This is a genomic window from Tenacibaculum aiptasiae (assembly GCF_965221665.1).
Taxonomy (GTDB): domain Bacteria; phylum Bacteroidota; class Bacteroidia; order Flavobacteriales; family Flavobacteriaceae; genus Polaribacter; species Polaribacter aiptasiae.
Window position 1 is genome coordinate 230,686 of the sequence record NZ_CBDCSN010000003.1, and the last position, 57,671, is coordinate 288,356.

Annotated in this window: 51 protein-coding genes (2 of these 51 only partly in view); 27 read left to right on the forward strand and 24 right to left on the reverse strand. The window is 29.8% G+C overall.

The genetic code is table 11. The annotated features are described in order from the left end of the window. Together ACOQN8_RS12765 and ACOQN8_RS12770 are read left to right on the forward strand one after the other, a co-directional pair. Positions 1-89 carry the end of a trimeric intracellular cation channel family protein gene (locus ACOQN8_RS12765; protein WP_150899146.1) on the forward strand. The gene continues 532 nt to the left of window position 1, outside the view, so 89 of the gene's 621 nt are visible here — the last part of the coding sequence; the start codon falls outside the window, past its left edge; it ends in the stop codon at positions 87-89. Positions 90-102: 13 nt separating this feature from the next. Then, positions 103-564: a MaoC family dehydratase gene (locus ACOQN8_RS12770; RefSeq protein WP_420552974.1), complete on the forward strand. Its 462-nt coding sequence runs from the start codon at positions 103-105 to the stop codon at positions 562-564. A 45-nt stretch (positions 565-609) separates the two neighbouring features. Here the strand turns inward: ACOQN8_RS12770 and ACOQN8_RS12775 are convergent, their stop codons facing one another. Beyond that, positions 610-1,044, reverse strand: a complete 435-nt coding sequence (locus ACOQN8_RS12775; protein ID WP_150899144.1) for a hypothetical protein — start codon at positions 1,042-1,044, stop codon at positions 610-612. Positions 1,045-1,158: 114 nt separating this feature from the next. Here ACOQN8_RS12775 and ACOQN8_RS12780 point away from each other — a divergent pair, with 114 nt between their 5' ends. Then, the gene (locus ACOQN8_RS12780; protein WP_420552975.1) at positions 1,159-1,761 is read left to right on the forward strand and encodes a LysM peptidoglycan-binding domain-containing protein; all 603 of its coding nucleotides are present in this window, start codon (positions 1,159-1,161) and stop codon (positions 1,759-1,761) included. 184 nt (positions 1,762-1,945) lie between these two features. Here the strand turns inward: ACOQN8_RS12780 and ACOQN8_RS12785 are convergent, their stop codons facing one another. After that, positions 1,946-3,157 carry an RsmB/NOP family class I SAM-dependent RNA methyltransferase gene (locus ACOQN8_RS12785; protein ID WP_420552976.1) on the reverse strand — a complete coding sequence of 404 codons (1,212 nt, stop codon included), beginning with the start codon at positions 3,155-3,157 and terminating at the stop codon, positions 1,946-1,948. Between the two features lie 61 nt (positions 3,158-3,218). On the opposite strand from ACOQN8_RS12785, the gene recG reads away from it, so the two are divergent. Further along, positions 3,219-5,315: an ATP-dependent DNA helicase RecG gene (gene recG, locus ACOQN8_RS12790; RefSeq protein WP_420552977.1), complete on the forward strand. Its 2,097-nt coding sequence runs from the start codon at positions 3,219-3,221 to the stop codon at positions 5,313-5,315. 132 nt (positions 5,316-5,447) lie between these two features. On the opposite strand, the gene ACOQN8_RS12795 is transcribed toward recG, so the two are convergent. From ACOQN8_RS12795 to ACOQN8_RS12810, 4 genes are read right to left on the reverse strand one after another with little or no spacing between them, the layout of a single operon-like run. Beyond that, positions 5,448-5,954: a nuclear transport factor 2 family protein gene (locus tag ACOQN8_RS12795; RefSeq protein ID WP_420552978.1), complete on the reverse strand. Its 507-nt coding sequence runs from the start codon at positions 5,952-5,954 to the stop codon at positions 5,448-5,450. A 19-nt stretch (positions 5,955-5,973) separates the two neighbouring features. Beyond that, positions 5,974-7,947, reverse strand: coding sequence for a PspC domain-containing protein (locus tag ACOQN8_RS12800; protein ID WP_420552979.1), 1,974 nt, complete (start codon positions 7,945-7,947; stop codon positions 5,974-5,976). Beyond that, positions 7,940-8,284: a PadR family transcriptional regulator gene (locus ACOQN8_RS12805; protein WP_150899139.1), complete on the reverse strand. Its 345-nt coding sequence runs from the start codon at positions 8,282-8,284 to the stop codon at positions 7,940-7,942. The genes ACOQN8_RS12800 and ACOQN8_RS12805 overlap by 8 nt, the downstream gene beginning before the upstream one ends. Before the next feature lie 17 nt (positions 8,285-8,301). Next, positions 8,302-8,730 carry a DUF4870 domain-containing protein gene (locus ACOQN8_RS12810; RefSeq protein WP_420552980.1) on the reverse strand — a complete coding sequence of 143 codons (429 nt, stop codon included), beginning with the start codon at positions 8,728-8,730 and terminating at the stop codon, positions 8,302-8,304. Between the two features lie 154 nt (positions 8,731-8,884). Between ACOQN8_RS12810 and ACOQN8_RS12815 the strand changes: the two genes are divergently transcribed. Both ACOQN8_RS12815 and ACOQN8_RS12820 read left to right on the forward strand, forming a co-directional pair. Further along, positions 8,885-9,340, forward strand: a complete 456-nt coding sequence (locus ACOQN8_RS12815; RefSeq protein ID WP_272148716.1) for a DUF4442 domain-containing protein — start codon at positions 8,885-8,887, stop codon at positions 9,338-9,340. A 74-nt stretch (positions 9,341-9,414) separates the two neighbouring features. Further along, the gene (locus ACOQN8_RS12820) at positions 9,415-10,215 is read left to right on the forward strand and encodes a TIGR00266 family protein (protein WP_420552981.1); all 801 of its coding nucleotides are present in this window, start codon (positions 9,415-9,417) and stop codon (positions 10,213-10,215) included. Positions 10,216-10,288: 73 nt separating this feature from the next. Here the strand turns inward: ACOQN8_RS12820 and ACOQN8_RS12825 are convergent, their stop codons facing one another. Then, complete coding sequence (locus ACOQN8_RS12825; protein ID WP_420552982.1) at positions 10,289-11,686, reverse strand: TlpA family protein disulfide reductase; 1,398 nt, start codon at positions 11,684-11,686, stop codon at positions 10,289-10,291. 236 nt (positions 11,687-11,922) lie between these two features. Continuing rightward, complete coding sequence (locus ACOQN8_RS12830; RefSeq protein ID WP_235273985.1) at positions 11,923-14,475, reverse strand: ATP-dependent Clp protease ATP-binding subunit; 2,553 nt, start codon at positions 14,473-14,475, stop codon at positions 11,923-11,925. Positions 14,476-14,770: 295 nt separating this feature from the next. Between ACOQN8_RS12830 and gyrA the strand changes: the two genes are divergently transcribed. From gyrA to ACOQN8_RS12865, 7 genes are all read left to right on the forward strand, one after another. After that, on the forward strand, positions 14,771-17,275 hold the full coding sequence (gene gyrA, locus ACOQN8_RS12835) for a DNA gyrase subunit A (RefSeq protein WP_420552983.1): 2,505 nt from the start codon (positions 14,771-14,773) through the stop codon (positions 17,273-17,275). 16 nt (positions 17,276-17,291) lie between these two features. Beyond that, positions 17,292-18,527, forward strand: a complete 1,236-nt coding sequence (locus ACOQN8_RS12840) for a tetratricopeptide repeat protein (RefSeq protein WP_272148721.1) — start codon at positions 17,292-17,294, stop codon at positions 18,525-18,527. 64 nt (positions 18,528-18,591) lie between these two features. After that, positions 18,592-19,338, forward strand: coding sequence for an EI24 domain-containing protein (locus ACOQN8_RS12845; protein WP_420552984.1), 747 nt, complete (start codon positions 18,592-18,594; stop codon positions 19,336-19,338). A 28-nt stretch (positions 19,339-19,366) separates the two neighbouring features. Continuing rightward, the gene (gene hemF, locus ACOQN8_RS12850; protein ID WP_420552985.1) at positions 19,367-20,269 is read left to right on the forward strand and encodes an oxygen-dependent coproporphyrinogen oxidase; all 903 of its coding nucleotides are present in this window, start codon (positions 19,367-19,369) and stop codon (positions 20,267-20,269) included. A gap of 241 nt (positions 20,270-20,510) precedes the next feature. Next, the gene (locus ACOQN8_RS12855; protein WP_420552986.1) at positions 20,511-21,812 is read left to right on the forward strand and encodes a dihydrolipoamide acetyltransferase family protein; all 1,302 of its coding nucleotides are present in this window, start codon (positions 20,511-20,513) and stop codon (positions 21,810-21,812) included. Between the two features lie 85 nt (positions 21,813-21,897). Continuing rightward, the gene (locus tag ACOQN8_RS12860; protein WP_420552987.1) at positions 21,898-22,635 is read left to right on the forward strand and encodes a hypothetical protein; all 738 of its coding nucleotides are present in this window, start codon (positions 21,898-21,900) and stop codon (positions 22,633-22,635) included. Positions 22,636-22,847: 212 nt separating this feature from the next. Beyond that, positions 22,848-23,675: a hypothetical protein gene (locus ACOQN8_RS12865; protein WP_420552988.1), complete on the forward strand. Its 828-nt coding sequence runs from the start codon at positions 22,848-22,850 to the stop codon at positions 23,673-23,675. A gap of 30 nt (positions 23,676-23,705) precedes the next feature. Here the strand turns inward: ACOQN8_RS12865 and ACOQN8_RS12870 are convergent, their stop codons facing one another. From ACOQN8_RS12870 to ACOQN8_RS12890, 5 genes are all read right to left on the reverse strand, one after another. Next, positions 23,706-24,383, reverse strand: coding sequence for a GNAT family N-acetyltransferase (locus ACOQN8_RS12870; RefSeq protein WP_420552989.1), 678 nt, complete (start codon positions 24,381-24,383; stop codon positions 23,706-23,708). Then, a complete protein-coding gene (locus ACOQN8_RS12875) occupies positions 24,373-25,266 on the reverse strand; it encodes a TIGR01777 family oxidoreductase (RefSeq protein WP_420552990.1) in 894 nt (297 codons plus the stop codon). The genes ACOQN8_RS12870 and ACOQN8_RS12875 overlap by 11 nt, the downstream gene beginning before the upstream one ends. Before the next feature lie 67 nt (positions 25,267-25,333). Further along, positions 25,334-27,934 carry a zinc-dependent metalloprotease gene (locus ACOQN8_RS12880; protein WP_420552991.1) on the reverse strand — a complete coding sequence of 867 codons (2,601 nt, stop codon included), beginning with the start codon at positions 27,932-27,934 and terminating at the stop codon, positions 25,334-25,336. 106 nt (positions 27,935-28,040) lie between these two features. Further along, the gene (locus tag ACOQN8_RS12885; RefSeq protein ID WP_420552992.1) at positions 28,041-28,610 is read right to left on the reverse strand and encodes a YdeI/OmpD-associated family protein; all 570 of its coding nucleotides are present in this window, start codon (positions 28,608-28,610) and stop codon (positions 28,041-28,043) included. Then, the gene (locus ACOQN8_RS12890) at positions 28,610-29,947 is read right to left on the reverse strand and encodes a M28 family peptidase (protein WP_420552993.1); all 1,338 of its coding nucleotides are present in this window, start codon (positions 29,945-29,947) and stop codon (positions 28,610-28,612) included. The genes ACOQN8_RS12885 and ACOQN8_RS12890 overlap by 1 nt, the downstream gene beginning before the upstream one ends. A gap of 281 nt (positions 29,948-30,228) precedes the next feature. Between ACOQN8_RS12890 and ACOQN8_RS12895 the strand changes: the two genes are divergently transcribed. Beyond that, positions 30,229-30,867, forward strand: a complete 639-nt coding sequence (locus ACOQN8_RS12895; protein WP_420552994.1) for a WG repeat-containing protein — start codon at positions 30,229-30,231, stop codon at positions 30,865-30,867. A 74-nt stretch (positions 30,868-30,941) separates the two neighbouring features. On the opposite strand, the gene ACOQN8_RS12900 is transcribed toward ACOQN8_RS12895, so the two are convergent. Both ACOQN8_RS12900 and ACOQN8_RS12905 read right to left on the reverse strand, forming a co-directional pair. Beyond that, positions 30,942-32,270 (reverse strand): hypothetical protein, encoded by a 1,329-nt coding sequence (locus tag ACOQN8_RS12900; RefSeq protein ID WP_420552995.1) that lies wholly within the window; start codon positions 32,268-32,270, stop codon positions 30,942-30,944. A 96-nt stretch (positions 32,271-32,366) separates the two neighbouring features. After that, positions 32,367-32,750, reverse strand: a complete 384-nt coding sequence (locus tag ACOQN8_RS12905) for a DUF6249 domain-containing protein (protein ID WP_272148734.1) — start codon at positions 32,748-32,750, stop codon at positions 32,367-32,369. Positions 32,751-32,891: 141 nt separating this feature from the next. On the opposite strand from ACOQN8_RS12905, the gene ACOQN8_RS12910 reads away from it, so the two are divergent. Both ACOQN8_RS12910 and ACOQN8_RS12915 read left to right on the forward strand, forming a co-directional pair. Next, entirely contained in the window at positions 32,892-33,476 is a 585-nt protein-coding gene (locus ACOQN8_RS12910) for an RNA polymerase sigma factor (RefSeq protein ID WP_420552996.1), read from the forward strand. Continuing rightward, positions 33,463-33,876, forward strand: coding sequence for a hypothetical protein (locus ACOQN8_RS12915; protein WP_420552997.1), 414 nt, complete (start codon positions 33,463-33,465; stop codon positions 33,874-33,876). The genes ACOQN8_RS12910 and ACOQN8_RS12915 overlap by 14 nt, the downstream gene beginning before the upstream one ends. On the opposite strand, the gene ACOQN8_RS12920 is transcribed toward ACOQN8_RS12915, so the two are convergent. The 7 genes from ACOQN8_RS12920 to ACOQN8_RS12950 form a co-directional block, all read right to left on the reverse strand. Continuing rightward, complete coding sequence (locus tag ACOQN8_RS12920; RefSeq protein ID WP_420552998.1) at positions 33,877-35,049, reverse strand: nuclear transport factor 2 family protein; 1,173 nt, start codon at positions 35,047-35,049, stop codon at positions 33,877-33,879. An 86-nt stretch (positions 35,050-35,135) separates the two neighbouring features. Then, the gene (locus tag ACOQN8_RS12925; RefSeq protein WP_420552999.1) at positions 35,136-36,551 is read right to left on the reverse strand and encodes a T9SS type A sorting domain-containing protein; all 1,416 of its coding nucleotides are present in this window, start codon (positions 36,549-36,551) and stop codon (positions 35,136-35,138) included. Positions 36,552-36,744: 193 nt separating this feature from the next. Next, positions 36,745-38,535 (reverse strand): DUF885 domain-containing protein, encoded by a 1,791-nt coding sequence (locus ACOQN8_RS12930; RefSeq protein WP_420553000.1) that lies wholly within the window; start codon positions 38,533-38,535, stop codon positions 36,745-36,747. Positions 38,536-38,675: 140 nt separating this feature from the next. Next, the gene (locus ACOQN8_RS12935) at positions 38,676-39,719 is read right to left on the reverse strand and encodes a M28 family metallopeptidase (RefSeq protein WP_420553001.1); all 1,044 of its coding nucleotides are present in this window, start codon (positions 39,717-39,719) and stop codon (positions 38,676-38,678) included. Positions 39,720-39,786: 67 nt separating this feature from the next. Then, positions 39,787-40,584 (reverse strand): ABC transporter ATP-binding protein, encoded by a 798-nt coding sequence (locus tag ACOQN8_RS12940; RefSeq protein WP_420553002.1) that lies wholly within the window; start codon positions 40,582-40,584, stop codon positions 39,787-39,789. Between the two features lies 1 nt (position 40,585). Continuing rightward, the gene (locus ACOQN8_RS12945; RefSeq protein ID WP_420553003.1) at positions 40,586-41,620 is read right to left on the reverse strand and encodes a FecCD family ABC transporter permease; all 1,035 of its coding nucleotides are present in this window, start codon (positions 41,618-41,620) and stop codon (positions 40,586-40,588) included. Then, entirely contained in the window at positions 41,617-42,189 is a 573-nt protein-coding gene (locus ACOQN8_RS12950) for a non-canonical purine NTP diphosphatase (RefSeq protein ID WP_420553004.1), read from the reverse strand. The genes ACOQN8_RS12945 and ACOQN8_RS12950 overlap by 4 nt, the downstream gene beginning before the upstream one ends. Before the next feature lie 179 nt (positions 42,190-42,368). Between ACOQN8_RS12950 and ACOQN8_RS12955 the strand changes: the two genes are divergently transcribed. Then, positions 42,369-43,148, forward strand: a complete 780-nt coding sequence (locus ACOQN8_RS12955; protein WP_420553005.1) for a helix-turn-helix domain-containing protein — start codon at positions 42,369-42,371, stop codon at positions 43,146-43,148. A gap of 82 nt (positions 43,149-43,230) precedes the next feature. On the opposite strand, the gene ACOQN8_RS12960 is transcribed toward ACOQN8_RS12955, so the two are convergent. Continuing rightward, positions 43,231-44,070 carry a coiled-coil domain-containing protein gene (locus ACOQN8_RS12960; RefSeq protein WP_420553006.1) on the reverse strand — a complete coding sequence of 280 codons (840 nt, stop codon included), beginning with the start codon at positions 44,068-44,070 and terminating at the stop codon, positions 43,231-43,233. A 157-nt stretch (positions 44,071-44,227) separates the two neighbouring features. Beyond that, on the reverse strand, positions 44,228-44,701 hold the full coding sequence (gene rlmH, locus ACOQN8_RS12965; protein WP_420553007.1) for a 23S rRNA (pseudouridine(1915)-N(3))-methyltransferase RlmH: 474 nt from the start codon (positions 44,699-44,701) through the stop codon (positions 44,228-44,230). Between the two features lie 158 nt (positions 44,702-44,859). Here rlmH and ACOQN8_RS12970 point away from each other — a divergent pair, with 158 nt between their 5' ends. From ACOQN8_RS12970 to ACOQN8_RS13015, 10 genes are all read left to right on the forward strand, one after another. Further along, on the forward strand, positions 44,860-46,203 hold the full coding sequence (locus ACOQN8_RS12970) for a glycoside hydrolase family 99 protein (RefSeq protein ID WP_420553008.1): 1,344 nt from the start codon (positions 44,860-44,862) through the stop codon (positions 46,201-46,203). An 82-nt stretch (positions 46,204-46,285) separates the two neighbouring features. Further along, complete coding sequence (gene nadC, locus ACOQN8_RS12975; RefSeq protein ID WP_150899108.1) at positions 46,286-47,146, forward strand: carboxylating nicotinate-nucleotide diphosphorylase; 861 nt, start codon at positions 46,286-46,288, stop codon at positions 47,144-47,146. Positions 47,147-47,351: 205 nt separating this feature from the next. Next, a complete protein-coding gene (locus tag ACOQN8_RS12980) occupies positions 47,352-47,798 on the forward strand; it encodes a TlpA family protein disulfide reductase (protein ID WP_175578667.1) in 447 nt (148 codons plus the stop codon). An 80-nt stretch (positions 47,799-47,878) separates the two neighbouring features. After that, on the forward strand, positions 47,879-49,999 hold the full coding sequence (locus ACOQN8_RS12985) for a M3 family metallopeptidase (RefSeq protein ID WP_420553009.1): 2,121 nt from the start codon (positions 47,879-47,881) through the stop codon (positions 49,997-49,999). Beyond that, positions 50,000-50,569 carry a pentapeptide repeat-containing protein gene (locus ACOQN8_RS12990; protein WP_420553010.1) on the forward strand — a complete coding sequence of 190 codons (570 nt, stop codon included), beginning with the start codon at positions 50,000-50,002 and terminating at the stop codon, positions 50,567-50,569. Continuing rightward, complete coding sequence (locus tag ACOQN8_RS12995; protein WP_235273953.1) at positions 50,566-51,495, forward strand: YihY/virulence factor BrkB family protein; 930 nt, start codon at positions 50,566-50,568, stop codon at positions 51,493-51,495. The genes ACOQN8_RS12990 and ACOQN8_RS12995 overlap by 4 nt, the downstream gene beginning before the upstream one ends. 92 nt (positions 51,496-51,587) lie before the next feature. Further along, positions 51,588-52,952 (forward strand): histidine--tRNA ligase, encoded by a 1,365-nt coding sequence (hisS, locus tag ACOQN8_RS13000; protein WP_420553011.1) that lies wholly within the window; start codon positions 51,588-51,590, stop codon positions 52,950-52,952. A gap of 70 nt (positions 52,953-53,022) precedes the next feature. Then, positions 53,023-53,691, forward strand: coding sequence for a GTP cyclohydrolase I FolE (gene folE, locus ACOQN8_RS13005; RefSeq protein WP_370630563.1), 669 nt, complete (start codon positions 53,023-53,025; stop codon positions 53,689-53,691). A 299-nt stretch (positions 53,692-53,990) separates the two neighbouring features. Next, the gene (locus ACOQN8_RS13010; RefSeq protein WP_420553012.1) at positions 53,991-56,840 is read left to right on the forward strand and encodes a TonB-dependent receptor; all 2,850 of its coding nucleotides are present in this window, start codon (positions 53,991-53,993) and stop codon (positions 56,838-56,840) included. Between the two features lie 80 nt (positions 56,841-56,920). Then, a protein-coding gene (locus tag ACOQN8_RS13015) for a DUF5690 family protein (protein WP_420553013.1) crosses the window boundary here: on the forward strand, positions 56,921-57,671 show its 5' portion. Its footprint extends 518 nt past the window's final position; only the first 751 of its 1,269 coding nucleotides appear in the window; its start codon is at positions 56,921-56,923; its stop codon lies beyond the right edge, outside the window.

Sequence of the window (57,671 nt, forward strand, 5' to 3'; positions counted from 1 at the left end):
CGGCAGCAGCTATCATAATAATAAGAACCGTTGTTGTTAAATATGAATTAGAGTTACCAAAAATAAAAAAGGATATACTTGGTAAATAATTAGTTATAACAAATGGAAAAATTAGTATTTGAAAATTTAGATGCATTGCATAGTTTAAAGGGAAAATCATTACCAGTAGGAGAATGGTTTACAGTAACTCAGAAAATGATAAATGATTTTGCAAATGCTACTTTAGACAAACAATGGATTCATGTAGATGAAGAAAAAGCAGCTAAATACTCACCAACGGGAACAACTATTGCACATGGATTTATGTCGGTTTCGATGTTATCTGAGTTAATTTCTGATTTAATAGAAATTAAAAGTGTAAAAATGGGATTGAATTACGGTTTAAATAAAGTTCGTTTTCCTAACTCAGTCCCAGTTAATAGTCAATTAAGATTGGTCAGTTCTTTAAAGGAAATTGAAGATTTTAGCAATGGTAAAAAACTAACTTTTGATTGCTTAGTAGAAATAAAAGGACAAGAAAAACCAGCCTGTGTTGCAGAGTTTATTTTTGTTTTACTAGAATAAAAAAAAGCTGTCTTGTAAAAGACAGCTTTTATATTTTATAATTTTCTAAGACAATATCCCTTTAGCTTCAGATCTTTTAGTATACCATAAGATAAATAAAGCAAAGCCAATAACCATAATAGGCATAATTACAGCTCCTGGGCCATAAACTTCCATAGCTCCACTCATAAAAAGATTGTAAAACATTTGTATTACAATAGCTACTAAAGAAATTAAAAACATAGGTTTTGCTAGTTTTCTACGAAGTAATAAAAAGATACTACCTATAAAGCCACCAAAAACAGCAAGAGCAAAAGCAGCCATTGCCCAAGAAGGTGTGTTTTGTACCATTTCCATTACTTTTTCATCAGGGTACATTGCTTTAAAAGCATCGGTATTGTATGCTTGCTGTAAGTATTGATTTACTCCCATACCATTCCATAGTAGAGAAATAACAGCAATAACCCAGAATCGTTTTTGAGGTTTGTTTGAATTAGTCATAAGTTGAAATTTACGTTAGTTGATTTCTAAAAATACTTATAAAGAGCTATAAATCAAAATTTAAAAATTATTATATATTTGAAGAACAACAAAAGGGGATTAAAAAATAAAGCAATGAAAATAAAATTGAGTTTTATACTCTTGCTATTGATGGGGATTAATAGTTATGCACAAAAAAAAGGATTACCAGAAGGATGGACCAGAATTCAACAAAATGGAAAAAGAGCTTATAAAAATTTGGTAACAGGTAAAATTTCAAAAAGATATCCAAAAACTCCAGCATTAAAACCTATAGAAGATACTGTATTTGATCCAACAATAATTCATGTTGTAAAAGAGGGTGAAACTTTAATTTCAATAGCAAAAAAATATAGTTTTGATATTGCAAAGCTTCATGAGTTGAATAGTTTTTCTAAATCTAAAATAGAAGTAGGAGAGGAAGTTATTTTAGGATATGCTCACAATCAGCAAGAAAAGAAAGCTTTTTATAATGGAGATGTTAGTGTTTTAAACCATGATCATGATCACGACGATGATTATGGATATTACGATAAAACAGAGAAAAAAAATGTTGAATTTAAGTACCACATCGTTTTATCAGGAGAAACATTATATAGGGTAGCGATGAATTATAAATTATCGGTAGAAGAATTAAAAAAACTAAATAACTTAAAAAAAGCAACTATTATGGTTGGTCAAAAATTAAGAGTTAAATAATCAATCTTAAAATTGTGTTAAACTAAAAACAATAACTGTAACAATTTGAAAAAGTTATCGTCATATAAGTGTAATTACTTAACAGTTAGTTTAGTGATTAGTTAGTTTTTAATAGTTGATTGAAAAAAGGCTCGAGATTTAGAAATCTCGAGCCTTTTTATTTTATATGAAAATATTTAGAATCTTATTTTCTTTCTAATAAAGCCATGTAAAAACCATCAAAGCCAAATTGATGTGCTAAGACTTTATGATCTTTTACAAAAGTAAAATCTTTCCCTTCGTCAGAAGCTAAAAAGAATTCAACTTGTTGTTGATTTTCAGAAGGTAAAACAGAACAAGTAGCATAAACTAATTTCCCTCCAGGTTTTACCATCTTAGAGTATTGTTGTAAAACTTTTTGTTGTACTTCTTTAATATTATCTAAAAATTCAGGTTGTAATTTCCACTTACTATCTGGGTTTCTACGAATAACACCTAAACCAGAACAAGGAGCATCAATTAAAACCCTATCGGCTTTTCCGTGTAATTTTTTAATTACTTTGGTAGAATCGATAACTTTAGTATCAATATTGTGGACTTTGTTTCTACGAGCTCTAATTTTTAGCTTTTTCAATTTACTTTCATAAATATCCATCGCAATAATTTGCCCTTTGTTTTTCATTAAAGAAGCTAAGTGTAATGTTTTTCCTCCAGCTCCAGCACAAGTATCCACTACTTTCATACCTGGTTCAACATCTAAATAAGAAGCTACTAACTGAGAAGAAGCATCTTGAACTTCAAAAAGTCCATTATGAAAAGCTTCAGTTTTAAATACATTAGCTCTTTCAACTAAACGTAAAGCATCATCACATCCTTTAACAAATTCAGTATCTATATTTTCAGATCTTAATTGTTTTTGTAAACTTTCTTTAGATATATTTAAAGTGTTGGTACGTAAAATAACATCTGCTTTTTTATTTAAAGCAGCAATTTCTTTTGTCCAAACTTCTTCTCCTAATTCTTGAACTCCAAGTTCATCAATCCAATCAGGAATAGACTCTCTAAATTTTCTAATTTGAGAAAGTTCATCAAATTTTCCTTTAATTCTTCTAGTTGGAGTTTCTTCAATTTGATTCCAATCTGGTAATTTAATACCTCTTAATACACACCAAACTACAAACAAACGCCAAAGGTCTGGTCTCGAATATGGAGCCTTTACATTGGCAATTTCTGCATATAATCGTTTCCATCGTACAATGTCATAAATTGTTTCAGCAACAAACTTTCTATCACGTGCTCCCCATCGCTTATCTCTCTTTAATGCTTTCTCTACAGCTTTATCAGCATAAACATCTTCATTAAAAACGTCACGCAAACTATCTATTACTGCGTAAACTAAATTTCTATGTAATCTCATTTGATGAATTTAAGAGTGCAAAGATAGTTGATTTTAATGGCTTTTTGTATTTTCGTTTTTAATGAATTTAAATCATCCAATAACATATATAAAAGGTGTTAGTGTAGCTAGAGCAGAGTTGTTATATTCTGAACTAGGTATAAGAACTTGCAATGATTTATTAAGCCTTTTTCCCTTTAGATATATTGATAAAACTCAATTTTATACAATTAATCAACTACAGCAAAATTCATCAGAAGTTCAGATAGTTGGGAAGATAAGAGGTGTTAAAACTGTAAAGCAAAAAAGAGGGAGTAGGTTAGTAGCTACATTTTATGATGCTACTGGTTCTATTGAATTGGTTTGGTTTAAGGGAGCTAAATGGATAAAGGATAGTTTAAAAATTGATACTCCTTATGTAATTTATGGAAAGCTAAACTGGTATAATGGTAGTGCTAGCATGCCTCATCCAGAGATGGAAACAGTGAGAGAATATAAAAGTAAGTTGCAAATGTCTATGCAACCTGTATATCCTTCTACCGAAAAACTGACCAACAAAGGAATTAGCAATAAAATGATGCGTACTATGATTCAAAACTTGTTACAACAGGTTTATAGTAGTATTGAAGAAGCGCTTCCAACTTATATGTTAAATGAAAACCAGTTATTAGGAAAAAGAGAGTCATTATTAAATATTCATTTTCCAAAGAGTCAGGAGTTATTAGCAAAAGCTCAATATAGATTAAAGTTTGAAGAACTATTTTTTATTCAAGTACAGTTGCTACAAAAGAAACTGATACGAAAATCAAAGATAAAAGGATATGTTTTTGAACATGTTGGTGAAGAGTTTACGAATTTTTATAATAATCACTTACCTTTTAGTTTAACCAATGCTCAGAAAAGAGTACTAAAAGAAATTCGAAAAGATGTTGGTTCTGGAGCTCATATGAATAGATTATTGCAAGGTGATGTAGGTTCTGGAAAAACAATTGTTGCTTTATTATCGATGCTAATTGCAATTGATAATGACTATCAAGCTACCATTATGACACCTACAGAGATTTTGGCAATCCAACATTATAATGGAATTGTTGAATTATTATCGGAAACTTCTATAAAAGTAGAGCTATTAACTGGTTCGAGTAAAACTAAAAAACGAAGAGAAATTCATCAAGGGTTAGAAGATGGGACTTTACATATTTTAATTGGTACACACGCTATTTTAGAAGATAAAGTTCAATTTAAAAACTTAGGTATTTCTATTATTGATGAACAACATCGTTTTGGGGTTGCTCAACGTTCAAAAATGTGGCAAAAAAACGATTTACCTCCGCATGTATTGGTAATGACGGCTACACCAATTCCAAGAACATTGGCAATGTCTGTGTATGGCGATTTAGATATTTCTGTAATTGATGAACTTCCTCCAGGACGTAAGGAGATTAAAACAGTTCATAGATATGATAGTAATCGTTTAGGAGTTTTTAAATTTTTAAAAGATGAAATAGCCAAAGGACGTCAAGCATATGTAGTATATCCACTAATTCAAGAATCTGAAGCAATGGATTATAAAGATTTGATGGATGGTTATGAAAGTATTGTTCGCGATTTTCCTTCTCCAAAATATCAAATCAGTATTGTTCATGGTCAAATGAAACCTGCAGATAAGGAATATGAAATGGATCGTTTTGTAAATGGTGAAACGCAAATAATGGTGGCTACTACAGTTATTGAGGTAGGGGTAAATGTACCTAATGCATCGGTAATGGTCATAGAAAGTGCTGAGCGTTTTGGTTTAAGTCAGTTGCATCAATTAAGAGGTAGAGTAGGACGTGGAGCAGAACAGAGTTATTGTATTTTATTATCCAGTTATAAATTGTCTTCAGACGGTAAAACTCGTTTGCAAACTATGGTTGATACCACAGATGGATTTAAAATTGCAGAGGTAGATTTGAAACTTCGAGGACCTGGAAATATTATGGGTACTCAACAAAGTGGTGTGCTTAATTTAAAAATTGCTGATGTAGTTAAAGATAGTCCCATTTTGCATGTAGCAAGGCAAATGGCTATAAAGGTTTTACAAGAAGACGCAGCCTTGTCTAAACCAGAACACAGAGGGTTATTAAAAACGTATACTCAGCTTCAAAAAACAAGTGGTCTTTGGAGTAATATTAGCTAATTACTTACTGAAATAGATTGAAAAAGAAAAGCCAAAGCTGTAAAGCTTTGGCTAGTAAACTAATAAAACCAAGTATTAGTATCATTAGAGTTAGCTAACTAATGAACTAATGTTTTTAGCGTGAACTATATTTTAATGTAGGCTAATAACTCTTGTTATTTTCCAGTTATTATTTTCTTTTTTCCAAATATTAATGAATTTGCTTGGTATTGATTTTTGGTTGGGCTCTTGTTTGTTAAAAAACTTATGGTATCCTATTTGAACAGCTCCATAGTTCTCAATAGGGTATACTTCTATGCTTCCTTTTATTAAAGTACGTGTAACTTTACCGCAAATATTTTTTTCTAAAGCTTCTAATAGTTCTTTTTTAGAAGTAGCTAATCCAGCTTTATCATGAAAAAACTCAATATCTTCATCTATAATATTTGCTTGTGTTTCCATATCACATGTATTGTAAGCATTAAAATAGATACTATCCATTTTTACAATTTGGTTATGTAAATTAACATCAGCAGGTTTGTATTTAGGGATTTCTTTAACCTGTCCATTCATAAAAAACGATATAAAAAACGTATATATATAGGTTAAGATTTTTAGAAAAAAGTTTCCGTTAAAAAAGAAATCGAAAATAGCATCCATAGTTTTTTATTTTAAATTGTTACCAAGTTTTAAAGGCTAATTGACCGTCTTCGTTATAAAGTCTTCTAAATCCTTTAGGAATAGTTTCTAAAGTGTTGTTAGAAATCCTGATTTCTCCATTGTATCCATCGTTACAGTTTATTTTTAACAATACTTTGTCTATCATATTGTCTAAATCATATTTCGGATTGATGATTTCAATATCAATGTTTCTTTTGTTTTTAAACCATGTAACTAATTTTTCTAATTCATTTTTAGTTGTTTGTTTACTGATAATAAATTCAGCTTTTAAATCATTAATTGTGCTATCGAATAGAAAACTAATATCTTCGTCATTATTTGAATTTCTGTCATTTTCTTCTTCGTTATTATCATTGTTATTATAGTCACAATCTGTACATTCAAAACCTTTAGAAGTCATTTTGAAATGATGATTAGCCATATCTCTATCATAAATATCTTGAGTATTTCTAACATCGTCTAAAAATCTACGTGTTGATCCTTCAAAATAAACTGTTGTACCTTCTGGAATGAATAAAGTAGCTCTAATTTCTTCGTCTTTCCACATGTTTTTATATTCACTTAAAAAGAATGCATCAAAAACAATAGTGTTGTTGGCAGATTTAAAGTTATACTGAATGGTTTCAGCATTATCATTCGCTTTGCTTCTTCTTCTTCCTTCGGATGTTTTCTTAATTTCTATATAAGCATTCCCAGTTTCACTCTTACGAACATCAATATTGATATCGTTAGAATATTTCATTTCTTTATCGTTAACATATACACCTACAGCATTATTTCTATTACGTAAATTATGATTATAATATATGTTATCATCATTAACTACTCTAAGTTTTAAAGGCTCTTCTTTAGTATAAGTTATACTATGTTTAGTTATTTTAGCTCCGTTATATGCATGCGTTGTAGCATATTCTATACCAGAGAAACCTACAGCTAATAATGATACTAACCATACTCCAAATAGAGTTAAAATAGCTGGAGTGCTTAGTTTTTTTACATTAGGAGATAAAATTCTTAATCCTAAGATAAATAAAACTATAAATGGAATTCCTATTAAAACAAATAAGAAAATAGATAACAACCATTTAGGTAAAGTCGACTCATAGAAAAATGGAGGGTAATGAACCATATCATTATCAATATCCAAAAATTCTAAACTTCCAATTGAAAATATTCCTAACAATAATGATATGATTGTTATACCTGCAATAAAGATTAGTAAAACTCCCATGAATTTTCCAAAAACTTTAAATACAGCTAGTAATATTTTGCCCATTGTATCTATAAAATCTTGAAATCCAGAAGAGGTTTTAGACTTTAATTTTTCATAATCTGCACTTGAAATTTTATCAGATAGGTCGTTAGCACCATCTTTTAGCTTTGATGATAGGTTTTCAAACTCGTTACGAATTTTTTTTTCAATGTTATCAATATTTACAGCTTCACCTTCCATCTGTAATTTTTCAGTTGTGGTCTTAGCTTCAGGTAATAATATCCAAAGGATAAAATAAGCGATAAAACCAAATCCAGCTCCAAACATTAAAACTAAAGTTAATAATCTTACCCAGATTACATCTATACCTGCATAATGAGCTAAACCAGCACAAACACCACCTAAAAATTTATCATCACCATCTCTAAAAAGTTTTTTACTAGTTCTGTTTCTTCTTTGAGAATACGAAGTGCTATCGTTAAAACTATCTTCAGCTTCAGCATAATCTTCTGGCTGTCCCATAATAGTAATAACTTCATCAATATCACTTTCATTAACTACTTGACGAGCGTCAGTAATTCTCTCTGATAATAACTCACTAATACGTGCTTCTATGTCAGAAATGATTTCATTTTTTCCTTGAGGATCATCGCTTAAAGAACGAGAAATGGCGTCTAAATAGCGTTTTAGTTTTTGATAAGCAGTTTCATCTATATGGAAGAAAAACCCGCCTAAATTTATATTTATTGTCTTATTCATTTTTAGTTGATTTTGTACTTGTTACTTGGCTTACTGCATTTACTAAATTATTCCATGTTTTGTCTAATTCTTTTAAGAACATCCCACCGTTTTCTGTTAAAACATAGTATTTTCTTGGTGGTCCAGAGGTTGATTCTTCCCATCTATATGTTAATAATCCTGCGTTTTTTAAGCGAGTTAATAACGGATAAATAGTTCCTTCAACCACAATCATTTCTGCACCTTTTAAGGTTGAAAGTATTTCAGATGTGTATGCGTCTCCTTTCTGTAAAATAGATAAGATGCAATACTCTAAAACACCTTTGCGCATTTGTGCTTTTGTATTTTCTATCTTCATGTAATGCGGTTTATAGGTTATTTTATAAAATTAATTGTAAAAGGATACTTGTATTCCTCTCCTTTGTTAGCTTTCATTGCCGCAATAATAATTAAGGCAATTTTGATAAGTGTTACGATACTTACTAATGATGCTATTCCAATGAAACCAAAAAGACCGTCGTAGGAATGATGTCCGCCAAAATCTACATCAATTCCTCTAAAAATATCTATAAAGTTTCCAAAGAAGAAAGAGAAGAATGAAGCACTTAGTATAAAAATATACAAGCCGAAGCTTATGTTAAAGTTGACTGCTTCTTTTCCATGATTATCTAAAAAAGGACTTCTTTCTTTTAAGGTTTGCCATAAAATTAAAGGAGTAATAATGCTTCCTAATGGGAAAAAGTATCCTGCGAAAGCTGATATATGAATTAAAAAAGCATTGGTATTTTCTTTATTCTGTTGCATAATAAAATGAATTATATAATACTTGACTATGCAAATATATATTTTTTAAAAGGTATTATGCAATACATAGTACTAAAATTTAACAAAATTTAACATTTGAAATCGTGAGTTTTTTTAACAAAAAAGCTGTAAATTGCCTGTAAATACTGATAAAATGAAGTTTACACCTCGAAAAATTAATTTTTTTACATTATTCAAATTACCATCTGCATATTTATGTGGAATAAGGGTAAAATCAATTTCTAATGAAAAATCTCTGGTAGGAGTTAAGCATAAATGGATTAATCAAAACCCATTTAAAAGTATGTTTTGGGCGGTTCAAGGAATGGCAGCAGAACTATCTACTGGTATTTTGGTAATGCAGGCAATTGATAACTCAGGAAAAAAAGTTTCAATGTTAGTTACCAATATGAATGCAACCTTTACTAAAAAGGCGACAGGAAAAATTAGATTTGAATGTAATGATGGTTTGGCAATAGAAAAAGCAATTCAAAAATCTGTTGAAACTGGAGAGGGACAAACGGTTTTAGTTACTTCTGAAGGAATTAATAAAGAAGGTATTTCTGTTTCTAAATTTGAATTTGAATGGAGTTTAAAAGTGAAAAACTGATCTTATTTAGAATTAGAGTGTAACAAAAAAGAGAAACATTATTCTAATAGATAGATTAATTAAACAAAATACTTATGAATGCACATGAAATAGATTACCGCATTTTTGGAGAAGAAATGCAATATGTAGAAATTGAATTAGATCCTCAAGAAGGCGTGGTAGCGGAAGCTGGAAGTTTTATGATGATGGACTCTGCAATTAAAATGAATACTATTTTTGGAGATGGTTCAAATCAAGAAAAAGGTTTGTTAGGGAAAATATTTTCTGCAGGAAAAAGAATTTTAACTGGTGAAAGTTTATTTATGACTGTTTTTACTAATGATGGTCAAGGAAAGAAACAAGTTTCATTTGCATCTCCTTATCCAGGAAAAATTATTCCAATTGATTTAACTGAATATAATGGCAAATTCATTTGTCAAAAGGATGCTTTTTTATGTGCTGCTAAAGGAGTTTCTATTGGTATAGAATTTTCAAAACGTTTAGGAAGAGGTTTGTTTGGAGGAGAAGGTTTTATTATGGAGAAATTGGAAGGTGATGGTATGGCATTTGTACATGCTGGAGGAACAATGGCAAAAAAAGTATTACAACCAGGAGAAGTTTTAAAAGTTGATACAGGTTGTATTGTTGGTTTTACACAAGATGTTGATTATAATATTGAATTTATTGGAGGGATTAAGAATACAATTTTTGGAGGAGAAGGTCTATTTTTTGCCACGCTTAAAGGACCAGGGACAGTATATATTCAATCATTACCGTTTAGTAGATTAGCTGGTAGAGTATTAGCTATGGCTCCACAAACAGGTAGAGGAGATAAAGGTGAAGGAAGTATTTTAGGAGGATTAGGTGATATTATAGACGGAGACAATAGATTTTAGGAGATTGTATTATAATTATAAAATAAAAAAAACCGCTATTTAGCGGTTTTTTTTTATGGTATGATAAGAAATTTTAAATTCCTAATTCATCAAATATTCCAATTAATTTTTCTCCTTGTGATGGAGCAGGAGCGTTAGGGTTTACAATCTTTCCATCAGGATCAATAAGGATAAACTTAGGTAGTCCTTTGATTAAGAATTTTTGTGCCCATTCTAAATCGTCTTGCTTTTTTCCACTGAATAATTGTACTCCAGTCATTTCTCTGTCTACAATAGTTTGCTTCCACTTTTCAAAATCTCTCGCAGCATCAACACTAATACTTACAAATTCGATATCTTTTCCGTGGTATTCTTCTTCTAATCTTTTTAATAGAGGAATTTCTCTTTTACAGAAAGCACACCAAGTAGCCCAAACGTCAATATATAAGTATTTCCCTTTACCTAATAAATCGTCAAAAGAAGTTGTACCTCCATTATAGTTTTTGAAATTTTCAAATTTTGGAGCTGGCTGACCTTTAGCAGTAGTTTTTAAAATGTTATAGCTTTTACTAACTTCATCTTTATGTGTTTTGTTAGTAGAATAAGCCATAAACTTATTATAGAACTCTTTTAAGTTATCAGTATAAGTGATACTGTTTTGAGCGCTTTCATATAATAAATCATTTTTAGCTATTGTATCATTAACTTCAGTTTGAACAGTTTCTAAGTAAGTTAAGTAGTAATCTTCACCTTCTTTGTTCTTCTCTTTAGCTTTCGATTCTAATAATTCTAAAAGCATTTTTCTATACGAATATGAATTCATGTAATCATATCCACTACTAAAGTTAAAGTTTTCGGTAGGATTTGGAAAGTCTTCAGAAACAACAAAATCTGAATTTCCAGTTAAAGTTCTGTGGAAATCTTGGTAATTGTTTATGTTTCTTAAGTATTCATAATCAATATTTCTAACTTCATTTTTAAGAAAATCGGCAGGTAAATTGCTAGAGATAGATAATTCAGTTAATGCATCTTTATATTCATCCATTCTATCTAAGAATTCTCCTTCTTCTAATGAAAAAAGCTCATTTGCATTTACTAATATTTCAGGAAATTTAGTTCTTTTCTTTAAGAAGTAGTTGTTGATGTTCTCATTTGTACCTTCAAACTTTCCGTTAAAACTACTAGGATCTCCTTTTTTATAATCAAAAACAATTCCTGTATTTACAGTATCATTAAGATATAAATTAAAATGTTTTTTGTTAGTTCTTAAAGTGTAATTTCCATCTCTATCAATTCGTATAGTGTCTGAGAAAGTACCAGTTTTTTTGTCGAATTTTATTTTTTTACTAAAACGGAAGCCTTCTAAAGTAACATCTCGCTTTTTATAATTTTCAATTTTACCAGATAAGATTAAATAATCTTTTACAGGTTTTTCTTTTGTACATGAAATTATGGTAACTCCTATGAGGGCTAAAAGTACTATTCTTTTCATTGTTTAGTTTTTAAGGTGAATAAGGCGTCGAAGTTAGTTTTTTTAGTTTTTTTATCAAAGATTTTAACAAAAAAAATAAATTTTAAAAAATATTTTACGATTTAAAAGTTTGATTTTTAAACTTTTTTAGGTATATGATTGCTGTTTTTATAATTTTTATAACAAAAACGTATATAAAAGTAAGCTATAGAAAAAGAAAAACCTAAGCTAGACTAGCTTAGGTTTTTTATGGAATATTATTCGTCTATTTCTGTTCTAGATTCTTCAGGTTTATCTCCTTTTTCAATTTTAATGACAAGTTTGTTATCTTTTTCATTTAAATCCATAAAAATAGAATCACCTTCATCTAGTTTAGAGTTTACAATCTCTTCAGCTAAAGAATCTTCAATGTATTTTTGAATAGCTCTTTTTAAAGGTCTAGCTCCGTATTGTTTGTCGTAACCTTTGTCAGCAATATAATCTTTAGCTTTTTCGCTTAAAGTTAAGTTGTAACCTAAGTCAGAAATACGCTTTAATAATTTATCTAACTCAATGTCTATAATGCTATGAATATCCTTACGTTCTAAAGAGTTGAAGATAATAACATCATCAATACGATTTAAGAATTCAGGAGCAAATGATTTTTTCAAAGCACCTTCAATAATACTTTTAGCATGAGCATCTTCTTGATCTTTCTTAGAAGAAGTACCAAAACCAACACCCGCGCCAAATTCTTTTACTTTACGAGCACCAATATTAGATGTCATTATTATAATGGTGTTTCTAAAATCAATTTTTCTACCAAGACTATCTGTAATATGTCCATCATCTAAAACTTGTAAAAGCATATTGAAAACATCAGGATGAGCTTTTTCAATTTCATCTAAAAGAATTACGGAATAAGGTTTACGACGAACTTTTTCAGTTAATTGTCCACCTTCTTCATATCCTACATAACCTGGAGGTGCTCCAATTAGTCTAGATATTGCAAATTTTTCCATATACTCACTCATGTCAATTCTAATTAAAGAATCATCAGAATCAAACAATTCACGAGCTAATATTTTTGCCAACTGAGTTTTACCAACACCAGTTGATCCAAGGAAAATAAATGAACCAATAGGTTTGTTAGGGTCTTTTAATCCAACTCGGTTACGTTGTATAGCTTTAACAACTTTAGCAACAGCTTCATCTTGACCAATTACTTTTCCTTTAATTAAGTTAGGAAGATCAGCTAAACGATTACTCTCAGCTTCAGCTACACGATTTACAGGAATTCCTGTCATCATTGATACTACTTCAGCTACATTATCTTCAGTAACAGTTTCTCTATGTAGTTTAGAATCCTCTTCCCATTGGTTTTGAGCTGATTCTAAGGCAGTTTCTATGTTTTTTTCGTCATCTCTAAGCTTTGCTGCCTCTTCGTATTTTTGACCGCTTACAGCCTTTGTTTTACGTTCACGAATTTCATCTAGTTTAGATTCTAATTCTAAAATTTGTTGAGGAACAACAATGTTTGTGATATGAATTCTAGATCCAGCTTCGTCTAAAGCATCAATAGCCTTGTCTGGAAGGAATCTATCAGTCATATAACGATTGGTTAATTTTACACAAGCTTCAATTGCTTCGTCAGTAAAATCAACATGGTGATGCGCTTCGTATTTACCTTTTATGTTATGTAAAATTTGAACAGTTTCTTCAACAGTAGTTGGGTCAACAATTACTTTTTGGAAACGACGTTCTAATGCACCATCTTTTTCAATATTAGTTCTATATTCATCTAGAGTAGTAGCACCAATACATTGGATTTCACCTCTAGCTAAAGCAGGTTTTAACATATTTGAAGCATCTAGTGATCCAGTAGCTCCACCAGCACCAACAATTGTATGAATCTCATCAATGAATAAAATGATGTCATCATTTTTTTCAAGCTCATTCATTAAAGCTTTCATTCTTTCCTCAAATTGACCTCTGTATTTTGTTCCAGCAACTAAACTTGCTAAATCAAGAGAAACAATACGTTTATCGAATAATATTCTAGAAACTTTCCTGTTAACAATTCTAAGAGCTAGTCCTTCGGCAATAGCAGACTTACCAACACCAGGCTCTCCAATTAACATTGGATTGTTTTTCTTTCTTCTACTTAAAATTTGAGAAACACGCTCAATTTCTTTAATACGTCCAACAACAGGATCTAATTTACCGCTAATAGCTAGTGCTGTTAAATCACGACCAAAATTATCTAAAACAGGAGTTTTAGATTTTTTAGGTTGTTTTCCTTTAGAAGGTTGTTGTCCATAAGGATTAGATTTTTCTTCAGAAAATTCATCATCAGAAGGTGTTTCTGCCATAGGGGATAAGTAATTATCTTCAACGTGTAGTTGTTTATATAAAGCCTTAGCTTGTTCGTAATCTACATCATACTTTTGAAGTAACTTCGTTGTAGGGTCATTTTCATTACGTAAAATACATAATAATAAATGTGCAGTATTTATAGAGTTACTTTGGTATAACTTTGCTTCTAAAAATGTAGTTTTTATAGCTTTCTCTGCTTGTCTAGTAAGATGCAAACTTTTCTTTTCTACGTTAGCTACATAAGGGGTCGTAGGATTTAATTTTTCTAATTTATTACGTACCAAATCTAAATCCACATCGAAAGTAGTTAATATCTCGATGGCTTTTCCGTCTCCTTTCCTTATCAAACCTAACAATAGATGTTCAGTTCCAATAAAATCATGCCCTAATCTTAAGGCTTCTTCTTTACTGAAAGTAATTACATCTCTAACTTGTGGTGAAAAATTATCGTCCATAAATTTTATTTGTATCTGTGTAAAGTTAGTAAGTTTTTTTCTTTAAAAATACAAAAAAGATGCCAATAGTTTTAAAAAGTTATTCTTGTCATGTTTTTTTTAAAAGAGTGACAAAAATTGTTAATAAATATAGGTAAAAGAATAAAGATATTTTTTGTGTATAAATAGGTATTGTAGTATCTTGCAATGTTTTAGAAAATACGGTTTGTTTAACTGTATTTTAGAAGTGGGTTTTATCAAGTGTAAAATTCACTTTTTTGACGAAAATGAGTACTAATATTTTAAAAGAAAATATATGGCAGATGGCGAAAAGTTGATTCCTATCAATATTGAAGAACAAATGAAATCAGCTTACATTGATTATTCAATGTCAGTAATTGTATCAAGAGCATTACCAGATGTTAGAGACGGTTTAAAACCCGTTCACCGACGAGTTTTATTTGGAATGCATGAATTAGGAATTAAAGCTACAGGAGCCTATAAGAAATCAGCTAGAATTGTAGGAGAGGTATTAGGTAAGTATCACCCACATGGAGATACATCAGTATACGATTCTATGGTGCGTATGGCTCAAGATTGGAGTGTGCGTTATATGATGGTTGATGGACAAGGTAACTTTGGATCGGTAGATGGAGATAGTCCTGCAGCAATGCGTTATACGGAGGTGAGAATGCAGAAGATATCAGAGGATATGTTAGCAGATATTGAAAAAGATACTGTTGATCATAAATTAAACTTTGATGATACGTTAAAAGAACCTACAGTATTACCAACTCGTATACCAAACTTATTAGTAAATGGAGCGTCTGGAATTGCAGTAGGTATGGCAACTAATATGGCGCCTCACAACTTAACAGAAGTTGTAAATGGTACCGTTGCTTATATTGATAACAGAGATATAGAAATTGATGAGTTAATGCAACACATCAAAGCTCCAGATTTTCCAACTGGAGGTATTATCTACGGTTATGATGGTGTACGTGATGCTTTTCATACTGGTCGTGGACGTATAGTAATGCGTGGTAAGGCTACTATTGAAGAAGTAAAAGGAAGAGAATGTATTGTTGTAACTGAAATACCTTTCCAAGTTAACAAAGCAGAAATGATTAAGAAAACTGCTGAGTTAGTTAACGAAAAGAAATTAGAAGGAATTTCGAATATACGTGATGAATCTGATAGAAAAGGAATGCGTATTGTGTACGTTTTAAAACGTGATGCAATTCCTAATATCGTTTTAAATAAATTATACAAGTATACTCAATTACAAACTTCTTTTAGTGTAAATAATATTGCTTTAGTAAATGGACGTCCAGAGCAATTAAATTTAAAAGAATTAATTCACCATTTTGTTGAGCATAGACACGAAGTAGTTGTTCGTAGAACAGAATTTGAATTAAAGAAAGCTGAAGCAAGAGCACATATTTTAGAAGGTCTAATCATAGCTTCTGATAATATTGATGAAGTAATTGCGATTATCCGTGGTTCTAGTAATGCAGACGAAGCAAGAGCCAAGTTAGTAGAGCGTTTTGAACTGACAGAAATTCAGGCAAGAGCAATTGTAGAAATGCGTTTGCGTCAGTTAACAGGACTAGAGCAAGATAAATTACGTGCGGAGTATGATGAAATCATGATAACTATTGCTGATTTAAAGGATATTTTAGCAAATGAATCTAGACGTTATCAAATAATCAAAGACGAGTTAATCCAAATTAGAGATAAGTATGGAGATGATCGTCGTTCAGAAATAGAATATGCTGGAGGAGATATGCGTATCGAAGATATGATTCCTAACTCTAAAGTAGTAGTAACTATTTCTCATGCAGGGTATGTAAAACGTACAAACTTAGACGAATATAAAGTTCAAAATAGAGGAGGACGTGGGCAAAAAGGAGCTACAACTCGTAACGAGGACTTCTTAGAACACTTATTTGTAGGAACAAATCATCAGTATATGTTATTCTTTACTCAAAAAGGAAAAGTATTCTGGATGAGAGTTTATGAGATTCCAGAAGGAGGGAAGAATACCAAAGGTAGAGCAATCCAAAACCTTATTAATATTGAACAAGATGATAAAGTAAAAGCATTCTTGGTTACTGGAGACTTAAAAGATGAAAGTTATATCAATAGCCACTATGTGATTATGGCAACTAAGAGAGGTCAAGTAAAAAAGACACCTTTAGAACAATATTCGCGTCCAAGAACAAACGGTATAAATGCAATTACTATTAAAGAAGGTGATGAGCTATTAGAAGCAAAATTAACTACAGGTGATAGTCAAGTAATGTTAGCGTTAAAATCTGGTAAATCAATTCGATTTGAAGAAGCTAAGACTAGACCAATGGGAAGAACTGCATCTGGAGTAAGAGGAATTACCTTAATGCATGAAAATGATGAAGTAGTAGGTATGGTTGCAGTAAATGATATGGATAGTAATATTTTAGTGGTTTCTGAAAAAGGATATGGGAAACGTTCTAAATTAGAAGACTATCGTATTACAAACCGTGGAGGAAAAGGAGTTAAGACTCTAAACATATCAGAAAAAACAGGAGAATTAGTAGCAATTAAAAATGTTGACGATTCAAATGATTTAATGATTATTAATAAATCTGGACTTACTATTCGTTTGGCTGTTGAAGATTTACGTGTTATGGGACGAGCAACACAAGGAGTTAGATTAATTAACATTAAAGGAAAAGATAGTATTGCTGCCGTAGCAAAAGTTATGCATGAAAAAGAGGAAAATGAAAATGGCATGGAAATTGAAAACGAAGAATCAAACGAAAGTCAAGAACAACAATAAATAAATTAGAATAAAAATGAAAAAACAAATATTAACTCTTTCACTAGGATTATTGTCATTAGGATTAATGGCCCAGAAATCTGAGTTAAAAGCCGCTGAGAAAGCAATAAAAAAGCAAGATGTAAATAATGCGATCTCAATATTAAACTCTATTGAAGGAGATTTAATGATTAATGGTGAAGATAAGTACAAGTCTAAATTTTATTTTTTAAAGGGAAAAGCTTTAGCTACTAAGAAAGATTATAAGAATGCAGCAGAAGCTTTAAATGCATTATTAGCTATGGGTAAAACCAAATATGCAAATGAAGCTAAGCCTATCTTAAATCAATTAATTCAAGAAGTTTCTAAAAAAGCAATTGATTTATATAACAATAAAAAAGATTATAAGAACGCATCTGAAAATTTTTATTTAACATATGTGTTAAGTCCAACAGATACTTCTTTTGTATATAATGCTGCAGTTTCTGCTACTCAAGCTAAAGATTTTGATACAGCAATTAAATATTATAAAGAATTAAGAAGAGTTGGTTATACAGGAATTGTAACTCAGTATTTAGCAACTAATAAAGCAACTGGAAAAGTTGATAACTTTGGTTCTAAGAATCAAAGAGATTTAATGGTAAAGTCTGGTCAATATATTAAGCCTGAAACTAAAAAGTCAGAGCCTAAAACAGCTGCTATAGTAAAAAGCATGGCTTTAATTTATAAAGAACAAGGTAAGGTTGAAGAGGCTATGAGTGCTTTAGCAGAAGCTAGAAAAGCTAATCCAGATGATTTAAACTTATTATTAAATGAAGCTGATATGTACATAAAGCTTGGTAAAATGGATAAGTTTAGTGCGTTAATGAGTGAGGCTATTTCATTAGATCCTAATAACCCAACTTTATATTATAATTTAGGTGTGGTTAACTTTAACCAAGGAAGAATGGATGATGCTAAAAAATACTACGAAAAAGCAGTAGAGTTAAAGCCTGATTATGCTGATGCTTATATGAACTTAGCAGTAGTTGTTTTAGATAAAGATAAAGCAATTGTTGAGGAAATGAATAAAAATTTATCTAACTTTAAAAAGTATGATCAATTAGCGTTAAAGCAAAAAGAAGTTTATAAAGAAGCTTTACCATACTTAGAAAAAGCAGATGAATTAAATAGAAGTATTGATACAGTTAAAACTTTAATGAATTTATATGAAGTTTTAGAAATGGAATCTAAAGCTAAAGAATTTAGAGATTTATATAAGTCAATGAAATAAAGAAATATTTCATAAATTAAAAACCGAAACTTTTAAGTTTCGGTTTTTTTTTCAAAAAAATAGTATGATTCAGAATATAATAAAAGGAATAAAAGCGTACCTAGGAGCTTTTCAGTTAATATCTAAGTTAAAACTATGGAAATATTTTACTATTCCTACAATAATTAGTTTACTTACAGCAATAGTTGTTGGAAGTATGGCTTATGGATTGTCTGATAATTTGGGGCATTATTTTGCTAACTTTTGGAAATGGGAATTTGGAAAAGAAACGTTTGAAATAATAAGTACATTTTTAAGTGGATTATTAATAGTAATCGTTGGTTTGGTGTTATATAAGCATATAGTAATGGCACTATCAGCACCTTTTATGAGCCCAGTTTCTGAGAAAATAGAAAACTATATGGTGGGAGAAAGTCATTTACATAGAAATACAAGTTTTCAAGAGCAATTCATAAGAGGGATTCGAATAAACGTTAGAAACTTTATTAGAGGTATGTTCTTAACAATAATAATAATTCTTTTTGGGTTGATTCCTGTAATAGGTATAATTTCTACAGTATTGTTATTTCTAGTTCAAGCTTATTATGCAGGTTTTGGTAATATGGATTATACTTTAGAACGTCATTTTAAATATAAAGAAAGTATTCGTTTTGTAAAAGAAAACAAAGGGTTAGCCATAGGAAACGGAATTGTTTTTATGCTTTTTTTATTAATACCAGTTGTAGGAGTGTTATTAGTTTTGCCATTATCAGTAACAGCAGCAACAACAGAAACTATTAAAAAAATTCAATTAAAAGAATTACCAGAATAAGTACTTTTGCAAATCAAGAATTAAATCAATGAAAGAGCAGTTTTATACTTATATTCAACAATTACAAGATACAATTACTTCTAAATTAGAAGAAATAGATGGAGGAGTAAAATTTCAAGAAGACCTTTGGAAAAGGAATGAAGGAGGAGGAGGTAGAACTCGTGTTATAGAAAATGGAAATATCTTTGAAAAAGGAGGAGTTAATATTTCAAAGGTTTTTGGAGAGTTACCAGAGGTGTTAAGAAAACAGTTTGGAGTAGAAAGTGGAAACTTTTTTGCTTGTGGTTTAAGTTTAGTAATTCATCCTAAAAATCCTTTTGTGCCAACAGTACATGCAAACTGGCGTTATTTTGAAATGTATGATGAAAAAGGTAATATAGTTACCCAATGGTTTGGAGGAGGTCAAGATTTAACACCTTATTATTTATTTGAAGAGGATGCAACTCATTTTCATCAAATATGTAAAGAAGCTTGCGATAAACATGATCAAGACTTTTATCCAAAGTATAAAGAAACTTGTGATAATTATTTTTGGAATACACATAGAAATGAAGCAAGAGGTATAGGCGGTTTATTTTTTGATTACTTGAAAAAGACTGAAAAATTTTCAATGCAAGATAGATATGATTTTGTTACAGAGGTAGGTAATAGTTTTTTAAACTCATATGTACCAATAGTTGAAAAAAGAAAAGATACAGTTTATAACCAAGAACATAAAGATTGGCAAGAAGTAAGAAGAGGGCGTTATGTAGAGTTTAATTTGGTTCATGATAGAGGTACATTGTTTGGGTTAAAAACAAATGGACGTATTGAGAGTATTTTAATGAGTTTGCCTCCTACAGTACAGTGGAAGTATAATCATCAACCAGAAGAAGGAAGTGAAGAGAGTAAACTTTTAAAAGTTTTAGCAGAGCCTAAAGACTGGGTATAGAACTAGCAATAATTTAACTATAGTTGTAAAGTAAAAGAGTCCTAAGTGTTGAAAATCAATTGTATTATTGAAAACGCAACAGAAGTTTAGATTATTTTGTTTTAATTTAAAAATGAATGTATAAATGATGTGTTTTTGCGAATAATTCAAATAATTGAATAATTATAGATTTTTTTTATACAAAAAAAGGTAAGAAAATCGTAGGTTTTTACTAACTTCGCAAACATTAAAAATATACACTATGGCTAGATACGAATTGAAGTTGCCTAAAATGGGCGAGAGTGTTGCAGAAGCAACTATTACTTCTTGGGTAAAAGAAGTTGGAGAAACGATTGATATTGATGATACCGTAGTTGAAGTAGCTACTGATAAGGTAGATAGTGAGGTACCTAGTGAAGTAGATGGAACTTTAGTAGAAATATTATTTGATAAAGATTCAGTAGTACAGGTAGGACAAACAATAGCTATTATAGAAACAGAAGGAGGAGAGAAAGTGTCTTCTGAAACAACTATTATAAAAGAAGAAGTTAAAGCTGCAGCTGTAGAAGTAGAAAAAACAATAGAAGAGGTAAAAGAAAAAATTACTAGTTCTATTGACACATCTTCTAGCGAACGTTTTTATTCACCATTAGTAAAAAGTATTGCGCAAACTGAAGGTATTTCTTTAGATGAGTTAGAAACAGTTAAAGGAACAGGTAAAGATGGACGTGTAACTAAAACTGATATTTTATCTTATATAGAAAATAGAGGAAGTCAACCACAAAAGACCGCAGAGCCAGTTCAAGAGCAAAAGCCACAACCAAAAATTCAATCTGTACCAGTTACTTTAAGTGGAGAAGATGAAATTATAGAAATGAGCCGTATGGGGAAATTAATTTCTAAGCATATGGTAGATTCTATTCAAACATCTGCACATGTACAATCTTTTATTGAAATAGATGTAACTAATATTGTTAATTGGAGAAATAAAGTAAAGAATGCTTACCAAAAAAGAGAAGGAGAGAAATTAACATTTACTCCAATCTTTATGCAAGCAGTTGCTCAAACAATAAAAAAACACCCTATGATTAATATCTCTGTTGATGGAGATAAAATCATAAAAAGAGGAAATGTTAATTTAGGAATGGCAGCAGCTTTACCTGATGGAAATTTAATTGTACCGGTAATTAAGAATGCAGATCAGTTAAGTTTAGTAGGTATGACTAAGCAAGTAAATGATTTAGCGACTAGAGCTAGAGCAAATAAATTGAAACCAGATGATATTCAAGGAGGAACTTACACAGTAACAAATGTAGGTAGCTTTGGAAGTATTACAGGAACACCAATTATAAACCAGCCTCAGGTAGCTATTTTAGCTTTAGGAGCAATAGTTAAAAAACCAGCAGTTATAGAAACTCCAGAAGGGGATTTTATAGGAATTCGCCATAAAATGATGGTGTCACATTCATACGATCATAGAGTAGTAAATGGAGCTTTAGGAGGTATGTTTATTAAAACATTAAAAGAAATTTTAGAAGCTTGGGATGCAAATCAAGATTTCTAAAATAATACAATAGTAAATACAAAAGCTCAGGATTTCCTGAGCTTTTTTGTTTTACGTATATTCGTGCTTTAAACTAAAAAATAAAATGAAGAAAATTTTAATTGTACTGTTATTAGGAATAACAGCTGTAGGAATGTCACAAGAAAAAGTATTGTTACGTCTTAACTATAAGAAAGGTGATACTTATAAAATGTCTATGAAAATGAATCAAGACATGGGCGCTGCTCTAATGGATATGGACATGAAAATGAATATAAAAGTTACAGATGTTAAAGAAGGAAGTTATGTAACTGAGACTAAGTTTACCTATATGTCAACCAAGGTTTTACAAGGTGCTGAAGAAAAAGTGAACTTTAATACAAACATGAAAGAAGGTGAGTTAACTGAAGAGTCTAAGAAGTTTAAAGCACAGATGCAGCCTATGATGGATGCAATGATTTATTCTAGTGTTGATAAATTAGGAAAATCAAAGTTTTTAAAAGCAGAACCAACTTTCCCTGGGGCAGATCAGTTATCAAACCAGTACAATCAATCAGTAGAGTACCCAGAGGAAAAAGTAGGAGTAGGTTCTACTTGGACTAATACACAAAATAGTGGAGGAGTAGCAATGGAATTAGTATATACTGTTACTGAAATTACTCAAGAAAAAGTTATAGCTAAAATGAAAGGTAAAATGTCAGCAATGCCAACAGCTAAAATAACAGGAACTATTGAGATAATGAAAAGTACAGGAATACCATCTAAGTCAGTTGTAAGCATAGAAATGGATATGATGGGACAAATGATGAAAACAAAAGCAGAGTCTACTATAGAAAAAATGTAATTAAATTACTTTTTTAAATAAATAAAAACTCAGAATTTATTCTGAGTTTTTTTGTATAATAAAATTAGTTAAAATCCTTGTAATTAATATTTTATGTTTGATTAATTTTGCATAACCTCACTATACTTCTCATATTGAGATTAGTTTAAGATACTTTTTAAAAGCTGATACTCAACAATCAATTTTTTGTATTAATTAATATCATATTTATTATGAAAACAGTAAAAATTAATTTATTAGTAGTGCTTTTGCTATTAATAATATCGCCGTTAACTATTTTTTCACAGAATGAAAATAAGAGACCAGAGTACATAACTGTTACTGTTGGTCATTGGAACATGGACTATGAAAATTTTAATAAAGATAAATGGATAGCTACTGAGAGAGAATTTTTAGATAATGTAGTTAAGAAAAATGAATTTATATTGGGGACTTCAGTGTATTTGCATAGGTATACTCCAGATAATTCAGAAATTGTATTTGTAAATACTTATGGCTCTTGGGCTGATATAGAAAAAGCAAATAAACGTAATCAAGAACTAATAAAAGAAGTTTGGAAGGATGAGAAAAAGAGAGAAGAATACTTTAAAAAGAAAAATGCTTATTATACAATGGAACATTCAGATGAAATTTATGTTCCAGTTGGTGGGGCTAAATTTTTAAAATCAGATGATGCCAAAAAAGAGCTTATTTGGTTGGTTGTAAAAGGACACTTTGCATTCCCTGAAGATGGATCTAAAGAAGAGTTTGAAAATTTGAATAAAGAATACTTAGAGAATGTAATTAATAAGAACGATTTAATTAAAGGATACTTTCAGCATATGCATGCTTGGGGGAGCGATAAAACAGAATTTTCTAGAGTTTTTGCGGTAGAATCTATGGCTGATTTAGATATGATAGGAGAGAAAAGTAATGAATTATTTAAATCACATTGGAAAGATGAAGCTAAGAGAAAAGAGTTTGAAGAAAAGGTTCAGAAATACTTTACACCAAAGCATGGAGATTATATTTATACTTCAATTCCAGAATTATCTAAATAAAATATAAAAGCTTAGGCACAACCTAAGCTTTTAATTTTTCTTATAAAACCACCAATTCATATCTCGAGTAATTTTAAAGCCTAGCTTTTCATATAGTTTTATAGCAGGATTCCCCTTGTTTGTATGTAAAATAGGAAGTTTGTTGTCTTTTATTATTTCTTTAGTAACATATGAGGTTAACTGTTTGGCATACCCTCTTTTTGTATAATTTGGATGTGTAACTACAGCACTTACTTCTATAAAGTCATCAGTTTGCATACGTTGACCAGCAATAGACACAAGTTGATTATCTTTAAAAATACCAAAGTAGTTTCCCATATCAAAAGTTCTTTTTTTATAATAGCCTGGCATTACTAACCAAACAAGATTATAGATGTCATTTATATGTTCTTCTGATAAAGGAACTATGGTTTCAGTAAAATCAATGCCAGTTAAATTATCTAATACCATTTGACAACCATCAATTTTCTTATCTAAATAAATATTACGATCATCGTATAAAGGCGTTTTATCTTCTGAAACTAAGAAAAAACTGTCTGTTAGTTTAGCGTATTCATTTAATGCATTAGCAGTTTTATTAGTGTCTAAAAAAGCTCCAAAAGGACAAATTTTAGGATTATAAAACTTTACATCATCAAAATTAATAACAAATTCCTTATGTGTTTCGTTTAATGAATGCCAAACAGGATTCTTAAGTTTATTGTTCATTATTATAAATATTATTTAAAGCAGATTCTAAGTTTGAAAATTTAAAATTATAGAATTTAACAGTCTTTTGATAAGAAACTCTACTACCATTTAATAATATATAAGCCATTTCGCCTAGCGCTGTTTTTAAAATAAAAGAAGGGGCGTTCATAGGAAATACAGGTTTTTTTAATGCTTTTCCTAAAGCTTTCATGAATTTTTCATTGGTTTGATGTTCAGGAGCTACAGCATTAAAAATTCCATTAAAATTATGGTTGTTTATAGCTTCTAAATAAAGGTAGCATAAGTCGGTAACATGAATCCAAGGTAAGTATTGTTTTCCAGTTCCTAAAGCTGATAAAAATATAGGAGTATTCATTTTATGTAAAGCTCCTCTTTTTCTTGTGAGAACAACACCTGTACGTAAAATAGTTATTGGAATTTCTAGTTGCTCAAATTGCCGAGCAGCTTTTTCCCATTTAACACAAATTGAGGAAATAAAATCATTATTAGGAGTGTCTTCTTCATTAAAAATTTTATCAGAGGTAATAGCACCATAATAACCGATACCTGATGAAGAAATGAATCCTTTTAAAGGCACTTTATATTCTTTTACTTTTTTAAATAACAGGTTGGCAGATTGTACTCTACTATCAATTAACTCTTTTTTTCTCTTATTAGTCCAACGTTTATCTGCAATTCCTGCACCTGCAAGATGGATAATATGAGTAACTCCTTCAAAAGCTTTTTCATCGATATGATTTTCAGAAATATTCCAGTAAAACTCATTCTTTTTTGTTGGGTTTCTACTAAGAACATTTACTTGAAAATTATTTTCTTTTAAAATAGCTTGTAGATGTCCTCCAATAAGTCCAGTTCCTCCAGTAATTAAAATTTTATCCATAGAGTAAAAATAAGAAAACCATAATGTTTTAGCATTATGGTTTTACTATAGAATTAAATAAAAATTACTATTTAACCTCTTTTAAAGAGTTATTAATTAATAATTTTAATTGATTTTTATGTGCTTTAGTAGCAATATTTCCTAAACCGTTTCCAGACCAAGTTTTAATCTTTTTTAAGTTATATAAAGCCATAGCTTTAGCAGCATTAGTGTACCTACTGCTAGTTCTTCCTACAACCATTTTTAATAACATTTTAGTGTATTCAGTTTGTAGGTTTTGACGGAATGAATTTACATTTGTGTATAAATCAGCTTTGAAAATAGCGTTATTTAAATCAGTCATAAAAGTAGATAACTTGTACTTGTTACCATATAATTCAGAATCAGAAATTCTTTGTAAAGTATTTCTATGTAATATGTGATTTAAAACTCTCTTTTGATATCTTAAAACTTGTGCATGGATTTTTGGATCTTCTGGGCCTCCAAAGAAATTGTAACCACGTCTTTGTCTAGCTAAGAAGTTATATAAGTCTGAAGGAGCTTTAAAAGCATTTGGAGCAAAAACATAAGTTTTTAAAGCGCTCATAGCTCTTTTTTGGTCAGCTAAACTTACAGGTGTATAAGGTTGTGTACCTCCATTTTGTCCAGCCATAGCTCTATCTACATAAACACCACCAATGAAACGAGAAATTACTTCACCAGCTCTTGCAGCTTGTCCATTTAAAATATAATAAGCATTTCTTAATTCTTCATAAGTTTCTCCATCTTTAGAAAATCTATTTTTAATGTTTAGCATCATTTTATTAGCTAACTTAATTCTATCAATAGAATAGGTAATTTGATCATTAGATAAATCACCAGTCATAACTCTTGGGTCAATAGCTTTGCCAGCAGAACGCATATCATCAGCATCATTACCAAAAATTAATTCAGGTTGTGTAGATTTAGCTAATAAAGCTTTCATTTCTGAATCATTTTTAAATGGAGTATATCCAAATTGAATTGCCCAAATATCATAAGGACCAACAGCAGTATCGTAGTATTGACCTTGCTTTGTTCTATCTAAAGTTAAATTGATAGCAGCATAATCCATTACAGAACCAGTTAAACATTTTCCTTTGATAAAATCAGCATCAGCTAATTGAGCAGGAGAAAATAACTGACTAGCTTTCATGTTGTGGTTTAATCCTAAAGTATGACCAACCTCATGCATAATTAAAGACTTCATAGCCTCTCTTTTCATTCCTTCCATTTCTAAATCAGAAGCACCAGTAGCAGCTAAAACAGTTTTTCCAAACATCGTATTCTCATGCATTAAATGTCCAGCTGAACAATACATGTGATTATCTTTTTTAGAGAAAATATTATGAGCTTCCTCTTCAGAAGAAGCTTTTGATACTTCTCCAAAAATTTTATCGTACTGTACTCTGTTAGTAAAGTGAACATATTCTAGCATAATGTCAGCACCTAAAATTTCTCCAGTCCTAGGGTTTACAAAACTAGGTCCATAACCTCCAAATGGTGGGTTAGGAGAAGAAGTCCAACGTAAAACATTATAACGAACATCACCAGCATCCCAGTCTGCATCATTAGGTTGAACTTTTACAACCATTGCATTTTTAAATCCAGCTTTTTCAAAAGCTTCATTCCAAGCTAATACTCCTTCTTTAATAGTTTCAATAAATTCAACAGGAGTAGAGTTTTCAATCCACCAAGTAATTGGTTCAACAGGCTCTGAAATTGCTAATTCTGGATTCTTTTTAATTAATTTCCAACGGTGAATAAAATCTCTGTAGTTTACAGCTTCTGTAGATGTCATGTCATTAGTAGAGGTTAAGAAATAACCAACTCTAGGATCATCCATTCTTACTGTGTAATCATCTTTTGGCATATTCATAAAAGTGTGAAAAACTTTTATAGAAACATACCTACCATCAGTTATAGCATTAGAACCACCATTTAAAACAGAAGGGTTGTTGTATGTGTATTCTGTTTTAATATTTGTGTTTTCTGGATAGTTTTTAATGCTGTTTATTTTAGACTTCTTTTTGTCAAATCTTCCTAATTTGAAAGCAAATGGAGAACTTTTAGGAAAACGAGGCATTTTAATTCTAGTTAATGCTTCTGATAGAAATAAATCGTTAGCATTAATTAAATACTCACCTTTTTTATCATCTGAAGCTAAAATTTTAGTACTAGCTACAACAGCATTACTGATATTTGCATTGGCTGATTTTGATAGAGCATTATTTTTATCGAAATAAAAAGATGTATTAGGTTCTACAAATTCAATTTTATTAAAATATTTTTTAACATTGAAAACTCTAGAAGGGCGGTAAGCACCTCTAAAAGCTCTGGCTTCTGTAACACCATCAGCTATTTGTGAAAAGTAAATGTAATCTTTATTAAGCTGATCTTTTTTTAATAATAACTTAATGTCACCTGTTATTGTATCCTGATAAATAGGGAATAAACCATCTATTTTTTTACTACTCTTAGTTAAGTCAGCAATGGTTTTCTTTTTTTTCTTCTTTTTCTTTTTTGAAGGGATTTCAGTTTTGCTTTTTCCTTTCTTTTTTCTTCTCTTTTGAGCATTTATATCATTAATACCCAAAACAGCTAAAGCTAAAAAAAGCGAACATACTATCCTTAATTTTCTGTTAAGCATGTTTAAATTATTTAAGTTATGATTTGATTTAATATGGAAAATTAGTATTTGTTATTTTTTTCGATGTTAATAATTTGGTAAAATTCTAAGTGAGGTTCTTAAAAAATTACCTTTCTTTTTTGTTTTCCTCACATAATTGAACAATTGCTTCAAGTCTTTTAAGACGCGTAGCTTCCCTTTTCGCCTGATTGAGCCAATATAAGTATCCTTTTTTGTAAGATTTAGCAAAGTTTTGGTAGTTTTCAAAAGCGATAGGATTTTGATCAAATCTAATTTGCAAATCGTTAGGAATAACTAAATTTTCAACATCATCTAAAGCAGTCCATGAACCATTCTTTTTAGCAGTCTCAATTTTTTTTATTCCAGATGCATGCATCAAGTTTAAAGAAGTAAGTTCTTTGATATATTTTTTATTTACAGCACTCCAGATACTCTTATCTTTTCTAGGGCAAAAATATTGTTGTCTTTTCCCATCACCTAAACTTTTTACTGTAGAATCTATCCAACCAAAACATAAAGCAACTTTTACAGCTTCTTCCCAGCGCATACTTGGTATTTGAGTATCAACTTTGTATAAAATTAGATGAACTCCTGTACTTTTATCATGGTTTTCTAGTAGCCATTTTCGCCATTCAGTGTCAGTTTTAAAATAGTGTTGTGGTATATTTTTGGTCATTATTTTCTTATGATTTTTGAAGGAAAAGTAATTAAGCTTTCATATCCATTTTTACCTATAGCAGCAACACCAAAAAAATAATTATCTATTACAATACCATCTAAAGTAAATTCGTTTAAATTGTTTACATATCTACTATAATCCCATGTTGGTGATGTAGTTTCACGCCAATAAATTTTATATCCTTTAGCACCTTCAACTTTGTCCCACTTAAGTTTTACTGAAGCTTCAACAATTCCTCCTATACTAACATTTTTTGGAGCTGTTGGTGCAGAAGCAATACTAGCTAAGTTGATAGCATTTACAGCAGTTAATTTTTTTGCATAATCAAAGTTTACGAACTTTAACTTATCACCATATTCAATCCCATTTTCGGTTCTAATATCTTGGTGTTGTTGAGTGTAATTTTCATGAGCTTCCATAATTCTTACTCCTGCAAATCCAATATCATTAAAAGGACGGTGATGGCCACCACGACCAAACCTGTCTAAACGATAAATCATTTTTGGATTCATTTCTGGCATATACGTTTTAGTAGTTTTATGGATATAACGAGCTAGCTGACGAGAAATTCCATCTACTTCACCACCATAAAAACGTCTAGATTTTCTTTGTCTTTCAGTTTCAGTTGGTGGAGTAGGTTCAGAAAAAATTCTAAAAGTTCTATTATCAATAACTCCATCAACTCCTTTAATATTACCAATCATATCATTATTAATTACACCAATAATATTCCAATTATTATTTTTAGCAAAGTTGGCAAACCCCTTACCACCAAACAAACCTTGTTCTTCTCCTGATAGCCCAAGGTAAATAATACTATTCTCAAATTTATATTTACTTAAAACTCTTGCTGCTTCTATTGTTCCAGCTATACCAGAAGCATTATCATTTGCTCCTGGAGCATCATCTGTAAAATTATTAGGATCAGATACTCTAGAATCAATATCACCGCTCATAATAATATAATTATTAGGGTTTTTAGTTCCCTTTTGAACTGCTACTACATTTACTACCCAAACATCTCTAAGTATTCTTTTATTAGTTCCTTTTGCAACTAAATCTTTTTGATAATAAACATCTAAACAGTTATTGCAGTTTTTTGAAATATTTTCAAACTCTGATTTTATCCAACGCCTTGCAGCTCCAATTCCTCTTGTGTTAGATATAGTGTCACTTAGGGTATGTCGAGTTCCAAAATTTGCAAGTTTAGTTATATCTTTTTCAATTCTTTTAGCAGAAATAGAATCGATAATATCATAGATGTTTTGATCAGTTTGACTATATAAATTAAACGTTAAGAAAGAACAAAATAGGAGAGTAGTTAATTTTCTCATTTTTTAATGGATTTAGACATCTAAAATACGAAACAATAGAAAAAATGAAGGGTTGTCCCGCTTTCTTTAACGCTTTTGATGTAAATGTTTAATATGAAACTAAAGAGTTTAAATAAATTTACTAACTAATTTTTTTAAATTTAATATTAATAATAAGTTATTGTATTTTAAGGAAAGGGAAAATGAGGTAACAATTATTTAAAATGTTAAGGTCTTGATTTTTAGGTTTTGTGCATTGTTTTTTTGTTACATTCGCATCTTTAATCCCTAAAAATAGAGTAATGAAATTTAAATTAGCACTAGCGTTTATAGTACTGTCAAGCTTTTACGCTACTTCACAAGAATTTTTTATAGTAAAAAATAGAGAGCTTTATGGCATTGTAAATGACAAAGGAATGGAGATAGTTTCACCTAAATACCAAAGCATAGGAAATTTTGATGAAATAAAGAAAAATTGGGCAAAAGTTGAACTTGAAGGTAAAGTAGGTTTTATTGATAAATCAGGAAAGGAAGTTGTAGAAGTTGTTTATGATTTTATAAGTGATTTTGGAAAATATCATAAAGATTGGGCTTTAGTAAAGGAAAATTCATTTTATGGTTTTATTGATGGAAACGGTAATAAAATTGTAGATACAAAGTTTGATGAAATTCAAGAGTTTGATAAGTATAAAAAAAACTGGGCTTTAGTAAAGATTAAAGATAAATATGGTTTTATTGACAGTAAAGGGGATTTGGTGGTAATTCCGAAGTATACAAAAATTGAAGAGTTTGGTACTTATAGAAAAGGATGGGCCAAAGTTTGTGTTGATAATAAGAAGTATGGTTTTATTAATGAAAACGGTAGAGAGATTGTACCTCCTAATTACGATAGTGTAGAGTTTTTTAAAAAGAAACAAGGTGTAGTAACAGCTAAAAAATAAGCTTTTATAAGTGCATAAAATTAAACCTCATTTTACATGTAAAATGAGGTTTTTTTATGACTGTTTAATATTATTTATTTTTTGTTATAAAACCAAAAAGGAATCGTAATATCGGTTACTTGTACAGTATCTTTTTTTCGTATTCTTTTGCGTTTTAATCTTAAAATATGCTTTCCTTCAGTAAGCATTTTGGTAGGGATATACGTTTCAAAACCTACTTGGTTTTGTTTGTTTTTACTTATTAAGAAATCTGTATCATACAAAGTAGTATCTATTTGAATCTTGTACATTTCATTTAAAGCTTCAACATATTTAATAGCTAAACTATCTCTTTTTTTACGTGAAATAGGTCGTCCACTAGAGAATTGAATTCCTGTTTTAAATCCTCTTTTGTCCTCTTTAGGCTTTAAAGAAGGGGTGTAGTTGTATATTCTGTCTTCAACATTCTCATTAAAAACTTTAAAAAATTTAATATAAGGATCTGTAATTACTTTTGATTGAATACTAGCATTACTAACAAAATCATTTTCTTTCACCCTTAAGTCTTCATATTCTCTATTGTCGATATATAAATTAGAGTTAAATTTTGTACTATCTATATAATTTGATTTTTGAAGTTTAACAGAATTGAAAATAGATATTAGTATATATATAGGAATTAAAAAGAAGCTTATTCTTCTTGTAAACTTATTGTCTAAAAAGTTGTAAACCAAAGGTCTGTATAAGAAAGAGAGTGTTAGGTAGCTAAATATCCAATAAAAAGGAAAATAAATTTTAGACAACCACTTTTTCTTTTTTAAGTAACCTTGTGTAATAAAATCAATAAACATAAATATAGACCCTATTACTAAAAATAGCATTAAAACGATACCTAAAAATATTCTAAAACCTTCAGGTAGTTTATCATTTGAAAAAATATAAGTGGCTACTAATATAAAGGAGACAAAAATAATTGTGATGGAGATAACGTAAAATATTAATAGAAAAGAAGTAGCAAATAATACACTACAATAATTTTCTAAAGTCGCTACATATTTGTCAAAAGAAACAATTTTCTTTTTTAAGTAATTGGTAAAACGATTGTGATAGTTTAACTCTTTAAATTCTATATCTCCAGAAATATACCGGAGTCCTAAAGCGCCAATCCATAGCCCTCTCAAAACAACATGCACTAGTAAGTTAAAAATAAGAATATAACAAGCAACTAATGCAACAAGAAGTAACACAAAAGCATATATGTGTTTGTCGTTTTTTGCAGTTTCTACAGCTATTTTTACCTGAGGAAGCGCAGTAAATAAACCAAAAATTGCAAAACCAGAAATAATAAGTTCTAACTGCCAGCTCTCTTGTTGTAGCTTATCTAATAGCTGTTTAAAACTTTTGTTTTTGTAATTGTTACTCATAGTTATTTTTATTTCGTCTTAAAGGTACAGACTTTTTAAAAATAAAAAAACCACTTCAGTTTGAAGTGGTTTATATATTGTTATTTATAGTAAAGATTATTCATTGTCTAATTTTTTGGTAAGATTGAATCCAATAAATAGTGCAGCACCAGCGCAAAGAAATATTGAAGAGATAAAGAAAACTTCTGTGTCAATAGCATTACTAGGTCTGTTTTCCCAACCACCACTATATCCAAAGTTAGAACTTAATATAGCTCCTAACAAGACTCCAACTCCAATACCCATTGCTAATAAAGCTAAGTTTAATACTATAACTCTACCTGTTAAAGTTGATTTTTTTCGTTCTCCTTGCATAAAAATTTTAGCATCTACTCCTTTTTCTATTAAAGCTAAACGCTCTTTATTTCTTGTTGAATAGAATAAATAAAAAACTCCAAATATTACTGCGAATAAGAACATAAATACAATTGCTACTTCCATATTATTTAATTTTAAAATGATTATTTTTAATGTGTTTGCAAGTATGACAGAGATGCTCTGAAAAAGGTTACAAAAAAAATAAAAAAAACTTTTTTTAAAATAATTGTAACCTTTTTTAATGGTGTACAGTCAAAGGATGAAATGACTATTAACAACGACCAAACATATATTGATAAAGTATTAAAAGGAGATACTAATGCGTTTTCTATTTTAGTAGAAAAGTATAAGGGTATGATATTTACTTTGGCATTAAAAATGTTAAAGAGTAGAGAAGAAGCGGAAGAAATATCTCAAGATACTTTTATTAAAGCTTTTAAGAATCTAGATAGATTCAAAGGAGAAGCAAAATTTTCTACTTGGCTTTATAAAATAGGGTATAGAGCTTGTTTAGATAATTTAAAAAAGAATAAAGGAAAGTATAATACAGATACTATAGACGAAATAACGATAAATAAAATAAAATCTACAGAAGGTATTTTAGAAGGTTTAGAGAGAAAAGAGCGAGCAGAAATTATAAATACTTGTATGATGAGTTTGCCAGAAGATGAGCGATCTATTTTATGGATGTTTTATTTTGAAGAATTAAGTTTAAAGGAAATTATTGAGTTAACGGAATTTTCAGAATCTAACGTAAAAGTAAAATTACACAGAGCTAGAAAAAGATTGTTAACCATTGTAGAAAAAAAAGTAGAACCTGAATTAATTAAGCATTATGGGAGAAAATAAACATATAGAGGAGTTAGATGCTTTTGCAAAAAAATATATACAAGAAATAGAAGTAGAACAACCATCATTAGATTTTACATCTAACTTAATGAGTATTTTAGAGAAGGAAGAAAATATTGCGTTATACAAAGCTACTCCTTTAATTTCTAAAAAGGTTTGGGCTGTTCTTTTAAGTATTTTAATAATCAGTATTTTTTATGTGTCAAAAGGAACATCTATAGGTTGGGTTAAGATTCCGAAGATTAAATTTGATTATTTCTCTAAACTTCAAAGTTTTAATTTTTTAGAAGGAATTACAATTTCTAATACAGTATTGTATACTTGTTTCTTTTTTACATTAATGATTTTTGTACAAATTTATTATCTAAAAAATCACTTTACTAGGAACTTAAATATGTAATTATCTAACAAATCTAACAGTACTAATTTTCCCATTGGTAATTTCATAAATAGCAACGGCTTTAAATTTATTTCCATTAGCAGTTACAAGTTCTTCATCTATAACAACATTACCTTTTACTACTCTGTTAAGGATTTTACAGTGTAAATCCTTTGTCTTTTCAAACATAGGAGCGTAACGTTTTCTCATTTCTTCTATACCTTCGTAATTCAGTTGGTTAGGATAGGTGTATACTTTTACATTTTTGGCATAAGGTTTTAAAAATGCATCAATATCTCTTTTGTTATATCCATCTAATTGCTCCTGAGCTAAAACTTTAGGAGAAACTTCAGCAACTAAAGCTAGTTTAGTTCCTTCTTTATTTACAATAATTCTTGAAATATTATTGATATCCTCATTGTCGAATCTATAAAAAACCGACCATTGTTTATCTATTTTTGGATTAAACTTTAAAATCATATTTTTATAAGCGGCAAGTATGGTTCCATTTGGTAACCAACATACATCTTCGCTTGTTCCCGTTTTTGCAAGTTTTTTAGTTTTTTTGGTTAAAGGATCAAGCGACCAAATTTCCCATTGTTTTCCCTTTTTTTTCATAAAACTAACAAGATTGCTATTAGGGATTTTATGGAAAGAACGTCCAGTTTGATTGGTTATAAAGATGTTTTTTTTCTTTTTTAAATCACTTATAAAAAGTTGAAGACTATCGTTTACTATTACAGAAGAAATAACAGTATTTTGGTTATACCACATAGGATATGCAACAACTAAATTCTTGATTAATTCTTTAGAGATTCCAGATTTAAAATTATACTGATAAAACCGTTGTAAACCGTCTTTATCTAAGCGTACAGCAGAAATGTTTTTGGAATTTGGAATACGTTGAGGAGAGTATTCACCACCATTTGGTGTATTACTTACAAAATTCTTCTTACCAGAATTAATATCATATTTTAAAATATCAGTTTGTCCATTTCTACTAGAAGAAAATAGAATGGTATTTTTATTATAAAAATAAGGTTGACTATCATATCCGTCATTATTAGAAATGTTTTTACCGTTAGAAACACTCCAGCTTTTATTATTTTGTTTTAAATCAAACACATAAACTTCAGTATTTGTTTGGGCAATAGCATAGGAGGTAATAAATAATGAGAATAATAGCTTTTTCATTTGTAATAATATTAGGTATACAAAATACAAAATCCAGAGCTTTAAAACTCTGGATTTAATGAATAATATAAATTAAATTTCGAAACTTATTCTTTTACGAATTTTTTTAAGATTGATTTATTCTTGTCTGTAACAATTTTAACCGAGTAGACACCTTTTTCTAGTTTAGATACATCAAGAGTAAAAGATGTTGTCTCTAGAACCTTGATAGCATTTAGGTTATAAATTTCAATTTTTTGAATATCTTTTCCTCCTTTGATATTTAATATGTCTTTAGTTGGATTAGGGTAAATAGCTATTTCACCGCTTGTTTTATATCCAGCTATAGGAGAAGGACCAGTAACTGATTTGTCTGGTAAGATGGCATCGCTTGCTTCTGCACAAGGATAAATGCTATAAGCAACGCCACTATCTTTGTTCCAAGAGTTATTTGGTGTAAAACCATTATCTATTTGTATACATTTCAAATTAGGATTACCAGTAACATCAAATGTGGTAATGATGCTATTGTTTCCATTTGCAACATTTACTGTTTTTAAGTTACAGTTCCAACCACTTAAATTTTCTAGTTTAGTGTTAGTAATTAAAGAAAGTTTTTCAATAGGATTAGCAGCACAATAAAGAAATACTAGATTTATATTTTGAGAAACATTTAATTTAGTCAAATTGTTTCCAGCACAAGCTAGATATGTCAGATTTGTAAAAGCTTCAATTCCTGTTAAATTATTAATGTTTTTACTCCCAACATTTAGGTATGGCCCGTAGGCTTGTGCTTCAGAAAGCTGAATTTCTCCATCGTTATTTATATCAATGGCAGGAGTGTTGTTTAATAAAGCATTTTTAAAATTAGTATCTGGAATATTTACAATTTGTGAAGAGTTACTTTTATAACCTCTTAATGGAGTAGATCCCATTACAGTTTTATCTGGTAAAGCAGGATCTATACTTTCTTTACAAGGATAATTGCTATATACAGTGGCTGCATCTTTAACCCAAGAACTTAATGGAGAAAAATACCTATCTATTTGAATACATTTTAAATTTGGATTATAAAGAGTATTAAAAGTAGTCATAATACTATTATTCCTATTTGCAATGTTTAACGATTTTAGATTGTTAGCCGATGCGTAAAAAGTTTCTAATTTAGTATTTCTGCTAACATCTAATTTTTCAATTTGATTATACATGCAAAATAACATTCTTAGTTTGGTATTATGGCTAACATCTAATTTAGCTAAATTATTGCCATCACAAGCAAGAATAGGAATGTTGATAAAAGCTTCAATTCCGGTAAGGTCTGAAATATTCTTACTAGAAACTGTAATCGGATTGTTCCAAGCATGTGCTTCTGAAACTTGAATTTCTCCATCATTATTAGTATCGATGGTAGGTGAGTAGTTAATTAGAGTATTCTTAAAATTGGTGTCAGGAATGTTAACGATTTGGCTAAATCCTACATTGGAAGCTAAAAACAAAGCAAGTAAAGTAATTGTTCTTCTCATTTGAATTTTATTTGTTGGTTATTGACTTTTGAAAACAATATAAAAGGGGAGAAGAGGTTAATGAATAAAATACTTTCCGAAATGCTTGTTTGGTTTTCCGAATGAGAAACAAAAAATCCACCTTAAAGTAATTAAGATGGATTTTAATGTTTTAAATAGTATAAAGTTTTCTTTCAATAAAAGAGGATTTCTCTTACTTTTTATTGGCTATCCAATTATCGATTTTATTTTCTAACAAGGCTAAAGGTATACATCCAGTTTCTAACACTTGATTGTGGAATTCTCTAATATCGAATTTATCGCCTAATTCTTTTTTAGCTTTAGCACGTAATTCTCTAATTTTTAATTGACCAATTTTGTAAGATAGTGCTTGCCCAGGATTAGCCATATAACGCTCTATTTCAGAAATAATACTAGCTTCACCTTCAGCTTCATTATCTAAAGAGTATTGAATAGCTTTTTCACGAGACCAACCTTTAGCATGCATACCAGTATCAACAACTAAACGAATAGCACGGTGCATTTCCATACCCAACATTCCAAAATATTGATAAGGGTCTGTATATAATCCTAATTCTTTACCTAAATTCTCAGTATATAACGCCCATCCTTCACCATAAGCACTGTACCATAAAGTTTTTCTAAAATCAGGTAAGTCTTTATTTTCTTGAGTTAGTGAAATTTGATAGTGATGTCCAGGAATAGCTTCGTGTAAAAATAAAGCTTCATCAGAAAATACATTGTACTTCGAAGCATCAGGAATAGGAGTGTAAAAAACACCTGGACGAGTTCCATCTAATGATCCTGGGTTGTATTCTGCACTAGCAGAAGCTTCTCTGAATTTTTCTGTTTGTTTTACAACAAAAGGAGTTTTTGGTTTGTTACCAAATAACTTTTCTAATTGTGGCTTCATTTTTTCATGAATAGCATTGAAGTTATCTATAATCTCCTTTGGAGTAGTGTATGGCATTAATTCTTTGTTTTCACGAACAAAATTGAAGAATTCTTTTAAACTACCTTTAAAACCAACTTGTTCCTTTACTTTTTCCATTTCAGTTAAAATACGAGCAACTTCTTTCAATCCTAATTCATGGATTTCGTCAGCAGTCATATTTGTAGTGGTATAGTTTTTAATAGAATGATCGTAGTAAGCTTTTCCATTTGGAATATCAGATATTCCACTACTTTCTCTTCCAGCTTTTAAATAATCTGTTTTTAAGAAGTTATACATTGCTTTAAAAGACGGTATTAGTTTATCTTTTAAAGCACTTGTGTATGCTTCCTTTAATTGTTTTTTATCCTCATCCGAAAAGCTATCAGGGAATTTGTTTATTGGAGAATAAAATAAGTTTTCTTCTACTTTTGCAGTGGCTAAACCTTCAAATTGAGGAATTACTTTTTTTATTAAAGAAAGCGGAAGTACATATCCTTCTTTAATTCCTTGCTTCATTCTTTTTTCAGCTGAAATTAACCAAGTATTGTATTTGTTTAATCTGCTTAACCAATTTTCGTAATCTTTAACTGTTTTAAAAGGCTGAGCACTACTACCGCTACCTAATGTACCCATTGTTAAGTTAACGGTCCACATTTGGTTAATAGGCATTAATAAATCGTTTTTAAAGCTATTTTGAGCCAATGCCATATCGCAATCCCAAGCTAAAACAGCTTTACTCATTTGTTGACTTTTTGTTAAATCGGCATCTTTAAAATTGTTTAATTTAGCTTTATAAGAGTTGTAAAACTCGTTGCTTTTTGTTTGGTATTCATCAGACAATGTGTTTGGAAATTGATCATTAAAACGGTTGTCTCCAGCAAAAGTTGCATTAATAGGGTTTAACTGTAATTTACCTTCATTGTAATCTTTTAAAAGCTGATTAAATTCAGTATTTTCTGATACAATTTTTTTTACTGCTTCTTTTTTTTCTTGCTTACAAGAAGCTAGCAACGTAGCAAAAGTTACTATAGTTAAGAAGATTTTCTTCATGATTTTGTTTTTTGATTGCTAACAAATATACCAAAAAGAAAAGCCAAGAAAAGTTAAAAGCTTAGTTAAGTTTTGAGTAAGAAAAAGGAAAAAGCCTCTCCAAATCAATTTGGAGAGGCTTTTTCTATAAAAAAAATTAATTATTTTGTTGTATCTGCTTTGTCAACAACAATACGGTTCTCACGATTCGCAACTTCCCAAGCAGTATGGAAAACTAAACGAGCTCTATTCTCTAACATTTCATAATTAATTTTGTCAGGGGTATCCGTTGGTTGGTGATAATCGGCATGCGTCCCATTAAAATAAAATATAATAGGAATGTTGTGTTTTGCGAAATTATAGTGGTCAGAACGATAATAGAAACGATTAGGATCGTTTTCATCGTTATATTTATAATCTAAATCAATGTTTGTATATTTTTTATTCATTGCCTCAGATATATTATGTAATTCTGTACTTAACTTATCAGCTCCAATTAAATATACATAGTTAGGGTTTCCTTTGTGACGATTGTCAACTCTACCTACCATGTCAATGTTTAAATTTGTAACTGTATTAGCTAAAGGAAAAATAGGGTTTTCCGTATAGTATTTTGAACCTAATAAACCTTTTTCTTCGCCTGTTACGTGTAAAAACAAGATAGAACGTTTAGGTCCTTTACCTGCGTCTGCAGCTTTTTTAAATGCCTCAGCAATTTCTAAAATGGCAACAGTACCTGAACCATCATCATCAGCACCATTGTAAATTTCTCCGTTTTTTACACCTTCATGATCTAAATGAGCAGAAATTACTACAATCTCATCAGGTTTTTCGCTTCCTTTAATAAAAGCAACTACGTTTTCAGAATCTTTTAATTTCATTCCTCGACGATTATTGCTTAAGTAAGCAGAAGGAACCTCTTGGAAATAATCATCACCTCCTAATGGAGATGCTATGCCTGTGTTTACATAAAAATCTTTTAAATATTTAACAGCTTTTTTCTGACCTGGTTCTCCTGTATCACGTCCTTCAAATTCATCAGAAGCATATACAAATAAATGTTTTCCAAGATCCTTGGCTGTAATGGTTTTTGCAAATTTTTCAGCATAATCTATGTTTAAATCGCTATCAGTGCTTGCTGTTTCTTTACTAGCTCCACAAGCTACAAGGGCTGCAGTACCTGCGATATAAAATAATTTTCTCATTAATATAATTTAATTAAAGTTTTGGTTTGATTAGTTTTTGATAACATAATGTTACATAGAGCCAAATTTAACTCTTCTTTATAACGAACTGTTCTAATGTTTTGTTAAAACTTATAAGCTCTTTTGGGAACAATTCTTCAAAAGCATTTTGCTTGATTAATTCTTTTGATGTTCCGTTATATATTTGTTTTTCAGAGAGTAAAATAAACTCATCCGCTAATTGAATTGCTAAGTTTACTTCATGAGTAGATATGATAATAGTTTTATTGGTGTTTTTAACTAGTTTTTTTAACAGAGAAAACACCTTAAAAGTATGGTGAATATCTAAATGGGCTGTAGGTTCATCTAATATGATAATTTCGGTATCTTGTGCTAAAGCTCTAGCAATAAGTACACGTTGTAATTGTCCATCACTTAATTCATGAAATAGTTTATCTTTTAAATGTACAATTTCTGTTTGTTCTATGGCCCACAGGATTTTTTTTAAATCGTTTTTAGATAATTTATCTATCCAATTTGTATAAGGTTGACGACCTAAAGCAATCAATTCAAAAACGGTTAATTGACTTTGTGGTAAGCGTTCAGTTAAAACTAAACTTAAAGAAGTTGCTAATTCTTGATAAGAATAATTAAGAATATTTTTTTGATTGATTTCGATAGAACCATCCAATGGTTTTTGAACTTTAGAAAGTGTACGTAATAAAGTGGACTTACCAATTCCATTCTTACCCAACAAAGCAATAAATTTCCCCTTTTCTACAGATAAATTAATACCAGAAGCAATAGCAGTTTGCTTCTTTTTGGTTTGATAGCCTATGGAAAGGTTTTCAGTTTTAAGAACGATATGTTTTTTAAGATTGGTCAAATTATACGTATATTTTCTTTTTTCTAATTAAAAGCCAAATTACAATTGGAGCTCCAAATAATGAAGTAATAGCATTGATAGGTAATGTAAACTCACTTGTGGGTAATTGAGCAATAGAGTCGCAAATTAATAATATAATAGCGCCGATTAATGCTGAAGCAGGTAATAATGTTTTATGATTGGATGTAGAAAAAAAGATTTTTGCTATGTGAGGAACCGCCAATCCTATAAAAGCTATGGGCCCAGAAAAAGCTGTAATAACTCCAGTTAATAAGCTGGTAATTAGTAAAATAATAGTTCTGCTTCTTTTTATGTTTATTCCTAGGCTTTTAGCGTAGTTTTCACCTAATAAAAAACTGTTTAAAGGCTTGATAATTGTAAAAGTTCCAAGAATACCAATAGTATAAATTATTCCAAAAACAGTGAGTTCAGTCCAAGTTAAATTTCCTAAACTTCCAAAACTCCAAAACATATATTGTTGTATTTGTTCAGCTTCACTAAAATAGGATAGTACACTTATTATAGCTGAAGTTAAGGAACCAAACATTAGACCAATTATAAGGATAGACATAGTGTTTCGAACTCTATTGGCAGCAATAATTACTAAAGTTAAAATTAAAAAAGATCCTAAACTAGCAGCAACAGCTGTTCCCCAATTAGAAAAAGCAAGTGTTGTAAGAAAATTACCAAATAAACCAGCTCCTAAAATAAGTAGTGCAACACCTAAACTAGCACCTGAGGAAATTCCTAAAACAAACGGACCAGCTAATGGATTTCTAAATAAAGTTTGCATTAATAATCCACAAATAGATAACCCAGAACCAACCATAATTGCTGTAATAGCCTTAGGTAATCTAAAATTTAAAATGATAGTTTGCCAGCTATTTTTAGAGGCAATACCGCCAGTTAACGAATTGAAAATATCTTTAAAAGGAATGGAAACAGATCCTAAACTAATGTTTAAAAACAAGAAAATGATTAGTAAAACAAATAGCAGTAAAAAATATTGTGTATATGTTTTCTTACCTTTTATCATTTCTTTAAAAAATCAACAAGTTTTTGAATAGCTAAACCTCGATGACTGATTTTATTTTTTTCTTCTGAAGTCATTTGAGCAAAAGATTGTTCATATCCTTCTGGTTGAAAAATTGGATCGTAACCAAAACCTTTTTCACCTTGTTTTTGAGTTAAAATTTCACCTTTGCAAATACCATTAAATAAAAACTGTTCTCCATTTAAGTTTAAACAAATAGAAGTTCTAAATTGAGCTAGTCTGTTATTTTCACCATCTAATTCAGTTAATAGTTTTTGCATGTTATTTTCTGCGTTTGCAGGTATGCCAGAATAACGAGCAGAGTAGACACCTGGAGCTCCATTGAGACTTTCAACTTCCAAGCCAGTATCATCAGCAAAACAATTAAGCTTAAATTTTTGTGTAATATAATTAGCTTTAATAATTGCATTTCCTTCTAAAGTAGTTGCAGTTTCTTTAATATCATCAAAACAATTAATGTCTTTTAAAGAAAGTAATTCAATAGAATTTGGAAGCATTTTTTGTACTTCGGCTAGTTTGTTTAAATTATTTGTGGCGAAAACAAGTTTCATTTATTGCGTGTTTGTGTTAACAAATGTATCATTTTTTATCATCTTTGTAATTAATATTTATAGTTTTTCTAAAAAAATAGAAAAGGCTGTAGGTGTTGTAAATAAAGGAAAGTCGTATAAATGTCGGGTTAAAATCAATTAAAAAGTTTCACCAAAAAGAAAATCAAAAGTAACATTGTATGAAAAATGAAAATTTACTTACCATGAAACAGCCAGAGTTAGGAAAAAAGATTTTAGAGTTAAGAAAACAAAAGGGACTTACTCAAGAAGAATTAGTAGAAAAATGTAATATTAATGTTCGAACTATTCAAAGGATAGAAGCAGGTGAAACAACTCCAAGAAGTTTTACAATAAAAACAATATTACAGGCATTAGATGCAGATATAAATACCTTTAAAGAAGAAACTGAATTAACTATTCAAGACCGAAAAGTATTGAATTTAGCTTGGGTGTTTGGAATAGTATATTTTGTTTTTGGTTTTATAGAAACTATTGCTGATATATATCAATTTACAGAAGATACATCAACCTTAAACAAAATATTATACACTGTTGTTAAAGTAATTTCTTCTGCGGCTTTTGTAATTTTCTTTACAGGCTTTTTAAGAATAGCAAAAATATATACATACAAGTTATTAGAAATTGTAGTTTACGTTATGATGATTGCTTACGTAGTTTCAGAAATACATGATATATTTCTAATAAATTCATCTAATGAAACGATAGTTATAACCGGAATAGTAGAGTTTGTTGTTTTTGGAGCTATCCAAATTATTTTTGGATTAAGTTTATTAAGATTGAAAGATAAATTAGGAACCTTAATTCAGATAAATGGAATTATGGAAATAATAACTGGGGTTTGCTTGGCTACCATTGTTCTAGCGTCTCTTGGAGCTGTTTTTTTAATTCCTACAGTTGTAATAGAAGTAATTGTACTATATAAGTTAGCAAAAAAGTAGCTGAGAACTTAAAATGAAAGAATAAAAAAAGCGAAACTTTATTCAAATAAAGTTTCGCTTTTTTGTCAAATTAAAAGTTGTTTTACCCTTTTAATTTGATTAATTCTGCTTTTTTAGCATCTATTTCACTTTGAATTTTGCTTAAACGCTTTTCAATTTTAATAATAATAGATTCTTTACGAGAAATACTTTCTTTAGAAGTTGAAGGATCATTTTTAGCAGCTTCTAGTTTTGCTTTCATTTTATCTAAACCTTCTTTACTACTAGTTAAAATCTCTTCATTAATACTAATATCGTCTTCTAAATCACTAATTAAAGTACTTTTTTCCTTAATGATAGATTTCTCTTCAGCTTTAATTTGATTATCTAATTCTTTTAATTTCTCAGCTTGTAAGCGTAAAGCTTCTTGTTCTTTTAAATAAGCAAGCTCCTTAGCTTTGCGTTCTTCTTCAAGTTTTTTACGAGCTGCTTCCAATTTTTGTTTACGAGAAGCTAAATCATTTTGATCATTGTTTGCAACTACAGAATTTTCCGTTTTTTGAGAACTAGAAGTATTTTTAGATGTGTTTCGCTTAGTTTTTCTAGCTAGTTTTCTTTTTAAAGAAGCTACTCCTTTTTTTTGATTTTCTAGTTGAGCGTTTAGTTTACCTAATCTCTCTTGCATGTTTGCTACAATTCTTTCTTTTCTATTAACTTCTCTTTTTGTAGCTTTCTTACTTTTTTTGAAATCTTCTAAATTTGCTTTTACACGTTTTAAAGCTTTAACACCACTAACTAAAATCTCTTCGTTAGCGCTGATTTGATTTTCTTTATTTTTTATTTCGATTTTTAATTTTTTAATATCGTTTTGAGCAGACATTTGCTGTAAACTGAAAAAATTAACAAAAAGAATAAAGGTTGCTAAAATTTTTAAATTTTTCATTTTAATTATTTGTTGTAATTTTCTAGATATTTTTCAAGGGGCGACAAAAGTATACTTTTTTTTACAATACCAAACACTTTATTAATGAATATATTAACCTTTTTTTTGAAAGTTTTAAATCAAGATAAATAACTGTATTGGAGAATGTAAAATTATATTATTCATGATGATAAGGTTCATTTTTTAAAATAGTAAAACCACGATAAATTTGTTCAACTATAAATAAACGAATCATTTGATGAGAAAATGTCATTTTAGATAGCGATATTTTTCCTTGAGCTTTTTGATAAACAGCCTCAGAAAAACCATAAGGTCCACCAATTACAAGTACTATTTGTTTAATTCCTGAATTCATTTTCTTTTGAAGAAATTGTGAGAATTCAATAGAGGTAAAATGTTTTCCTTTATCGTCTAGTAAAATGAGTTGATCTGTATTTTGAAGTTTTGATAAAATTAGCTGCCCTTCTTTTTCTTTTTGTTGAGTTTCACTAAGGTTTTTAACGTTTTTAATATCAGGAATAATTTCTAATTCAAACTTAACATAATGTTTTAACCTTTTTTGATATTCATCAATAAGTTGAATTAGATTTTTATTATCGGTTTTACCAATGGCAAGTAATTTTATTTTCATTATAAATTGTTTCGAAAGACAAAATTAAATCAAAAAAAGACAATTTTTTATACTGTTAAAAAACTTTTTTTAAATATCTTTATAAGAGCTAATTGTTTGTTTATTAAAAAGTTAAAGAAAAAATGAAAGTACGTTTATTAAAAAAAACGTTACTTGTTTTGTCGATTTTATTCGTCATTTCATGTAACGAAGAAAGCCTAGTTGAAGAAAATAAAAGTTTACAAGAATCCCCCCAAAAAATAGATTACTATGAGGATTGGATGAAAAACTTAGGAGATTATGATTTAGAAAAAATACTTGAAGAAGAAGAAAAAAATATGCTCAGTCGTAGTACTACTGTACCAAAATCAGCAAAAAGAACTTCCGAAAAACCAATATTAGTACATTATATGCCTTGGTTTAGATCTTCACAAATAGATGGAGATTGGGGGCAACACTGGACAATGACAAATAAAAATCCTGATATTATTAATTCAGAAGGAGAAAGGGAAATTGCTTCACATTATTATCCGTTGATAGGACCCTATTCAACAAAAGATAAAGACTTACAACAATATCATTTATTATTAATGAAATTAGCAGGAGTTAATGGGGTAATTTTTGATTGGTATGGGAAAAGAGATGTATTGGATTTTGAAGAAATAAAACAAGGAATGGAAAGTTTTGTTTCGGAATTAGACAAAACTAATTTAGATTTTGCAGTGATGTATGAAGATAGAGTGGTGAGAGAACAAGCTAGGAGTTTAACTCAATTACAAATTACTCAAGCGGTAGGAGATTTAAGATATATAGAAGATAAATATTTATCGAAAGAAAATTATGTTCGGATAGAAAATAATCCATTATTAATGGTTTTTGGTCCTAGTTATATTGACGATCCTGTTGATTGGACCACTATTTTAAATTCAATAAATACTAATATGAGTTTGTTGTCGTTATGGAACGCCTCTACTACATTAGGTAGTACTAATACATCGGGAGAATATGCTTGGATTGATAGAAATCATTTAACTACATTGTCAGGTTATTATTTGAATAATGTAGACTTTAATAAAGATATTGTTGGAGGAGTAGCTTATCCAAGATTTGATGATTTTTATATAGAGGGAGGATGGAAATCGCCAACTGATGATGATTGGAGTTTAGAAGGAAGAGGAGTTGATGTGTTTAAAGAATCGTTTGATGAATCATTAAGGCACCCTGTTGATTTTATCCAGATAGCTACATGGAATGATTTTGGAGAAGGAACACAAATAGAACCAACCAAAGAGCATGGTTTTTCTTATTTAGAAGCATTACAAGAATATACCCAAACAACATACAAAAAAGGAGATTTAAGAGTACCATACTATATCTATAAATTAAGAAAACAACATTCAAATAACTTTATGGTAAAGTTTTTAATGGATGTAGCTCATTGGTATGCAATGAACAATAGATTAAAAAAAGCAAAGCGTTTAGTATGTATTACCATTCATTATTTTGGAGGTAATTTTTCGTAATAATATTACATTTTGAACTTTTTATATAGTATTGTCTAATTCTTGATGAAAGTAGTATTTTTACATCAAGAATTAGAGTACTATGATTTCAAAAGAACAATTTAATAAAGAGTTAGATTTAATTATAAAAAATGCAATACGAGAAGATATAGGAGATGGTGATCATACTTCATTATCTTGTATACCATCTGATGCAACTGGAAAAGCAAAACTACTAGTAAAAGACAAAGGAATAATAGCAGGAGTAGAGTTTGCTAAAAAGGTTTTTAGTTATGTAGACGAAACCTTAGAGGTGGAAACATTAATCAATGATGGGGATGAAGTTGAATATGGAGACATTGTTTTTTATGTTTCAGGAAAATCACAATCTATTTTAATGGCAGAGCGTTTAGTATTAAATGCTATGCAACGTATGAGTGCTATTGCAACAAAAACTAAGTTTTTTGCAAACTTATTAGAGGGAACAAAAACAAAAGTATTAGATACTCGTAAAACTACTCCAGGTATACGTGCATTGGAAAAATGGGCGGTAAAAATAGGTGGTGGAGAAAATCACCGATTTGCTTTATACGATATGGTTATGATTAAAGATAATCATATAGATTTTGCTGGGGGAATAACTCAAGCAATTACCAAAACTCAAAAGTACTTAGCGGAGAAAGATTTAGATATTAAAATTATAGTTGAAGCCCGTAGTTTGGAAGAAATTGAAGAAATTTTATCAAATGAAGGTGTATACAGAATTTTAATAGATAACTTTAATTATGAAGATACACGTAAAGCTGTAGCGTTAATTGGCGATAAATGTTTAACGGAATCTTCAGGTGGAATTAATGAGAAAACAATCAGAGAATATGCAGAATGTGGAGTTGATTTCATTTCATCAGGAGCTTTAACGCACTCTGTTTATAATTTAGATTTAAGCTTAAAAGCTGTAGATTAATCAATTGAATAAAGTACAAGAAACCTTGTAAATAGGTTTCAATAGTGTTAAAAGATTAAAAACTCAAGGATGTAATTATAAATTATGCTTGAGTTTTAATATGTTTGCTAAATATTATTAATATAAAATTCCCTTATCTCCAATGAAGAAAAAATTACGTATATTTTTTACATGTTTATTAATGTTTAGTTCCTGTTTTCAATTAATGAGTCAAAAAATTGATGTAGGAAGTAAAGCTGTTGATTTTACAGGATATGATGTGAAATCAAAAAAACGAATTAAATTATCTCAGTATAAGAATAAGAAGAATGTATTGTTAAACTTTACAGCAACCTATTGTGGACCTTGTTGGAAAACATATCCACACATGGATAAACTTCAACAAAAGTATCCTTCAGATTTAAAAGTAATTTCTGTGCACGGAGATGAAAAAAAGGATACTTGGTATAAAATTGCAAAACGCTTAAAAATAGATTTTAAGAGTGCAACAATTTGGAATGTTGATGAAAAGGAAAAAATAAAGAAGATTTATGATATAGATCAGTACCCTGTTTTCTTTTTAATTGATAAAAAAGGAATTATTGTTGACAGATGGGTTGGTAATAAGAAAAAGTATATGGATTATTCAGTTAAATATTTAATTGAACCATAATTTAACATTTTAGTGAAATCCTGTTTTGTAAAACTTTTTACAAATTAATAAATAGTTCAGTTTAACTTAAAATAAGTAAAATGAAAAAACATATAGTCATTGTCGCTGCGCTTACTTTTATGGTGAGTTGTAATACCAAAGAAACCAAAAAGGAAACTAAAGAAAATACTGATATGAGTGTGACTACAACAAATAATCCTTTGTTAGTAAAAAGTACATTAGATTATGGAGCACCAGATTTTACTAAAATAAAAAACGAGCATTTTATGCCTGCTATTTTAGAAGGTATGAAAGTGCAAAATGAAGAAATAGCTAAAATTGTTGAGAATAAAGAAGCACCTACTTTTGAAAATACCATACTAGCTTTAGAAGAAAGTAGTAAAACATTAGATAATGTAACAGCAGTTTTTTATGCATTGGCAGGAGCTAATACAAACGATACAATTAAAGGTATTCAAAAAGAATTAGCACCGAAGTTTTCTAAACACAATGATGATATTTTATTAAATACAGAACTATTTGCTAAAATAAAAACAGTTTATAATGCATTAGATACTTTAAATTTAGATGAAGAGTCTAATCATTTAGTAAAAGAATATTACAAGAATTTTGTAAAAGCTGGAGCAAATTTATCAGAAGATAAAAAAGAAAAATTAAAAGAGATTAACTCTGAAATAGCAAGTTTGTCAAACGATTTTGGTAAAAAGTTATTAGATGCAAGTAAAAAAGGAGGAGTTGTAGTTGAAGATAAGGGGAAATTAAAAGGACTTTCAGAAGAAAAAATTAAATCCATAGAAAAAGATGGTAAATATGAAATCCAGTTAATTAATACAACACAACAACCATCATTACAAGCATTAGAGAATAGAGAAGTTCGTAAAGATTTATTTGAAAAATCAATTCACAGAACAGATGCTGGAGAATATAACACTAGCGATCTAGTAAAGAAAATGGTGTCTTTAAGAGCTGAAAAAGCTAAGATTTTAGGTTTTGATAATTATGCAAGTTGGAGTTTACAAGGAACAATGGCATCTACACCAGCTAAAGTTTTTGAAATGTTTAATGGATTAATTCCAGGATCATTAGAAAAAGTAGCTTCAGAAGTAAAAGAAATACAAGCAGAAATAAATAAAGAAGGAGGAGATTTTAAATTAACACCATACGATTGGAACCATTATGCAGAAAAGGTTCGTAAATCGAAGTATAATTTAAATGAAGAAGAAGTAAAACCTTATTTCGAAGTAACAAATGTTTTAGAAAAAGGAGTTTTTTATGCGGCAACAAAACTGTATGGTATTACTTTTAAAAAGCGTACAGATATTCCAACATATCATCCAGATGTAGTAGTATATGAAATCTTCGAAGAGGACGGAAGTCCATTAGGATTATATTATGGAGACTTCTTTGCAAGAGATAGTAAAAGAGGAGGAGCATGGATGAGTGCTTTTGTAAAACAATCAAAACTAAGAGGACAAAAACCAGTAATTTACAATGTATGTAACTCACCAAAACCAGCAGAAGGAGAGCCAGCTTTAATAAGTTTTGATGAAGTAGAAACAATGTTTCATGAGTTTGGACATGCATTACATGGATTATTTGGAAATCAAAAATATGCTTCAATTTCAGGAACAAGTACTTCGAGAGATTTTGTAGAGTTCCCATCACAGTTTAATGAAAATTGGGCAACGCATCCAGAAGTACTAAATAATTACGCATTACATTATAAAACAGGTGAAGTAATTCCAGCATCATTATTAAAAAAGATAAAAGATGCAGGAACGTTTAATCAAGGATATTCAATTATTGAAAACTTATGTTCTTCTAATTTAGATATGCAATGGCATACAATTTCAGTAGATGATAAAATAGAAGACGTCGCAAAATTTGAAGAAGAAGCATTAAGTAAAATGAAATTAAAAGTATCTGAGGTACCACCAAGATACCGTTCAACATATTTTGCACATATATTTAGTGGAGGATATGCAGCAGGTTACTATTCATACTTATGGACAGAAATGTTAAGTCACGATGCATACGATTGGTTTAAAAACAATGGATTATTAACACGTGAAAATGGACAAAAGTTCAGAGAACAAATCTTGTCAAAAGGAAATACGATGGATTATGCAGAAATGTATAAAACTTTTGCAGGAAGAGATCCAAAAGCAGCTCCGATGTTAAAAGCAAGAGGATTAAAATAAATGAACGATTATTTCGATAGCGAAACGTTTTCTAAAATTGATTTTAGTACAACCAAAATCAAAAAAGGAGAATATGACAATTGTACGTTTGAAAATTGTAACTTCGAAGGTATCCATGCGTCTAATATTCAATTCTTAGAATGCGAGTTTATCGATTGTAATTTTAGCAATACTATTATAAAAGGCACTTCTCTAAAAGAAGTGTCTTTTGTGAATTGTAAAATGATTGGAGTAAAGTTTAATGAATGTGATCCATTCTTATTAGAGTTTAGTTTTAAAAATTGCCAGTTAAACTTTTCGTCATTTTATCAGTTAAAAGTTCCTAAAACAAGATTTATAAATTGTAATTTACAAGAGGCAGATTTTACAGAAGGAGATTTACATCAGTCTACCTTTGAAAATTGCGATTTAAATGGAACAATTTTTGAAAAAACAGTTATAGAAAAAGCAGATTTTAGATCGGCAAAAAACTTTTCAATCGATCCAGAAAATAATCGATTAAAAGGAGCAAAATTTTCACTAGAAAACAGTGTTGGTCTATTACGGAAGTATAATATAGTTATTGAATGACTAAATTAATTGAAGATAAGTTAAAGAAAGTACCAGTATTAAATTTATTGGTGGCCTTTGGGAAAAAAATAAAAATTCCCGGCCTAGAAGGAATGTCCTTATACGACGTATTAGAAATGTACATAATAGGTATTGTAAAAGGAGCTTTAACAACAAGAGCAGGAGGAGTTGCTTTTAGTTTTTTTATGGCAATATTTCCATTTATGCTATTCATACTATCTCTTATACCTTACATTCCAATAGATGGTTTTCAAGACAATCTTTTTAGTTTAATCCAAGAAATGCTGCCACCAAAAACATTTGATGCTGTAGCAATTGTATTAAAAGATATTGTAAATAATCAGTATAGTGGGTTATTGTCTTTTGGTTTTTTAGCTTCTATTTTTCTAATGACAAATGGTGTAAATGCTATTTTTGGAGGTTTTGAATATTCGTATCATGTAAAAGAAATGAGAAGTGTATTCAGAGCATATTTCATTTCATTAGGAGTTTCATTATTAATGTCACTTTTCTTAATTGTAACTGTAGTTTTAATTATTTTTTATCAACTAGCATTAGCAAGAATAGACCAAGCAGGTTGGTTAAACACAGCAGATTTGAACTTATTTTACTGGGGACGTGGTTTACTGTTCTTATTAATGATTTTTACCATTGTATCCTTATTATTTAGATTTGGTACCAAACAAGGAAAGGAAGTGAAATTCTTTTCACCAGGAGCAATATTAACTACTATATTATCATTATTCACATTCTACTTATTTGGAATATATGTAGTAAAATTTGCAACTTATAACAAATTATATGGATCGATAGGAACATTGTTAGTCTTAATGTTGTTTGTATGGTTAAATGCTATTATACTACTTTTAGGCTTTGAATTGAACGCTTCTATTTATCGATTAAAACGAAGAAATAAAACTTCATAATTATCCTATAAATTCAGATATTTGCGCTTGCAGAAGAACAAGGTAGTTTTTCTGTTAACAAGTAATATCTAAATTTAGAATTCATAATTCATATGAAACCAAGTATACCAAAAGGAACAAGAGATTTTTCATCAAGTGAAGTAGCCAAAAGAAATTATATTTTTAATATAATAAGACATTCGTTTGAAAACTTTGGATTTCAACCAATTGAAACACCAAGTTTTGAAAACTCTTCAACTTTAATGGGAAAGTATGGAGAAGAAGGAGATCGATTAATTTTTAAGATCTTAAATTCTGGTGATTATTTAAAAAAGGCTGATGAAACTTTGTTAGCAGATAAGAATAGTAAAAAGTTAACATCACAAATTTCAGAAAAAGCACTTCGTTACGATTTAACTGTGCCTTTTGCACGTTATGTAGTACAGCACCAAAACGATATTACTTTTCCGTTTAAACGCTATCAAATACAACCAGTTTGGAGAGCAGATCGTCCACAAAAAGGTCGTTTTAGAGAGTTTTATCAATGTGATGCCGATGTAGTTGGAAGTAAATCGTTAGTACAAGAAGTAGAGTTTGTACAATTATACGATACTGTTTTTAGTAAGTTAGGATTGGTAGGAACGACTATCAAAATTAATAATAGAAAAATATTATCAGGTATTGCAGAGGTAATTGGAGCATCTGATAAGCTAATAGATTTTACAGTAGCTTTAGATAAGTTAGATAAAATAGGAAAAGAAGGAGTTGTTAAAGAAATGCTTGAAAAAGGAATTTCTGAAGCAGCTATTGAAAAAGTAGATCCATTATTTAACTTTTCAGGTACTAATCAAGACAAGTTAGCATCATTAGAAGAGATGTTAAAAGGCTCTGAAGAAGGAATTCAAGGAGTAAATGATTTACGTACTGTAGTAAATATGATTGAAGAGTTAGGGTTAACATCAGCTACTTTGGAGTTGGATGTAACACTAGCACGTGGATTGAATTATTATACAGGAGCTATTTATGAAGTAGCAGCACCAAAAGGTGTCAAAATGGGGTCTATCGGTGGTGGAGGTCGTTATGACGACTTGACAGGAATTTTTGGACTAAAAGATGTAAGTGGAGTTGGAATTTCTTTTGGGTTAGATCGTATCTATCTAGTTATGGAAGAACTGAATTTATTTGAGGTAGTAGAATTGCCTAAGCCAAAAGTATTATTCATAAATTTTGATGAAAGTCAGAGTTTATCTAAGATTAAAGCGATTAAGGAGTTAAGAAATAACAACATAAAATCTGAATTATATCCAGATGTAGCTGGAAGTATTAAACAACAAAAGAAACAATGGAAGTATGCTACGAATAGAGAAATTGATTTTGTAGTAACAGATATAGAAAACGGTACACTTGTTGTTAAAAATATGAAGGCAGGAGAACAATTTAATTGTACTGTCAACGAATTGATTAACAAACTACAGTAAATTAACAACATTATATTGTAAATTTGCGCCTTAATAACAGAAAGAAATGTTTGAAGTGAATAACAACAAAATGAATGACGAAAGAATAGATGAGATTGGGGAGAACCACGTAGGTACCTCAGCTCAAACTCCATTAAGAGCAGACGCTTTTGATATTTCGGATAAAGAAAAAATAGAAAAAATACAGGAAAGTGTTAAAGATATTCTAGAAACTTTAGGAATGGATTTAACGGATGATAGTATGCAAGGAACTCCTAAAAGAGTAGCTAAAGCTTTTGTCAATGAATTATTCATGGGGTTAAATCCAAAGAACAAACCTGCTGCATCTACTTTTGATAATACATATAAGTACGGTGAAATGCTAGTAGAAAAAAATATCATTGTATATTCTACTTGTGAGCACCACTTATTGCCAATTATAGGAAGAGCACATGTGGCTTATATTTCAAAAGGAAAAGTTATTGGTTTATCTAAAATGAACCGTATTGTTGAGTATTATGCTAAACGTCCACAAGTACAAGAGCGTTTAACAATGCAAGTAGTACAGGCAATGCAAGAAGCTTTAGGAACAGATGATGTTGCTTGTGTTATTGATGCAAAACATTTATGTGTAAATTCTAGAGGAATTAAAGATATAGAAAGTAGTACAGTAACAGCTGAGTTTGGTGGAGCATTTAAAAACAAAGAAACTAAACGTGAGTTCTTAGACTATATAAAATTAAATACTGACTTCCAATAGGAAAAAGTCTTTACAAATATTTAAAAAACTCTCAACTTTTAAAGTTGAGAGTTTTTTGTTTTAGTATAGTTTGAAAATAGCTTAACATAAAAGGAAAGTAGGTATAATAAATCCTTTTAACCTCATTTATAAATTAACAGCTATTTACAATAAATTAAAGTTTACTTTCTTCACTTAACAATTTTATTACGCTAAAATAGCTTTCTCTAAAAGTTTTCTTAATATCAAAAAGTTTACAAATAGTAAAATTATATAGTGATTTGTAGTAATTAAATTTAACTATTGTAAAACTAAACAAAATGAATTATTTAAAACTTTTATTAAGTACAATACTTGTTCTTTTTATAAGTACTGCTGTTTTAGCACAAAAATCTACCATTACTGGGGTAGTTAGCGATGGAAGTTATCCACTTCCAGGAGCTAGTGTTGTAGTTGTAGGAACTACAAAAGGGGTAAATACAGATATTGACGGAAACTTTGTCTTGAGTAAAGTTGATATAGGAGAAATCGAATTAGAAATATCATATATAGGTTTTCAAACAAAAAAAGTAAAAGTATCCTTAGAGGAAGGAGCTCAAAAAAATATAGGAGTTGTAACATTAATTTCTTCTTCACAAGAATTAGATGAAGTAATTATTAGCGGTGGTACACGAAGAAATAGCGAAGCTAAAGCATTAAGTATTCAAAAGAAATCGATGAGTATTATGAATGTTATTGCAGCTGATGGTATAGGTAAATTACCAGATCGTAATGCTGCAGAAACTGTTCAACGTATTCAAGGATTATCTATAGAAAGAGACCAAGGTGAAGGGCGTTTTGTATCGGTAAGAGGATTGCCACCATTTTGGACATCTACCACTATTAACGGAAATAGGATTCCAACAGCTGAAGAAGAAACTACTTCAAGAGCAACAGCATTCGATTTTTTTCCTTCAGAATTAATATCATATGTGCAAGCTGCAAAAGCATTTACTCCCGATATGGAAGCAGATGGAATTGGAGGAGGAGTAAACTTTATAACGCAAACAGCTCCTACTAAACAGATTCTAAGTATAAACATTGGAGGAGGTTATAACGATAAATCAGGTAAGCCAATTTATAATGCGTCGTTAACTTATGGTGATAAAAGTAAGGATGGAAAGTTTGGTTTTATTATCAATGGATCTTATTGGAATAGAAACTGGGGAACAGATAATTTTGAAGCTCGTAGAAAAGGAGATGAAGGAGTGTTTAGAATGGAGTTAAGAGATTATAATGGTGTAAGAATAACAACAGGTTTAAATGGAGCCATGGAATATAATTTTACACCAGATCATAAAATGTACTTTAGAGGGGTTTATGGTACGTTATCAGATACAGAAACACATTACAAACACAGAGTTCGTTTTGATAAATTCGATTCAGGTACCAATACTGCTAGAGTAGAATTGCAGAATATTTATAACGAACTTATTACAGAAATGTTTGGTGGAGAGCTTGGAGGAAAACATTCATTAACAAATGGTAAGCTTGATTGGAGTATTGCTTCTTATTCAAATGAATTTAGATATGGAAACATTCCTACAGCAAAAGATAAAAGTTATTATGTAGTTAAGTTTAAACAAGATGGTATTGGTATAAAACCAACATACTTAGATAATAGACCAACAGCTAATGGAGGAGCAGGAGATGATAGAGCATATTGGAAAGCAGATGGAGGTTTGTTAGACTATAAAGATACAGACGCCTTATTTGGTTTCTTTAGTGACCCAAATTTTAAAATGGATGCAACACAAATGTCTTTTTCTGATTTAGAGTTATATAAAATTTCAATTAAAGAGCGAGATAATATAGTAGCTGCATTAAATTATGAACATACTATAAACGATAATTTTAAAATTAAAGTAGGAACAAAGTTTAGAGATAAAGATCGTAGAGCAACATTTGAAGATTTGTATTATGGATGGTCAGGAGCAGGAGCTACACCAGTTTTATCAGATTATTCACAATATTTAATGAATCAACCAGGGAAGGCAGATTTCTTAAAAGAAATGGGGTCTAATATTCAATCAACATTTAGTCCAGTGCTATCTCAAGCTGGAATGAAAAACTTTTGGATAACAAACCAAACTAATTTATCAGTTTTACCGGGAGATTCATCAGCCTTACAATTTAATAGTGGTTTAGGTAGAAACTTCAATGTAGATGAAACTCATTTATCATTCTATGGTATGGGGACTTTAAAAGCGTCTGAACAATGGACTATTTTAGGAGGTTTAAGAGCTACAAAAACAGAAACAAAAGTAGATGGGTATGTTGTTGAAAACAATGTTTTAACCAAAGCCATGAATACGAAAAGTTATTGGGCAGTATTACCAATGTTACACATTAAATATTCTCCAAAAAAGGATATGAATATTCGTTTTGCAGCTACAAGAAGTTTTTCAAGGCCAAATTTTGGAGACATTTCACCATCTGGAACTTTTATTTCTTTCGATAACGAATTTAAAGGAGGGAATCCAAACTTAAATCCAACATTTTCATGGAATTTCGATTTGTTAGGAGAGTATTATTTTAAAAATGTAGGAGTAATCAATGCAGGTTTTTTCTATAAATCAATAACAGATCCAGTATTTAATGATACTTACCAAGGAACTTATAATGGACAAGCGGGAGTAGAATTTAGTACACCAACAAACGGTGCTGATGCTTGGATTGCAGGTATGGAATTAGGAATAAATAAGCGTTTCGATTTCTTACCTGGTTTCTTAAAATATTTTGGAACACAAGTAAATGTAACATTTATGGATTCTGAGATGATAAAGCCAAGTGGTAGAAAAGTATCTACTCCATACCAAGCAGGAACTTTATTCAATGCACAATTATTCTTTGAAAAAGGAGGGTTTAATACAAGGTTAGCATTCAATCATAAAGGAAGCTATGCTATTGGATTTGGAGAAAGAGATATCGATGATGTGTACTATGGAACTTACAATACCTTAGATTTTTCAGCATCATATCAAATAGGGAAAAATTGGACAATATATACCGATGTAAATAACATTTTAAACAATCCTCTAATTTATCACTATGGGAAAACAGAGGATCGTCCTAAACAAGTAGAATACTACGGTATTAAAGGAAACATTGGTGTGAAGTTTAGTCTATAAGCTATGAGTAAAGATTTGAATTAAATGCAAAAACAAAGCTCTCAAATACTTGAGAGCTTGTTCTGTAAAATAAAAAAAATATGCGTTTACGATTTTTATTACAAGCTTCCATAGCCGCATTCGGAACTTATTTCTGTATGTATGCATTTAGGAAACCATTTACGGTAGCAACATTTGCTAACGAATCATTCATAGGAATAGATTATAAAATATTACTCATAATAGCTCAAGTAATAGGGTATACACTATCTAAGTTTATAGGAATTAGAATAATCGCTGAGATGAAAAGCTCAAAAAGAATATTGTTTTTAATAGGCTTTATTCTTTTTGCTGAATTAGCTCTTTTAGGTTTTGCTACAGTTCCTGCTCCTTATAATATAGCATGTTTATTTTTTAATGGACTTCCTTTAGGAATGATTTGGGGAATAGTATTTTCTTATTTAGAAGGTAGAAAAGCTACCGAGTTATTGGGAGTTATTTTATCATCAAGTTTTATCGTGTCTTCAGGCGCTGTAAAATCGGTAGGTAAAATAGTTTTAGATACATTTCACTTTAATGAGTATTGGATGCCTTTTATAACAGGAGGATTTTTTATTATTCCACTAATCTTTTTTGCTTGGTTATTAGAAAGACTACCTGAACCAACAAAAGAAGATAAATTGCTTAGAACAGTAAGAAAACCATTAGATAAAACTGAAAGAAAGAGGTTATTTAAAAAATTTGCAATTCCATTAACTCTTATAGTTTTCTTCTTTATGCTATTGACATCTATTAGAGATTTTAGAGACAATTTTGCTAGAGAAATTTGGGATGCATTAGGATATGAAGATG

Coding starts and splice junctions, on each gene's coding strand:
- rlmH (WP_420553007.1), bottom strand. CDS start 44,701: ATGAAAATAAAATTACTTGCCATTGGTAAAACCGATAATAAAAATCTA.
- ACOQN8_RS12800 (WP_420552979.1), bottom strand. CDS start 7,947: ATGAATAAGACAATAAATATAAATTTAGGCGGGTTTTTCTTCCATATA.
- ACOQN8_RS12895 (WP_420552994.1), top strand. CDS start 30,229: ATGAAATTTAAATTAGCACTAGCGTTTATAGTACTGTCAAGCTTTTAC.
- ACOQN8_RS12820 (WP_420552981.1), top strand. CDS start 9,415: ATGAATGCACATGAAATAGATTACCGCATTTTTGGAGAAGAAATGCAA.
- ACOQN8_RS12830 (WP_235273985.1), bottom strand. CDS start 14,475: ATGGACGATAATTTTTCACCACAAGTTAGAGATGTAATTACTTTCAGT.
- ACOQN8_RS12855 (WP_420552986.1), top strand. CDS start 20,511: ATGGCTAGATACGAATTGAAGTTGCCTAAAATGGGCGAGAGTGTTGCA.
- ACOQN8_RS12900 (WP_420552995.1), bottom strand. CDS start 32,270: ATGAGTAACAATTACAAAAACAAAAGTTTTAAACAGCTATTAGATAAG.
- hemF (WP_420552985.1), top strand. CDS start 19,367: ATGAAAGAGCAGTTTTATACTTATATTCAACAATTACAAGATACAATT.
- ACOQN8_RS12905 (WP_272148734.1), bottom strand. CDS start 32,750: ATGGAAGTAGCAATTGTATTTATGTTCTTATTCGCAGTAATATTTGGA.
- ACOQN8_RS12845 (WP_420552984.1), top strand. CDS start 18,592: ATGATTCAGAATATAATAAAAGGAATAAAAGCGTACCTAGGAGCTTTT.
- ACOQN8_RS12990 (WP_420553010.1), top strand. CDS start 50,000: ATGAACGATTATTTCGATAGCGAAACGTTTTCTAAAATTGATTTTAGT.
- ACOQN8_RS12995 (WP_235273953.1), top strand. CDS start 50,566: ATGACTAAATTAATTGAAGATAAGTTAAAGAAAGTACCAGTATTAAAT.
- ACOQN8_RS12935 (WP_420553001.1), bottom strand. CDS start 39,719: ATGAGAAAATTATTTTATATCGCAGGTACTGCAGCCCTTGTAGCTTGT.
- ACOQN8_RS12815 (WP_272148716.1), top strand. CDS start 8,885: ATGAAGTTTACACCTCGAAAAATTAATTTTTTTACATTATTCAAATTA.
- ACOQN8_RS12910 (WP_420552996.1), top strand. CDS start 32,892: ATGACTATTAACAACGACCAAACATATATTGATAAAGTATTAAAAGGA.
- ACOQN8_RS12785 (WP_420552976.1), bottom strand. CDS start 3,157: ATGAGATTACATAGAAATTTAGTTTACGCAGTAATAGATAGTTTGCGT.
- ACOQN8_RS12885 (WP_420552992.1), bottom strand. CDS start 28,610: ATGACCAAAAATATACCACAACACTATTTTAAAACTGACACTGAATGG.
- recG (WP_420552977.1), top strand. CDS start 3,219: ATGAATTTAAATCATCCAATAACATATATAAAAGGTGTTAGTGTAGCT.
- ACOQN8_RS12865 (WP_420552988.1), top strand. CDS start 22,848: ATGAAAACAGTAAAAATTAATTTATTAGTAGTGCTTTTGCTATTAATA.
- ACOQN8_RS12880 (WP_420552991.1), bottom strand. CDS start 27,934: ATGCTTAACAGAAAATTAAGGATAGTATGTTCGCTTTTTTTAGCTTTA.
- ACOQN8_RS12875 (WP_420552990.1), bottom strand. CDS start 25,266: ATGGATAAAATTTTAATTACTGGAGGAACTGGACTTATTGGAGGACAT.
- ACOQN8_RS12950 (WP_420553004.1), bottom strand. CDS start 42,189: ATGAAACTTGTTTTCGCCACAAATAATTTAAACAAACTAGCCGAAGTA.
- ACOQN8_RS12860 (WP_420552987.1), top strand. CDS start 21,898: ATGAAGAAAATTTTAATTGTACTGTTATTAGGAATAACAGCTGTAGGA.
- ACOQN8_RS12825 (WP_420552982.1), bottom strand. CDS start 11,686: ATGAAAAGAATAGTACTTTTAGCCCTCATAGGAGTTACCATAATTTCA.
- ACOQN8_RS12810 (WP_420552980.1), bottom strand. CDS start 8,730: ATGCAACAGAATAAAGAAAATACCAATGCTTTTTTAATTCATATATCA.
- gyrA (WP_420552983.1), top strand. CDS start 14,771: ATGGCAGATGGCGAAAAGTTGATTCCTATCAATATTGAAGAACAAATG.
- ACOQN8_RS12890 (WP_420552993.1), bottom strand. CDS start 29,947: ATGAGAAAATTAACTACTCTCCTATTTTGTTCTTTCTTAACGTTTAAT.
- ACOQN8_RS12795 (WP_420552978.1), bottom strand. CDS start 5,954: ATGGATGCTATTTTCGATTTCTTTTTTAACGGAAACTTTTTTCTAAAA.
- ACOQN8_RS12775 (WP_150899144.1), bottom strand. CDS start 1,044: ATGACTAATTCAAACAAACCTCAAAAACGATTCTGGGTTATTGCTGTT.
- ACOQN8_RS12770 (WP_420552974.1), top strand. CDS start 103: ATGGAAAAATTAGTATTTGAAAATTTAGATGCATTGCATAGTTTAAAG.
- folE (WP_370630563.1), top strand. CDS start 53,023: ATGAATGACGAAAGAATAGATGAGATTGGGGAGAACCACGTAGGTACC.
- ACOQN8_RS12955 (WP_420553005.1), top strand. CDS start 42,369: ATGAAAAATGAAAATTTACTTACCATGAAACAGCCAGAGTTAGGAAAA.
- ACOQN8_RS12915 (WP_420552997.1), top strand. CDS start 33,463: ATGGGAGAAAATAAACATATAGAGGAGTTAGATGCTTTTGCAAAAAAA.
- ACOQN8_RS12920 (WP_420552998.1), bottom strand. CDS start 35,049: ATGAAAAAGCTATTATTCTCATTATTTATTACCTCCTATGCTATTGCC.
- ACOQN8_RS12805 (WP_150899139.1), bottom strand. CDS start 8,284: ATGAAGATAGAAAATACAAAAGCACAAATGCGCAAAGGTGTTTTAGAG.
- ACOQN8_RS12930 (WP_420553000.1), bottom strand. CDS start 38,535: ATGAAGAAAATCTTCTTAACTATAGTAACTTTTGCTACGTTGCTAGCT.
- nadC (WP_150899108.1), top strand. CDS start 46,286: ATGATTTCAAAAGAACAATTTAATAAAGAGTTAGATTTAATTATAAAA.
- ACOQN8_RS12780 (WP_420552975.1), top strand. CDS start 1,159: ATGAAAATAAAATTGAGTTTTATACTCTTGCTATTGATGGGGATTAAT.
- ACOQN8_RS12945 (WP_420553003.1), bottom strand. CDS start 41,620: ATGATAAAAGGTAAGAAAACATATACACAATATTTTTTACTGCTATTT.
- ACOQN8_RS12925 (WP_420552999.1), bottom strand. CDS start 36,551: ATGAGAAGAACAATTACTTTACTTGCTTTGTTTTTAGCTTCCAATGTA.
- ACOQN8_RS13010 (WP_420553012.1), top strand. CDS start 53,991: ATGAATTATTTAAAACTTTTATTAAGTACAATACTTGTTCTTTTTATA.
- ACOQN8_RS12840 (WP_272148721.1), top strand. CDS start 17,292: ATGAAAAAACAAATATTAACTCTTTCACTAGGATTATTGTCATTAGGA.
- ACOQN8_RS12985 (WP_420553009.1), top strand. CDS start 47,879: ATGAAAAAACATATAGTCATTGTCGCTGCGCTTACTTTTATGGTGAGT.
- hisS (WP_420553011.1), top strand. CDS start 51,588: ATGAAACCAAGTATACCAAAAGGAACAAGAGATTTTTCATCAAGTGAA.
- ACOQN8_RS12980 (WP_175578667.1), top strand. CDS start 47,352: ATGAGTCAAAAAATTGATGTAGGAAGTAAAGCTGTTGATTTTACAGGA.
- ACOQN8_RS12960 (WP_420553006.1), bottom strand. CDS start 44,070: ATGAAAAATTTAAAAATTTTAGCAACCTTTATTCTTTTTGTTAATTTT.
- ACOQN8_RS12870 (WP_420552989.1), bottom strand. CDS start 24,383: ATGAACAATAAACTTAAGAATCCTGTTTGGCATTCATTAAACGAAACA.